Raw genomic sequence first — 56,200 nt, forward strand, 5'->3', positions numbered from 1 at the left:
CACCCGTTCGCCACTCATCCACACCTCAGCAAGCTGAGGGCTTCAGCGTTCGACTTGCATGTGTTAAGCACGCCGCCAGCGTTCGTCCTGAGCCAGGATCAAACTCTCCAAAAACACACAACATTAAGGATGTGTGCGCAATCCTGACCAGTCAATCAAAAACCACACCAACCCCACACAGGAGGCTGATGGACAGGGTTCTGATTCACCAGCACATAAAACATACTGGCATCATAAAAACAAACAAACACGCTATTGAGTTCTCAAAGAACAGACACACAAACCCATCCGACCCCGGTTTCACCAGAGCCATCTGAGAGAGATGTTGGAGACGCCTCCTTGGAAGAGGCTCACATAGTCTAGCATCGGACCCCATGCCCCGCAAGCGCTGTCGCGCTCATTTGCAGGAAGTTCATCCGATCGCTGCTCCGGCTTCCGCTTGTCAGCGGCCCGCCCTGAGCAACGAGATATAACTCTAGACCGCCTCGGCGTCCCCTCGCAACTCGGATCGCAGTGACGTGCGTCTCGCGGCGTCGTGCGCTGCCGAAAGGGCCTCGGCGCCCTCCGCTGCCTCCTCGACGGACGGGGAGGCAGCCCATGCCCCCGGGCGCACCAGATCGGGGCCCTCGTTGCGGACGTTCCCGATCGCCGGGTCCACCCTCCTCCTCGTCACCGTCTCCGGGACGAAACCCTCTATGAAGCCGTCCAGCAGGGCGCGAGCTTCCGCCGCCCCCGCCTCTGGGGCGTTCCACGTCGCCATCTGCTCCGGTGTGAGCATCACCGGCATGCGGTCGTGGACCTCGCGCAGATGCCCCTGCGCCTCCGTCGTGATGATGGTCGTGCTCACCAGCCACCCGCTCTTCGCAGCCGCATCGTCCCCGACCGCCATGCGATCCTCGGGGTCGAGGCGGCGGAACTCGTAGAGCCCCGCCATGAGCAGGAGCTCGCTGCCGGCGGACTCCATGAGCCACGGGGTCTTGCCTGCCTCGGTCGCCTCCCACTCGTAGTAGCCGCGCACCGCCACAGCGCACCTCCGCGCGCCGAATGCCGCGCGGAACATGGGCTTCTCGTGCACGGTCTCCGCTCGCGCGTTGAAGGCCCGGAACCCGATCTTCAGGTCCCTCGCCCAGCCCGGCACCAGCCCCCACCTCGCCGGCTCCAGCCGGCGGACGATCTCACCCGTCGGCTCGGGCCTGTCCACGAGCACGGGCACCGTCCCGCCCGGCGGCACGTTGTACCGCTCCGCGAAGACGTGGGATGAGACCCCCACCTCGAGCTCATCGGCAAGATCGGCGGGATCCACCGACAGGTTCAGACGACCGCACATGCCTGAGATCCTGTCATCTCGCTAGACTCTTTCCAATCCCCGCCCACGGCACTCCGGGCATCCAGCACGGAGTGCGCCTGCCGATCGCGGCACCGGGCGGACCGGACCGGCCTGCACCAGGAGAACCGATGAGCGCACCCCTCGACCCCATCGACGAGTCCCGTCGGCAGTGGATCGAGCACGGCTGGGGCGAGGAGGCCGATGGCATGAGCCTCGTCATCTCCGTCATGCGGATCCACCAGCTCTTCCTCGCGCGGGTCGACCAGGTGCTGCGCCCCCTGTCGCTGACCTTCTCCCGGTACGAGGTGCTGGCGCTGCTCTCCTTCTCCCGCCGCGGCAGCCTGCCTATGAACAAGATCAGCAAGCGCCTGCAGGTCCACGCCACCTCGACGACCAATTCCGTCGATCGCCTCGAGACCGCCGGCCTCGCGATGCGGGTGCCCCACCCCGGTGACGGGCGGACCACTCTCGTCCAGATCACCGAGGCCGGCCGCGACCTCGTCGAGACCGCCACCCGCGCACTGAACTCCTCGGTCTTCTCCCGGCCGGGCCTCCCCGCCGAACCGACGCGCGACCTGCTCGCCCGCCTCGGTGAGCTCCGTGCCGCGCTCGAGGCGCCCTCCGGTCCCCACGCGGCCGGCGCCTGACCGCCGTACGGCACACTCCTCTCACCGTCCGGCTCTCCCCGCGCGGCGCGCGACCCGAACATCCGGCACGCGCCCGCGGGCGCCGCCGCCAAATACTTGGACGTCCTAGCAATTCTGCGTACCATGGTCCGCAGGGTGGGCGGCACCACACGGCCGCCCGCCCCGCGACCGGCCTCATCATGACCGGTCGCCGTGCCCCCGGAGACCCCCGGGGCTGCCGTCCGGCACCCGGCCGGACGCACACTGGAACAGGAATCGGAGGCACCGGTATGGCGCGCAGCACGGCATCGGTCATCCCGTTCGGACTCACCGAGGAGCAGCGGGAGCTGTTCTCCATGTGCCGGGAGTTCGCGGACGAGGAGCTCGCTCCCCACGCTCTCGACTGGGACGCCGCAGGGCACTTCCCGGTGGACACGATCCGCCGGACCGCAGAGCTGGGCATGGGCGGCATCTACATCGGCGAGGAATGGGGCGGAGCCGGGCTGGGCCGCATGGACGCCGTCCTCGTCTTCGAGGCCCTGTCGACCGGCTGTCCCGCGGTGGCCAGCTACATCTCGATCCACAACATGGTGGCGAAGTGCCTCGAGCTGTTCGCCACCGAGGAGCAGAAGCAGCGCTGGCTCCTCCCGCTCACCTCCTTCGAGGCGCTGTCCAGCTACTGCCTCACCGAGCCCAATGCCGGCTCCGATGCCGCGGCGCTCAAGACCTCCGCCCGCCGCGACGGGGAGGCGTATGTCCTCAACGGCGTCAAGCAGTTCATCTCCGGCGCAGGCTCCTCGGACCTCTACCTCGTCATGGCCCGGACCGGCCAGGACGGAGCCCGCGGCATCTCCGCCTTCGTCGTGGAGAAGGACACCCCGGGCCTCACCTTCGGCGCGAACGAGAAGAAGATGGGCTGGAAGGCCCAGCCCACCCGCCAGGTCTTCATGGAGAACGTGCGGGTGCCCGCCGAGAACCTCATCGGCGAGGAGGGGCAGGGCTTCAGGATCGCGATGAGCGGTCTGGACGGCGGCCGTCTCAACATCGGCGCCTCCTCCCTCGGCGGCGCGCAGTCCGCGCTGGAGAAGGCGGTGGCCTACATGGGCGAGCGCCAGGCGTTCGGCCACGACCTCACCGGCTTCCAGGCGCTGCGCTTCGAGGTCGCAGACCTCCAGGCGAAGCTGGAGTCCGCGCGCTCGCTCCTGTGGAGGGCGGCTTCGGCGTACGACGCGGAGGATCCGGACACCACCCTGCTCTCGGCGATGGGCAAGCTCACGGCCACGGACACCGGCTTCGAGGTCGCCAACCGCGCACTCCAGATCTTCGGCGGCTACGGCTATCTGGCAGAGTACGGAGTGGAGAAGCTGGTCCGCGACCTGCGCGTCCACCAGATTCTCGAGGGAACCAACGAGATCATGCGCGTGATCATCTCGCGCAGGAGCACAGGAGTGGGATGACCAAGACAGCGGCCGAGGCCGACGCAGCAGTCCTCACATCGGTCGCGGGCGGACTCGCCCGCATCGAGCTCAACAAGCCCCGGGCGATCAATGCGCTCTCGCACGACATGGTCGAGATCGTCGCGGAGGCGCTCGCGACCTGGCGCGAGGACGATGCGGTCGCGGCCGTCGTCGTCACCGGCAGCGGCGAGCGCGGGCTCTGCGCCGGCGGCGACATCAAGGCGATCCACCGCGCACTCGTCGAGGGCACCGACGGCGCAGCCCGGTTCTGGGCGGACGAGTACCGGATGAACAGCGCCATCGCGCGCTATCCCAAGCCCTACATCGCACTCATGGACGGGATCGTCATGGGCGGCGGCGTCGGCATCTCCGCATACGCCTCGCACCGCATCGTCACCGAGACCTCGCAGGTGGGCATGCCGGAGACCGGGATCGGCCTCTTCCCGGACGTGGGCGGGACCTGGCTGCTTGCCCGCGTCCCGCACCGCGCGGGCATGCACATGGCGCTCACCGGGGAGCCCGTGGGCCCCGCCGATGCGATCCGCTACGGCCTCGCGGACACCTTCGTCCCCCGCGAGCGCCTGCCGGAGCTCCTCGACGCCCTCGCAGCCGAGCCTGGGGACGTCGATGCCGTCCTCGCGCGCTTCGCCGCCGAGCCTCCGGCTTCCGGTCTCGAGGCCGATGAGGAGTGGATCGCCGAGGCGTATGCCCACGACACCGCCGCCGAGGTGGTCGAGGCGCTGGCAGCGCACCCCTCGCCCCGGGCGCAGGAGACCGCTGCGACCATCCGCACCAAATCGCCGCTGTCCGTCGCGGTCACGTTCGAGATGGTGCGCACGGCGGGCGAGATGACCCTCGACGAGGTCCTCGAGCGGGATTTCGCCGCGGGAGTGGAGATCGCGAAGCATCCCGACCTGCGCGAGGGCATCCGCGCGCAGGTGATCGACAAGGACCGCAATCCGCAGTGGAGGCCCGCCTCGCTGGCGGAGCTCGACCCGAGCGTCGTCGCCGCCGTGGTGGGCGCCGTCCAGGACCGAAAGGTGTTCTCATGACCCAGGCAGAGCAGACGCAGCAGACCGCAGAGGGCCTCGGCGGGCGGACGTTCGAGACGATCCTCGTCGAGGTGGAGGCGGGCATCGCGACGCTCACGCTCAACCGCCCGGAGGCGCTCAATGCGCTCAACCTGCAGGTGCTCGAGGACGTCACGGCCGCTGCGGCGGCCGCCGATGCCGATGACGCCGTCCGCGTCATCGTCCTGACCGGCCAGGACCGCGCCTTCGCCGCCGGGGCCGACATCAAGGAGATGTCCACCCTCGACTTCTCGCAGGCCTACCGCCGCAACTGGTTCGCCGGCTGGAACAGGCTCGCCGAGGTCTCCAAGCCGATCATCACCGCGGTCAACGGCTTCGCCCTCGGCGGCGGCTGCGAGCTCGCGATGATGGGCGACATCCTCATCGCCTCGGAGAAGGCGAAGTTCGGGCAGCCCGAGATCAACCTCGGCGTGCTGCCGGGCATGGGCGGCTCCCAGCGGCTCACCCGCGCGATCGGCAAGGCGAAGGCGATGGACCTGTGCCTCACCGGCCGCATGATGGACGCCGAGGAGGCCGAGCGCTCCGGGCTCGTGGCCCGGGTGGTGCCGCACGAGGAGCTCGCCTCGACGGCGCGCGAGATCGCGGAGACCATCGCCGCGAAGTCGCTCATCGCCGCGGGCATGGTCAAGGAGGCCGTCAACGCCGCCTTCGAGACGAGCCTGGAGCAGGGGCTGCGATACGAGCGCAGGCTCTTCCACTCCTCGCTCGCGACCGCGGACCAGACCGAGGGCATGGCCGCCTTCATCGAGAAGCGCACGCCGCAGTTCACCGATTCCTGAGCAAGCCTTCAGCGCCCGCCCCGTGTGCTCGCGGGGCGGGCGCTGTGCGTGCGGCGCGCGCTCCTCGGTTCCGCCCCATGCCCGCCGCCACGCCGACCGAACTGTTCGAGCGTTCGACAACGCGCTAGGGTGGGGCCGACCCGTCACTGCCGACGCAGAAGGAGAACCATGTCGCTTCCCGAGGCCCTCGCCCGTCCCCTGAGCGTGCCCGTCATCGCGTCCCCCATGTTCATCGCCTCCGGCCTCGAGCTCGTCAAGGCCCAGTGCCAGTCGGGGATCGTGGGCTCCTTCCCCACCCTCAACGCGCGGCCCAAGGAGCAGCTGACGGACTGGTTCTCCGAGATCGAGGAGGAGAACGCGGCCTTCGCGAAGGCGAACCCGGAGCAGCCGGTGGGCCCCGTCGCCGCCAACCTCATCGTGCACAAGACGAACGACCGTCTCGAGCACGACCTCGGCGTGGTCGTCGACCACAAGGTGCCGGTCGTCATCACCTCGCTGGGCGCGCGCGAGGACGTCAACGCCGCGATCCACAGCTACGGCGGCGTCGTCCTCCACGACATCATCAACAACCGCTTCGCGCACAAGGCGATCGAGAAGGGCGCCGACGGCCTCATCGCCGTCGCCGCAGGTGCCGGCGGACACGCGGGCGCACTGTCCCCCTTCGCGCTCGTCCAGGAGATCCGCGAGTGGTTCGACGGTCCGCTGGCGCTGTCCGGTGCGCTCGCGCACGGACGCTCGATCCTCGCCGCTCAGGTGATGGGCGCGGACTTCGGCTATGTGGGCTCGGCCTTCCTCTCGACGCCCGAGGCCAATGTCGTCGACGACTACCGGGACATGGTCGTGGGCTCCTCGGCCTCCGACATCGTCTACTCCAACCTCTTCACGGGCGTGCACGGCAACTACCTGCGGGGCTCGATCGAGCGGGCCGGGCTCAACCCGGACGATCTGCCCGTCTCCGATCCGTCCAAGATGACCTTCGGCTCCGACCGTGATGCGAAGAAGCCCAAGGCGTGGAAGGAGATCTGGGGCTCGGGCCAGGGCATCGGCACCATCAGCGAGTCGGTCTCCGCGCGCGATCTCATCGCGCGCCTGGCGGCGCAGTACGCCGAGGCGCAGGCGGGCTCCCGCGTGCTCGTCTGAGCGCTCACAGGCATGTGCGGGCGGAGGCCCCGGAGGGACATCGTGCTCCTCCGGGGCCTCCGCCGTATGCGGCGGGCGCCCGCCGGCTCAGCCCCACCCGGCGGGGGGCTCACGGGATCAGCCTCGCGGGCTCAGCTGTGCAGGCTCACGTACCGGTGCAGGCGCTCGATGCCCCTGCCGTCCGCCGGAGCCGAGGCGAACGCCGCCTCCAGCTGTGCGCGCACCGCGGAGGCGTCGAAGGACTCGCCGATCACCACGAGCACACTCTCCGGCTCTTCCTCCCCGCTCCCGGCAGCAGCCGAGGAGGCGGGTGACACGTAGACGGTGGGGCCGACCGCCTGCACCCCGTAGGAACGCGGCCTCCCCCGCTCTCGCACCGTGAGCGCGCCCTTCACGCGGTAGACGCCCTGCGGCAGATCCTCGAGCAGGTCGAGCACCGCGCCGGGGTCCGCGCAGCCCGGAGAGGTCACGGTCACCGACATCGCGTGGCGGTGCGGGAGAGCGGACTCGTCGAGCGCTGCCAGTGCGGCGCGGTCGCGCTCTGCATGCGCCTCGCGCAGCAGATCCCAGACGGGAAGGACTCCCTGGCCGGAGATGGGCTCGTCGCCGGCTGCGGCCTCGGCGGAACTGCGGGAGCCCGGGTCCATGAGCAGCAGCGGATCGAGGCGGCCGAACGAGGTGCCCGTGACGAGCGCCCGCGGATTGCGGGAGTGCACCCGGGCCCGCACCGTCTCCACCGCACCCTCCCGCTCACCCTCGGGCAGCTGGTCGAGCTTGTTCACCACGACCAGGGTGGTGGCGGCGTAGCGGACCGGGGCGGCCTCCCCCGTGTCCACGGTCGAGGCGTGCATGAGGGCGTCGACGACGTCCACCACCCCGGCGAGGTGGAAGCGATGACGCCCCCAGCGGCTCACCATGCGCGCGAGCGTGAGGGGCTCGGCGAAGCCGCTCGATTCGACGATGATCGCGTCGAGGGCGAGCCGCGGTTCGGCCAGACTCACGAGCGCCTCCTCGAGCGCGCTGGTGTCGCTGAGGCAGCAGATGCAGCCGCCGGAGATCGAGACGGGCTCACTCACCTGGCCCGCCACGAGGCCCGCATCCACATTGAGGTCGCCGAAGTCGTTGACGACCACGCCGACCCGGGAGTCCGGATGCCGCAGGAGGTGGTTGAGCAGGCTCGTCTTCCCCGCGCCCAGGAAGCCGGTGAGCAGGATGACGGGGACGGCGCCGGGCCGGGCGCTCCTGCCGGCTTGGGGCATGGACGGACCTCCTGTGTGTGCTGAGCCTGCTGAGTCTGCGGTGCGCGCCCATGCTCCCACACCGGCGGAGGGATCGGCGTGGCCTCGACAGGCGCGGATTCCGGCGGACGTGGCTGCGGCGGGATCCTGTGCCCTGAGCGCCGGTGCGGCACGCTCAGGTGCGGCACGCTCAGACGCAGCGGGCATAGGCTCAGCACTATGACGGCCCTGTACGCATGTGCCTATGCGCTCATCTGGTCGACCGGCTTCGTGGTGGCGCGCTTCATCGACGGGGCGGTCGAGCCCACGATGTTCCTGTTCCTGCGGTTCTCCCTCGCCGCCCTCGCGCTCTTCGCGCTGTGCGCGCTGCTGCGCCCGCGGATGCCGCGGCTGCGGGAGGCCGCGCGCCATGTGGGCGTGGGCGCCCTGCTCAACGGCGTGTACCTCTGCCTGGGCTACCTCGCGGTGGCGCAGGGACTCCCCGTCTCGGTCATGACGCTGCTGGGCGGATGGCAGCCGGTGCTCGCGCTGCTCGTCGTCGCCGTCCTCGCCCGCCGGCTCCCCGGGCGTGCCGTGCTCGCCGGCGTCCTGGTGTCCCTGGCCGGGGTCGCCCTGGTGCTCCTGCCCGGTCTGCGGACGGGAGGGGGCGAGGGCGTCGGTGCGCTGACCCTGGTGCTCGGGCTGGCCTCGGTGACGGCGCTGACGCTGGGCGTGCTCGCGCAGTCACGGGTGAGGGGGACGGCCCTGCTCCCCGCGGTCGCCTGGCAGGCCGCAGGCGGTGCCGCAGTCTCGGGTGCGGTCGCCCTCTCCCTGGGCGACCCGTGGCCGGCGTGGAGCGGCACCCTGGCGGCGGCGCTCACATGGTCGGTGCTCGGCATCTCACTCACCGGGATGCTCCTCATGGTCCACCTCACCCGCAGCCGGGGCCCGGTGTTCATCTCGGTCCTCGTGCTCACCGCTCCCCCGCTCGCCGCGCTCGAGGCCTACCTCCTGTTCGGGGAGACCGTCACTCCGGTGCAGGGAGCGGGGATCGCGGTGGCGCTGTGCGGGGTGGGCATCGCGCAGCTGCGCAGAGGAGAAGGCCGGGCGGGGTGAGCGGCCAGGGCTGAGAAGGGGACGAGCCCTCACCGGCGCCGCGTGAGAGACCACACCGCCGCCGCGATCGAGGCGGTGCACCACAGTGCGAGCACCACGACCGCGCGGGCGGGCACCTCGAACGCGTCCGCGGCGAGCCCCGCGCGCACGGCCTGCGCCATCGGTTCGAAGGGCAGGACCGAGTGCACCGCCTGCGCCCAGTCCGGCATGCGCTCGGCGGGGAAGGACACCGGGGTGAACAGCAGGATCCCGAACACGAGGAGCTGGCTGGCGAGCATCGCCACCTGCGGCGGGAGGAGCACTGCCAGGGCGTAACCGAACGAGGCCGCCGTGAGTGAGACGGCGAGCAGCGCGAACGGCAGCCAGGGCGCTGGGGAGAGCGCGAGGTCATAGTGCCAGATGCCCACGAACACGGCGAGCACGAGGCCCGGCAGCGCGATGAGCGTCCACATCGTGAGGTCGGCGAGGAGGAAGACGCCCCGCGGCACCGGCAGGGTGTGCAGCCAGGCGAGGCTGCCCTCGCGCTTGCCGTTCGCCACCTCCTGCGGCGTCATGACGAGCCCCACCGTCACGAGGGTGATGGTGGGCGCGCCGGTCGCGAGGAAGAGCGCGGCCTCAGGCGTGAGATCGCCGGCGAGGAAGCCGAAGCCGATGATGGTGGCGGTCGCCAGCAGCACCTGCACGACGACCATGAGGGGGAGGTACGCGAGCGAGCGGCGGATCTGCCACTGGATGAGCAGGCCGGTCTGGGCCAGGGACAGCCGCCATGACCAGCCCTGTGGCATCGCCGCCTCCGGGCTGTGCAGGGCAGCGGGCGACGGGCTCGCATCCGCCGCTCGGGAAGCGTCGGCCTCCGAAGCGGTGGTCCCGGTGGCGGAGATTCCGTGCGGGGTGGTCATGAGAGTGCCTCCTCATAGGCAGGTGCGGAGTCAGGGGCGTCCTCGCGGCAGCCCACCAGCTCCAGATAGACGTCTTCGAGGCTCAGCGGTGCCGGCGCGGATGCCATGGGGGCGGCGTCCGCGCGCATACCCTCCGGTATGAACTCAGCCGGGCGGGCGGGACCGGACTCCTGCGCACCGGCGGGACCGGCGGAGTCCGCGCGGCGCCTCCGCACCTCCGCGGAGAGCTCCTCCGGCGTGCCGGCTGCGACCACGGAGCCCGCATCGAGGAGCACGAGGCGGTCCACGGAGGATTCCGCCTCACGCACGTTGTGGGTGACGAGGAGGACGGCGGCGCCCTCATCGGCGAGCCGTCTGATCTGCCCCCACAGCAGCCGCCGGCGCATCGGATCGACGTCGTTGGTGGGTTCGTCGAGGATCACGAGGCGGCCGGGGACCACGGCGGCCATGGCGAAAGCGGTGAGGCGCGCCACTCCCCCGGAGACGTTCTGGGAGGGACGGGAGGCCCACTGCTCCAGTTCGAGGGCGGCGAGGAGCTCACCCGCCCGCCGGGACACCTCGCGCCGTGTGCCGCCGCGGATGCGTCCCACCAGGTTCACCGCGGTCCGCGGGCTGAGCCCCGTGATGGGGACGTTCGCCTGCGCCTGCACGGAGACCAGACGACGAGCCTCGTGCGGTGCGGCGACGGCATCGCAGCCGGCCACGCGGATGCTTCCGCCGTCCGGCCGCAGCAGGCCCACGATCTGGTTCACGAGGGTCGTCTTTCCCGCTCCGTTGTGGCCGAGCAGTCCCACCACCTCGCCCGCGCGGGCGGACAGTGACACGTCGTTCGTGGCTCGCACGCCGCGGCGTCCGGGGTAGGTCTTGCTCAGATGTCCGATGTCGAGGACGGTCGCGCTCATGGGCGCCTCAGCTCCTTCGCTGTCGTCGGCCGGGAGGCCGGTTCGTCGGGCGGCACGCGGGCTTCTGCGCCCGCGGGGTCCCGGGAGGATGCGATCCGATCAATCATCCCCTGCGGAACATTCCACACGGTATCATTCACATAAGTATAAGACCAGATGGAATCTGCAGCCCGTCCGGTATCCCTGCGGCGGTAGACTGACGGAATGAAGGAGCGCAACGGAGAGTCCCCGGACGACGGAGGTGTGGGCGCGGCAGCGCGCGCACTGCTGGACGCGGCCACTCAGCTGTCACGGACACTGAGCGAGGAGACCGTCACACGGGCCACAGAGCAGACCAGCTCGAAGGTGAGCGCAGCACTGCGGGAGGCGGCGGAGACGCTGGAGCGGATGCCCCGGAAGCCGGCCGCCCGCGGGCGGTCCACGCGGCGGGAGCTGCTCGCGGCCGCCGGCAAGGTCTTCGCGGAGAAGGGCTTCCACGCCGCATCCCTCGGCGAGGTCGCCGCACGGGCCGGGTACACGAAGGGTGCGATCTACGCGCACTTCTCCTCGAAGGACGAGGTGATGCTCGCGCTCATACGGGAGGCGACGGAGGTGGGGGGGTCCGCGCCGGGCGGCACAGCCGAACCGATGCGAGCCCGGCCCCCCGAGGATGCCGAGAGGAGGGGAAAAGCCTCGGACGCGGCCTCCGAGTGGTCCGAGTCCGAGAGCATCGACGCCCTTGCCGGCGCCCTCGGAAGGGGAGCGCTGGCCGAGGCCTTCGCGGCCGCGACCGAAGCGCCGGACGACGACGCAGGCGGCCCCGCACCCGTGATGACGAATCTCCTGCTCAGCGTCGAGATGATGGCATACGTGCTGCGCAACCCTGAGCACAAGGCCGAGTTCGCACCGCGCTTCCAGGAGACCATGGAGCATCTGGCGCTGGGACTGCGTGCAGCCGTCCGCATCCGCACGGGCGAGGAGACGGACGGCGGCGGCGCCGATGCAGCACCCGGCCCGGCCGAGATGAGCAGTGCCATCGCCTTCGCCTCGATCGTGAACATGGCCGGCCTCTACGGCGCCCTCGGCGTTCCGGCCGTCACACCCGAGGGCACCGCGGAGGTGATCGACCGGATGCTGGGGCTGGAGGGGTGAGCGGCCGAGCGGGACGCGGCACGCGCACCGCCCTCCGAGCAGACCCCGGTCCGGCCCCAGCACGCCCGCCGGACTGCGCGTCCGGTCGAGGAGGCGACACTGGACGCAGCCGCCGCTGCGCAGTACGCTGACCCCCACTAAGACAAGGTCACTTGTATTTCTGCGAAGGGGGACCCGATGCAGGACATCACGCAGAAGGACGTGGTCAAGGCGCTGCGGAACGCCCCGTGGATCATGGTGACGACCGCGCGCCGCGATGGGAAGGTCCGGAGCCTCGCCGAACTCGTGAAGTCCCGCATCACCGGCAGCACTCCGGCGGGAGGGTCCCAGACGATTCGGCTCTGACCGGGCGCACGCCCGGCACAGGACGACAGCGACGGAGGAGCGAGATGCGCGCAGTGACATGGCAGGGCACCCGCGAGGTGTCCGTCGAGACGGTCCCGGACCCGGTGCGGAAGAAGGCGAACGACGCGATCATCGAGGTGACCTCCACGGCCATCTGCGGCTCGGACCTCCACCTGTACGAGGTGCTCGGCCCGTTCATGGACGCCGGGGACGTCATCGGCCACGAGAGCATGGGCCGCGTCGTGGAAGCCGGACCGGAGTCCGGGCTGACGGAGGGCGATCGCGTCGTCGTCCCGTTCCCCATCGCCTGCGGGAGGTGCTGGATGTGCCGCCGCGGACTCACGACGCAGTGCGAGACCACGCAGGTGCGCGAGTACGGCTCGGGTGCCGCCCTGTTCGGCTATTCGCGCCTCTACGGCTCCGTGCCCGGCGGGCAGGCCGAGTACCTGCGAGTGCCGCATGCGGACTTCGGACCGATCCGGGTGGGCGAGGAGCTGTCCGACCACCGGTATCTCTTCCTGAGCGACATCCTCCCGACCGCCTGGCAGGGCGTCGCCGACGCCGGCGTGGGCGAGGGCGACTCGCTCGCCGTCTACGGGCTGGGGCCGGTCGGTCAGTTCGCGGCCCGCATAGGTCGGCACCTGGGAGCGCGCGTGTTCGGCATCGACCCGGTGCCGGAACGGCGCGCCATGGCCGAGCGACACGGCATCGAGGTCTTCGACGCCCAAGCTGACGCCTCCGACCGGATACGGGAGGAGACGCAGGGCCGCGGCCCGGACGCCGTCGTCGACGCCGTCGGCATGGAGGCCCATGGATCGCCGGGCGCGCGGCTGGCGCAGAAGGCCGCCGGAGCCCTCCCGGACACACTCGCCCGCAAGGCGTTCGAGACCTCCGGGGTGGACCGTCTGGCCGTGCTCCATTCGGCGATCGACCTGGTCCGCCGCGGCGGCACGGTCTCCCTGAGCGGCGTGTACGGCGGCATGGCCGATCCGCTGCCGATGCTCACGCTCTTCGACAAGCAGATCCAGCTGCGCATGGGCCAGTGCAATGTGAAGAAGTGGATCGACGATCTGCTGCCGCTGGTCGAGGACGCGGCCGACCCCCTGGGGGTCGACGACCTCGCGACCCACCGCCTGCCGCTCGAGCAGGCCCCGGACGCGTACGAGATGTTCCAGAAGAAGACGGACGGCTGCATCAAAGCGGTCCTCGACCCGACCGCGGCATGAGCCCGGACGCCGTCGGCACGACAGCCCGTCTCTGGCGGGCGCAGGATCCCCTCGGGTCCGCGCTCCCCCGCCGCCGGTTCGATGCGCTCGTCATCGGCGGCGGACTGACCGGCCTCGCCGCCGCCCTGCTGCTCGCACGAGAGGGCGCGGACGTCGCACTGTGCGAGGCGCGGAGCGTGGGTGCGGGCGCCAGCGGTGCGACCACCGCGAAGACCACCCTGCTGCAGGGCACACGCCTGTCCGAGCTGGCCCGACGGCACGGCCCGGAGACGGCCGCCGGCTACCTGGAGGCCTCCCGGTGGGGGCAGCGATGGGTGCGCAGCTTCTGTGCGGATCACGGTGTCCCGTTCGAGACCGCCGCGGCCTACACGTTCGCACTCACGGAGGACGGGGCGGAGGCCGTGCGGCGGGAGCATGCCGCAGCCCGAGAACTCGGGCTGGCTGCGGACCTCCACCCGACGCTCGACATGCCGTTCCCCGTGCACGGCGCGGTCGGACTGCCCGGGCAGCTGCAGATGGACCCGTCCGATCTGCTCGCCGGACTCGTTCGGGCCGCCGCCGAGGCCGGGGTCGCCTTCGCGGAGCGCACCCGGGTCACGGGCCTCCGCCCGGGCACCGACGGGGTACGCGTGACCGCCCGGAGCCCGGATCGCCGCCTCGAGGTCACCGCCGATCACGTCATCGTCGCGACCGGCTCGCCCGTGCTGGACCGCGGGTGGCTGAGCGCGCGGACGGTGGCACACCGGTCCTACATCTGCGCGTTCCGGGTCGACGCCGCCCCGGGCGGCGGCAGCGTCCTGCCGGAGGGAATGCTCATCTCCGCCGAATCCCCGGCCCGTTCCCTCCGCACCGCCCTCCTCGGCGACGAGCGGGTGCTCATGGTGGGCGGAGAGGGCCACCGGACCGGAGCCGCCGGCGATGCGCGCGACCGCGTCGCGGAGCTGATCCGGTGGACCGGGGAGCACTATCCCTCGGCGATCCGCACGCATGCCTGGTCGGCCCAGGACCACCACCCGGCAGGCGGTCTGCCGTACGCGGAGGCCCTGCCGCACGGCGCCGGCCGGATCATCGCCGCCGGCGGCTACGCGAAGTGGGGCATGACGAGCGCGCCCGCGGCCGCGCGCATCGCCGCAGACCTCGTCGTGGGCCGCAGCCCGCGCCTCGGCTTCGGCGGGTCCGCAGCCTTCCGGAAGGCTGCGGACACCCTCACATCGGCCGCCTCGGGCATCCCCCACATCGCCGCGGCCGTGACGGACCGTCCCGATGACGGCCCCCTGTGCGGCGTGCGGCGACTGTGCACGCATATGGGCTCGCCCCTGGCGTGGAACGAGGCCGAACGGACATGGGACTGCCCGCTGCACGGCTCCCGCTTCTCCCCCGACGGCGCCGTCCTCGAGGGGCCGGCGACCCGGAGCCTGCACCGCACCTGACCGCCCGCGAACAGGAAGGCATCACGATGACGAACGAAGCGAACGACCAGGTCGCCGATCTCCTCGTCCGCCGGCTGCGCGACTGGGAGGTCAGCCGGGTGTACGGCTACTCCGGCGACGGCAACAACCCCCTGCTCGGCGCGCTGCGCCGGTCGTCCGACGGGCCGCGCTTCATCAGCGCCCGCCACGAGGAAGGGGCGGCCTTCATGGCCGTGGGCGCGGCGAAGTACGGCGGCGGGGTGGGCGTCGTGACCTCGACGCAGGGGCCGGGCGCCGTCCACCTCCTGACCGGCCTCTACGACGCGAAGCTCGACAGCGTCCCGGTCGTGGCGCTCGTGGCACAGCAGCACCGCAGCGTGCTGGGCTCCGACTACCAGCAGGAGATCGACCTGCAGAACCTCTTCGGCGACGTCGCCGCCCCTTTCGTGCAGCTCGTCGCCTCTCCGGAGCAGGTCCCCATGGTCATCGACCGGGCCTTCCGCTCTGCGGCGGCGCGCCGCCAGCCGGCCGTCGTCATCCTCCCGCATGACGTGCAGCAGGCCCCCGCACCGGAACTCGGGCAGGCGCACGGCGAGGTCGTCACCGAGCCGCGCTGGGCGACGGGCCGCGTCCTCCCGGATGAGCGGGACCTCGATGCGGCGGCGGAGGTCATCGAGGCCGGCGAGCGGGTGGCTCTGCTCGTGGGCCAGGGCGCGCGGAATGCGTGGCCGGAGGTCGTGCAGTTCGCCGAGAGGACCGGCGCCGGGATCACGACCAGCCTCCTCGGCAAGCCGTACGTGGACGAGCGCCACCCGCTGGCCGCCGGAACGATGGGACATCTGGGCACGGATGCCTCCGCCCATGTGCTGCAGGGCTGCGACACCCTCGTCATAGTGGGGTCCAACGACCCGTGGACGGAGTTCTACCCGCCTCCGGGGGCCGCCCGCGCCGTGCAGCTCGACATCGATCCGGCGATGCCGGCCAATCGCTATCCGGTCGAGGTGGGCGTGATCGGCGATGCGGCTCCGACGCTGCGGGTTCTCTCCTCACGGCTGCGCGAACGCGGCAGGACTCCGTGGCGGGAGGAGGTCGAGGCCGCCTGCGCGCGCTGGAGCGAGACGGCCCGGCTGCGCAGCGAGGTGGCGGCGGATCCGCTCAACCCGGAGCTGGTCGTCCGAGCATTCGGCGCGCGCCTGCCGGACCGCGTTCATCTGGCGGTGGACGTCGGCAGCTCCGTCTACCACTATGTCCGCCAGGTGAGGCTCCCGACGGAGGGGCACGCGCATCTGTCGAGCACGCTCGCCAGCATGGGCTGCGGGATCCCCTACGGCCTCGCCGCGAAGCTCGAGGCTCCGGACGCCCCCGTCGCGGTGATCATCGGCGACGGCGGATTCCAGATGCTGGGGGTCAACGAGCTGATCACCGTCGCGGCGCTGCACACCGAATGGGAGGATCAGCGGTTCGTGATCCTCGTGCTCGGCAACCGGGACCTGTCGGAGGTGACGTGGGAGCAGAGGGAGATGGAGAACCACCCGCGCTTCGCCTCCTCGCAGGATGTGCCGCAGTTCGACGCGGCCGGCTATGCGGAGCTGCTGGGACTCACCGGCCTCCGGGCGGACGGACCCGAGTCGCTGGAGAAGGCGCTGGATGCCGCATTCGCCGCCACCGCACCCGTCGTGATCGATGCGAGGACCGACGGCGACGTACCGCTGCTCCCGCCGCCCCCTCACGTCGATGCGAAGGTCGAGGGCATCCGCGCAGCGCTCGCCGCCGAGGGCGAGGCGGGCGTCCACGCACTCTCACTGCTGGACGAGTATCTGGCGATCAACCGCGGGACGGTGTGAGACCGGGGGCTCTCCCCGGCGGAAGGGCCCCGGCAGGCGAAGGCCCCCGGCGGCGGGACGGTGGAGTCCGCCGTCTCGCCGCCGGGGGCCTTTCCGGTCCGGGCTCGCGTGATGCGCCCGAACCTGCGCTCAGCGCTCCGTCGCGGCGCTCAGCTGCCCTGCAGCCGCGCGGCCAGCATCTTCTTGCCCTGCTCGCCGGCGGTGCGGTTGTTGTCCTGGATCCGACGGAACCAGTCGGCGAGCTCCTGATCGCCCTGCTTCTCCGCATCCTGGATGTAGGTCTCGAGCTTGAAGACGTTGTGCAGGGAGGCCTCAAGCACCCACACGAGGTTGTAGTTCTTGTCCTTCAGAGGCGACTGCGGTTCCTGAGCCACGATTCTCATCTCCTTGCGAGGACTTCCCAAGCGGTTCCGCTTGGAGTCCCCACGCTACGAGGTGATCGCCGAACATTCAAGACACCTTGCTTTAATCAGAAGACGGGGCCGGCGGCCGGGACCGCGCGAGCGCGGCGCGGACCAGTCCCGTCGCATCGGCCTCACCGCAGAGCGCACTGCGCTGCAGCGCCGCATCCGAGCCGCCGCCCATGATCTCGGCGATGCCCGCCTCGACCGCCGCGGCGTCGCCCCATTCGCTCAGGATCGGCCGGACGTGCGAGAGCAGCCGGCCCACGACTGCAGTCGCGGAGGCGGGCAGGCCCGTTGCCGGGTCGACGAGATCGCCGTCGACACCGAAGCGGCTGGCTCGCCACATCCACACTCGCAGGACCTCGGTGTCAACCTCCGGCACAGGCCGGCCAGACCGCCAGTCGCGCACCGCAGACTCGACAAGCGCTCGCATCAGCCCCGCGATCACGACCGTCCGCTCGGAGGACAGGCTGATGTCCGCGACCCTGAACTCGAGAGTCGGCGCATGGTGCGACAGCCGCGCATCGAAGTAGAGCATCCCCTCGTCGAGCGGCACGCCGGAGTCCAGCAGTCTGCGGCGGTGCGCCTCGTAGGCCGCAGCAGAGCCGAAGACGGGCGGCGGCCCCGCTGTCGGCCAGCGCGACCAGAGCTGATACCTGTAGCTTGCGTAGCCGGTGTCGACCCCGTCCCAGACCGGGGAGTTCGCGCTCAGCGCCAGGAACGCAGGCAGCCATATGCGGACCCGATCGAGGGCCGCAACACCCTCCGCGGAAGACGCGACGGCGACGTGGACATGCAGGCCGCATGTCAGCTGCTGGACAGCGGTGAGACCGAAGGCCCGCCCGATCGCGCGGTTGCGCTCACCGCCGGAGAGCGTGCTGCCGTGCCTTCCCGGCACGACCGGGAGCGCCGCCGCCCGAGCCTCCACCGCCGCCGCAGCGCGATCGACGAGCTCGCGCCCGCGACGCACGGCTTCGATCTGGGCCTGGAAAGTCTTCTGCGGCGGCGCTGCCACCTCGATCTGCTCGCGCTTGAACTCCACGGTCACCTCGAACGCACCCGCGGCATCCGCCTCGAGGGACTCGACCGCCGCATCGCCCCGCGGCACCGGCAGCAGCGTCTCCGCATCGACCACGAGGAACTCCTGCTCCACTCCGAATCTCCGCACCGGATCACCGCACCTTCCGTTCACCCCGCACCGCCCTCGCGGTCGCATCGGGCGCACCCACGGCTCCGCACATACCGCACCCTCACTCTAATCCGACAAGATGGGTTGCGGGAGATCATTCCGGGGAGGGTGTGGCCGGGGCGACCATCGAGCGGCAGCGCTTCACCACGTCGACCAGATGCGGCACCGGGGCGCAGCACCCGCAGCCCACTGCACTCGGCAGTGCACTATACTGCACTCATGGATGCGGAATCGCTGGCTGCCGTGATCGGATCGCGGGTGAGACACGAGCGGACCGAGCGGGGCTGGACGCTGGATCGGCTCGCCGAGGCCGCCAATGTGAGCCGCCGGATGGTCGTGAACGTCGAACAGGGGACGGCGAACCCCAGCATCGGGGTCCTGCTGCGTCTGAGCGATGCCCTGGGGGTGGGGCTCCCCGCACTGGTGGAACCACCGCACCGGGAACGGGCCAAGCTCACTCCCGCCGGTGAGGGAGCCGTCCTGTGGAAGGGCGCCGCAGGCGGGCGAGGCGTGCTCGTCGCCGGCACCGAGCCGCCCGAGGTCGTCGAGCTCTGGGACTGGACGCTCGCCCCGGGCGAGGAGCACGCGAGCGAGGCCCACACCCAGGGAACCAGGGAGCTCCTGCAGGTGCACGAGGGGACGCTCGTCCTCACCGTGGGACAGGAGGCCTTCACCCTGGCTCCCGGCGATGCGCTCGCGTTCACCGGCGATGACGAGCACTCCTATGCCAATCCCGGCACCATCCGCACCCGCTTCTCCCTGACCGTCTACGAGCCCGGCGTCGGATCCGGGCACCGAACGGAGACCTCACATGCATGAGCAGACAGCGGCCGCCGAGGCCGCCACAGGACTCGATAGCGTACTCGCGAGCGCGCACATCGCGCCCGAGGTGACCCGGCTGCGCCCCGACTACCGCGTCATGCTGCTCGCCGTCGCCGGGATCGAACCGGCCCCCAGCGACCGGGTGAGCGAGGAGCTGCTGGTCGCCGCCGAGGCCCAGGCGGCGCACGTGCTCGCGCAGCAGCCCGCCACCGAGCTCCCCCATATCGCCGCCTGGCGCGAGGCGTACCGGGCATTCGGCGCCAAGCCGCAGCGGACGCGCAACAGCCTGGAGGCGCTCATGCGGCGGGCCGCCGCGGGGCTGCCGCGCGTCAACCGGCTCACCGATGTGTACAACGCGATCTCGGTGCTGCATCAGGTGCCCCTGGGCGGCGAGGACCTGGCCCGCTATCAGGGCGCACCACGGCTCATCCGGGCCACGGGGGAGGAGGCGTTCGACACGACCGCCGCGGGCGAGGCGGTGGTCGAGCATCCCGCACCCGGCGAGGTCATCTGGGGTGACGATGCGGGTGTCACCTGCCGCCGCTGGAACTGGCGCCAGTGCTCCCGCACGGCTCTCACGGACGACACGACGACCGCGGTGTTCATCCTCGACGCCCTCGCCCCGATGAGCGATGACGCCCTCACCGACGCGGCCGACGCCCTGGCCGACGCGCTGACCGGGCTCGGCCCGGATGTCCGCGTCCGGCGGCGGCTGATCGGCGCCTCGTGACAACTCCGCGCACCGGCACGGGGGCGGGCACCGCGGGAGTTCCGCCCTGGTCGATGGCCATCGCCGCGATGCTCGCCGTACAGCTGTCCAACGCCCTGTCGGTGAGTGTGATCGAGCAGATCGGCGCGGCCGGCACGGCATGGCTGCGCATGTGCTTCGGGGCGGTCTTCCTGTGGATGATCGCCCGCCCGGCGATCCGCTCCCTGCGCCGCCGAGACCTTCCGGCGCTGCTCGTGCTCGGCACGGTCACCGGGTTCATGACGACGCTCTTCCTCGCCGCCATCGAGCGCATCCCGCTCGGCACCGCGGTCGCGATCGAGTTCCTGGGCCCGCTGACGGTCGCGGGGCTGATGAGCAGACAGCGGAAGGCGCTGATCTGGCCGCTGCTCGCCTTCGCAGGCGTCGTGGCGCTCACCGAGCCCTGGCACGGAACCGTCGATCTCGCAGGCGCGGGGTTCGCCCTGGCCGCGGGCGCGTGCTGGGGGCTGTACAACGTGTTCACCCAGCACATAGGCGATCGGTTCTCGGGCATCAGCGGGCTCTCGCTCACGATCCCGATCGCGGCAGCGGCCACCCTCCCGTTCGGACTGCCTCAGGTCACAGGCGGCGATTTCACCTGGTGGGTGCTGCCCGCGGCCGCGGGGATCGCGCTGATCACACCGGTGATCGCCTTCGGACTCGAGATGCTCGCCCTGCGCCGCATGAACCACACCGCATTCGGCACCCTGCTCTCCGTCGAACCCGCCTTCGGCATCCTCATCGGGCTGCTCGTGCTCGCCCAGTCCCCCACCCCCATGCAGGTGCTCGGCATCGCCGTCGTGATCGTCGCGGGGGCCGCCGCACAGCGCAGCGGCGCACGCACGGCCGGTCCGGCTCCGGGCGAGGAGAAGGCGGTGACGCCGAAGGAGGCCCCATGACGGGCAGCCGATGCCCGGTTCGGCATCCATCATCAGAACAGAGAACCTCACGGCCGAACAGACCCTCGACGCTCAGGAGATCCCATGACCGACTACACGACCCTGCCGGCCGGCCTGCCCGTTCCCGAGGACGACGGAGCCGCCGACCACCTGCCGGGATCACCGCTGCCCGATCTGACACTGCCGATCAGCGACGGCGGCCGTCTGCGCCTGACCGACCTGGGCCCGGGGCGCACCGTGATCTACCTCTACCCGCTGACCGGACGGCCCGGGGTGGACCTGCCCGAGGGGTGGGATGAGATCCCCGGGGCGCGCGGCTGCTCGACCGAGGCCTGCGACTTCCGGGACCACTTCGCCGCGCTGCGCGATGCCGGCGCGACCGGGGTGTTCGGCCTCTCCAGTCAGGCCCCGGTCTATCAGGCCGAGGTGGTGGACCGGCTGCGGCTGCCGTTCACCATGATCTCCGACGAGTCGTTCGCGCTGGGCGACGCACTGAGCCTGCCGACGTTCACCGCGCCCGGGCATGACCGGTTGTATGCGCGGCTGACGCTGATCGTGCGGGACGGGGTGATCGAGCACGCCTTCTACCCGATCTTCCCGCCCAACACGCACGCGCAGCAGGTGCTGACCTGGCTGCGCGAGCACCCGGACCACTGAGACGACGACCGCGAGCACCACGAACCCGAGCAGGAGCCGCATGATGACCGACCCTTCGCCCGAGCCGAAGCGCTCGCGCACCACCCCGGACGAAACCCTGGGCGGGCGCCTGCACGATGCGTCCGTTCGCGGTTTCGCCTCGGACAACTGTTCGGGCGCTCACCCCCAGGTGCTACAGGCGCTGATCGCGGCGAACGGCGGACACCAAGCGGCGTACGGCGGCGATGACTACACGGCCCGGCTCCAGGCGGAGATGCGCGCCCGGTTCGGTGATCGCGCGGAGACCTATCCCGTCTTAAACAGCACCGGAGCCAATGTGCTCGCACTCCAGTCCCTGCTCCCGCGATGGGGTGCGGTGGTGTGCGCGCAGACCGCGCACATCAACGTCGATGAGAACGGGGCGCCCGAGCGCGTCGGTGGGATGAAGCTGCTGATGGTGCCCACCGAGGACGGCAAACTGACCCCGGAGCTGATCGACCGGGAGGCGTGGGGGTGGGGCGACGAGCACCGGGCCCAACCCTTGGCGGTCTCGATCACGCAGACCACCGAGCTCGGCACCTGCTACTCCGTCGACGAGGTCCGCGCGATCACAGCCCACGCGCACTCCCGTGGCATGCGCGTGCACATGGACGGTGCCCGCCTCGCGAACGCTGCGGCGACACTGGACGTCCCGGTCCGGTCGTTCACGAGCGATGCGGGCGTGGATGTGCTGTCGTTCGGTGGCACGAAGAACGGGCTCGTGTTCGGCGAATGCGTGGTGGCGCTGGATCCCGACGCCGCGCCGGGGCTGGTGTATCTGCGGAAGATGAACATGCAGCTCGCGTCGAAGATGCGGTTCGTATCCGCACAGTTCCTCGCGCTCCTGGACGATGACCTGTGGTTGCGGTCCGCGGCGCACGCCAACGCGATGGCGTTGCGTTTGCGCGCCGCAGTCGAGGGCCTGCCAGGGGTCGCATGCACGCAGGACACGCAGGCCAATGGCGTGTTCGCCACGCTGCCCGCAGGGATCGCCGACCGTCTCCGTACGCGGTTCGGCTTCTACGACTGGGATGCGTCGCGAGGCGAGGTGCGCTGGGTGTGCTCCTTCGACACGACCGAAGAGGATATCGACGCGTTCGCGGACGCACTCCGTGCAGAGCTGGCAGCGCCGGCCGCGCCCGCGAGCGAGAGTGCCCCGGTCCCGGGCCTCGACCCAGCTGAGAAGGAGCCCCGACACGATGCATGAAGTTCCCGCGATCGCCGAGACCCGGGTGAGCTATCCCGACGGTGCGCTCGCCTCCACCGGGGCCGTCGTCCATGTCGAAGCGGGCGAGCAGGGCGGCTGGGCCGTCGTGCTCGACCGCACCGCGTTCCATCCGGTCGATGCGTCATGGCCCGATCAGCCCGCCGACCGCGGCATCATGCGCTCCGGTGATTCCGAACTCAGCATCATCACGGCAGTCACCGGCGGTTTCCAGGACGGTGTTCTCGTCTACGGCGAGAACCTGTCGGCACGCCTCGGCACGCCCGGGTGGACGTTCTGCGTGGTCCACCTCGTCGATGGTCCTCCGCCCCAGGTCGGCGCTGAAGTGCGTATCGACGTGGACGAGGAGCACCGCGCTGCACTCTCTGCCGGGCACACCGCCTGCCACCTCGCAGCGCTGGCGCTGGATGCGGCCCTCGCCGACGCCTGGGGGAAACCCGTGAACGTAGATTCTCTGGGTAACCCGGCTTTTGACTCCCTTGCCGTCCAGCGTTCCGCGATCGAGGAGTTCAGTTCCGTCGACGTCTATCGGGTCGGCAAGAGTCTGCGCCGCAAGGGATTCCGCCCAGAGGCGCTCGAGGATCTCGAGAGCCTTGCCCACCGCATCAACTGGATACTGGGGGCTTGGGTCTCCACCGGCGCGACCGTGAGCATCGAACGAGCCGGCGACGAACTCTCGGCCCGCCGGACCTGGACCTGTCGCCTCCCCGAGAAGACCGCCACGATCCCCTGCGGCGGGACGCACCTGCGCAGCCTGTCCGAACTATCAAGCATCGAGGTGTCGCTCGACGCGACCCAGGTTCCCGGCGGGACGGCACTCGTCATGCGCACCACCGCCGTACCCCACCAGTGAGGACGTTCCATGCAGCACTCCACCCCCCACGCACACGACAGCGCACGGGACGACGCCGAAGGTACGACTCGCAGGTTCCGTCAGGTCGACGTGTTCGGCCAGGCCCCCTGCACCGGCAACCCGGTCGCGGTGATCCTCGACGCCGACGGGCTCGACGACGAGGCGCTGCGGAGGTTCTCGGTCTGGTCGAACCTCTCCGAATGCACCTTCGTGCTGCCTGCGACCGATCCGGGAGCGGACTATCGGGTGCGCATCTTCAGCCTGAACACGGAGCTGCCCTTCGCGGGCCACCCGACCCTCGGCACCGCACGCGCCTGGCTCGACGCCGGCGGCGTCCCGAAGCAGCCGGGCGTGGTGGTCCAGGAATGCGGGGCCGGCCTCGTCCCGATCCGCATCGAGGGCGACCGGCTCGCGTTCTCCGCGCCCGCGCGACTGCGCTCGGGCCCGGTCGACCCTGAGCTGGTGACCGCACTGATCGAGATCCTCGGGATCGAGCACGATCAGGTCGTGGACGCGGAATGGCTCGACAACGGGCCCGGCTGGGTGGGGCTCCTGCTCGACCACGCCGACACGGTGCTGGGTCTGCGCCCCGACGCCTCCGCGCACCCGGGCCGCTGGGATATCGGCGTGATCGGCGCCCACGACCCCGGCACGGAGACCGCGTTCGAACTGCGGGCGTTCTTCACCGAGGGCGAAGAACCCCTGCGGGAGGACCCGGTGACGGGCAGCCTGAACGCCGCCGCAGCGGAATGGCTCATCACCACCGGCCGCGCCACCGCCCCCTATGCCGCCGCGCAGGGCACCGCGATGGGCCGGCACGGCCGCATCCACGTCACCACCGACGATGACGGCACGCTCTGGGTCGGCGGGCGAGCCGACGCAGTCGTCTCAGGCACCGTCACCCTGTGACGCCTCGCCTGTGACCGGAGAGCCGTCGCTGTCCTGAGACTGCGTGCCAGGGCTGATGGAACGGGGGTGACAGCTGATCCGGCGCCGGCACCGGAATCCGGAGTGTTCTCCGGGGCGCGCTCGCCTGGAAGGTGCGCACGTGCCACTGACGTGCCACGCCGAACGGGTACTGATGTTCATCTGTGCTCTCCTCTGTCCTACGGATGGAGGCACGAAAAGAGGCCCGGACCCGCAGTTACCTGCAGGTCCGGGCCGCTCACCAGCCTTTACGGACTGTCAGCTGGACCAGGCGTCAGAAGTCCCAGTCGTCGTCCTCGGTGTTCTCCGCCTTGCCGATGACATAGGACGAGCCTGAGCCGGAGAAGAAGTCGTGGTTCTCATCGCTGTTGGGCGAGAGCGCGGACAGGATCGCCGGGTTCACGTCCGTGACCTCGCGCGGGAACATGGGCTCGTAGCCCAGATTCATGAGTGCCTTGTTCGCGTTGTAGTGGAGGAACTTCTTCACGTCCTCGCTCAGGCCCACGCCGTCGTAGAGGTCGTGGGTGTACTGCACCTCGTTCTCGTAGAGCTCGAAGAGCAGGTTGAACGTGTAGTCCTTGAGTTCCTCCCGCTTGGCCTCGTCCACGCGTTCCAGCCCCCGCTGGTACTTGTAGCCGATGTAGTAGCCGTGGACGGCCTCGTCGCGGATGATGAGGCGGATGAGATCCGCGGTGTTCGTGAGCTTGGCCCGCGAGGACCAGTACATGGGCAGGTAGAAGCCGGAGTAGAAGAGGAAGGACTCCAGCAGCGTCGAAGCGACCTTCCGCTTGAGCGGATCGTCACCGTGGTAGTAGGAGAGGATGATCTCCGCCTTGCGCTGCAGGTTCTGGTTCTCCGTGGACCAGCGGAACGCCTCGTCGATGTCCTTCGTGGAGCACAGGGTGGAGAAGATCGAGGAGTACGACTTCGCGTGCACGGACTCCATGAACGCGATGTTCGTGTAGACGGCCTCCTCGTGCGGAGTGAGCGCGTCCGGGATGAGCGAGACCGCACCCACCGTGCCCTGGATCGTATCGAGCAGGGTCAGGCCGGTGAAGACGCGCATCGTGAGCGTCTTCTCCTCCTCCGTGAGCGTCGACCAGGACGGCACGTCATTGGACAGCGGCACCTTCTCCGGCAGCCAGAAATTGGCGGTGAGGCGGTCCCACACCTCGAGGTCGACATCGTCCTGGATGCGATTCCAGTTGATCGCATCGACATGGGAGACGAGCGAGAGCTTCTCAGTCATGGCTTCCTCTTCAGGCCTTTCCTCGTGTGCGGGACCGTGTCATGGGGAGACCGGTGCGTGGTGCGGGTGCGCACGGCCGACCGTGCGCGGAGGCACCCGCCCGCACAGCGGCGGACGGGTGCCGAACCGGTGGTCAGAGCATGCAGGACACGCAGCCCTCGACCTCGGTCCCGGCCAGCGCGAGCTGGCGCAGACGGATGTAGTACAGGGTCTTGATGCCCTTCCTCCACGCGTAGATCTGGGCTTTGTTGATATCGCGCGTGGTCGCGGTGTCCTTGAAGAACAGCGTGAGCGAGAGGCCCTGATCGACGTGCTGGGTGGCCTCGGCGTACGTGTCGATGATCTTCTCGTAGCCGATCTCGTACGCGTCCTGGTAGTAGTCCAGGTTCTCGTTCGACATGAAGGGCGCCGGGTAGTAGACGCGCCCGATCTTGCCCTCCTTGCGGATCTCGATCTTCGAGGCCACGGGGTGGATCGAGGAGGTCGAGTTGTTGATGTACGAGATGGAGCCCGTGGGCGGCACCGCCTGCAGGTTCTGGTTGTAGATGCCGTGTTCGGCGACATCGTCCCGGAGGCGGGCCCAGTCCTCCTGCGTGGGGATGTGCACGCCGGCGTCCGCGAACAGCTGCGCAATCCGCTCCGTGCGCGGCTTCCACTCCTGTTCCGTGTACTTCTCGAAGTACTCGCCGGTGGCGTACTTGGACCGCTCGAAGCCGGCGAACGTGCGCCCGCGCTCCTTCGCGATCTCCATCGACGCACGCACCGCATGGTAGGCGACGGTGTAGAAGTAGATGTTCGTGAAGTCGAGGCCCTCGTCCGAGCCGTAGTGGATGTGCTCGCGAGCCAGATACCCGTGCAGGTTCATCTGCCCCAGACCCACCGCATGGCTCATGTCGTTGCCGCGCGCGATCGAGGGCACGGAGTCGATGTCCGAGGTCTCCGAGACCGCCGTGAGCCCGCGGATGGCGGTCTCGACGGTGCGGCCCAGGTCCTCGGAGTCCATCGTGAGCGCGATGTTGAGCGAGCCCAGATTGCAGGAGATGTCCTTGCCGACCGTCTCGTAGCCGAGGTCCGCATCGTAGCGGCTGGGCTCCGAGACCTGGAGGATCTCCGAGCACAGGTTCGACATCGTGATCTTGCCGTCGATCGGGTTGGCCCGGTTCACGGTGTCCTCGAACATGACGTACGGGTACCCGGACTCGAACTGGATCTCCGCCAGCGTCTGGAAGAACTCGCGCGCATCGATCTTCGTCTTGCGGATCCGCGCGTCGTCGACCATCTCGTAGTACTTCTCCGTCACGGACACCTCCGTGAACGGCACCCCGTAGACGCGCTCCACGTCATAGGGGCTGAAGAGGTACATGTCCTCCTTGCGCTTGGCCAGCTCGAACGTGATGTCCGGGATGACGACGCCCAGGGAGAGGGTCTTGATGCGGATCTTCTCGTCCGCGTTCTCCCGCTTGGTGTCGAGGAAGCGGTAGATGTCCGGGTGGTGGGCGTGGAGGTACACGGCACCGGCGCCCTGACGGGCTCCCAGCTGGTTGGCGTAGGAGAAGGAGTCCTCGAGCAGCTTCATCACCGGGATGACCCCGGAGGACTGGTTCTCGATCTTCTTGATGGGCGCACCGTGCTCGCGGATGTTCGTGAGCGAGAAGGCCACTCCGCCGCCGCGCTTGGACAGCTGGAGCGCGGAGTTGATGGAGCGGCCGATCGACTCCATGTTGTCCTCGATCCGCAGCAGGAAGCAGGAGACGAGCTCGCCCCGCTGCTTCTTGCCCGCGTTGAGGAAGGTGGGCGTCGCAGGCTGGAAGCGGCCTGCGATGATCTCCTCGACCAGCCGGGTCGCGAGCGTCTCGTCGCCGCGGGCCAGGAACAGCGCGACCATGACCACGCGGTCCTCGAAGCGCTCCAGGTAGCGCTTCCCGTCGAAGGTCTTGAGCGTGTAGGAGGTGTAGTACTTGAAGGCGCCCAGGAAGGTCTGGAAGCGGAACTTCTTCGAATACGCGAGCTGCGAGAGGTCCTTGATGAACTCGAACGAGTACTGCTCGAGCACCTCGCGCTCGTAGTAGTCGTGCTCGACGAGGTAGTCCAGCTTCTCCCTGAGGTCGTGGAAGAAGACGGTGTTGTTGTTGACGTGCTGCAGGAAGTACTGCCTGGCAGCCTGCCGATCCCTCTCGAACTGGATGCGGCCGTCCGCATCGTAGAGGTTGAGCATGGCATTGAGCGCGTGGTAGTCGAGGTCCGTCTCCTCGCGGATGACGGCTTCCACGTCGCGTGCGGCGCTGATGCTTGTCACAGTTCGTCCAATCCTCTGTCTACGTTCTCCGCGTCCCCGGGCATGCCGAGGAGCTCGAAGCGGTAGAGAACCGGCACCCCGCACTTGACGGACACGATGTCCGCCGCACGGCAGTAGTTCTCACCGAAATTGGTGTTCCCGGCTCCGATCACGCCCAGCAGACGCTCGCGGTTGGCCTTGATGTTGAGGAACTTGATGACCTGCTTGGGCACCGACCCCCGGTGGGGGCCGGCGCCGTAGGTCGGCGTGATGAGGACGAAGGGCTCGTCCACGACGGGCATCTCGTCCTTCGTCAGCAGCGGCAGCCGCCGCACCGGATGGCGCAGCTTCGCCGCGAAGCGATGGGTGTACTCCGAGGGACTCGAGTAGTAGACGACGAGCACTGCCCGTCACACCCTCAGGCCACCGAGGTCGAGGCCGCCTCCGCGGTGAGAGCGGCGATCTTGTCCGGGCGGAACCCGGACCAGTGGTCATCGTCCGTGACCACCACGGGAGCCTGCATGTAGCCCATCGCCTTGACCACGTCGAGGGCGCTCGGATCCTCGCTGAGATCCACGCTGCGGTATTCGACGCCCTTGGAGTCGAGGGCGCGGAAAGTGGCGCTGCACTGCATGCATGCGGGCTTCGTGTAGACAGTGACCATGGGGCTCTTCGACCTTCCTCCGCGGCCGTTCCCGGCGCTCTTCCCGCGGCTCTCCGCGTGAATCGCCCGAACGGCTCGACCACTAGATGTTGTGTTCGGTGACCAGCGTACTCCCATATGCTGTGCTTTTCCATCGCCTCCGACCTCGTCCACCGGTCCCACAGAACCCCGTCTCGAGTTCTCCACAGGGTGTGAATGACAGCCCTGTGGTTCGCTTCCCCACTGCTGCCGCGGAAGAGCGCGCGCAGGGCTCCGCCGCCGTCCCCAGGCCGTCCCCAGGATCGGCCGGATGAATCCACACGGCGTGTCTTCCCCGGCGAGCCCCAACTCACATCCGCGGCTGTTCCCGGACCGTCACACGGGCTGAGCACCCGCGTCCGCGGGTGCCGATACGGTGGGGGCAGCACACGGATGCACGGGCCCCTCCCGTGCGAGGAGGAGAGCACAGATGGCACGTCACCAGCCCGCCCCCGCGGACACCCGGGAGATCTCCGTCGCGGCAGAGGTGCTGGCCCGTGTCAAGGCCCATGTCGACACCTTCGTGGTGGGCCAGCAGCGGCTGCGCGAGACGCTGCTCATCGGACTTCTCACAGAGGGCCATCTGCTCCTCGAGAGCGTCCCGGGGCTCGCGAAGACCACGGCCGCGGCCAGCCTCGCCGGTGCGGTCTCGGCCTCTTTCGCCCGCATCCAGTGCACCCCGGACCTCCTGCCGAGCGACATCATCGGCACCCAGATCTTCAACTCCACCACGAACGAGTTCGAGACGAAGCTGGGCCCCGTCCACGCGCACATGGTGCTGCTGGACGAGATCAACCGCTCGAGCGCCAAGACGCAGTCGGCGATGCTCGAGGCCATGCAGGAGCGGCAGACCACTATCGGCGGGGTGCACCACCGGCTGCCCACCCCCTTCCTCGTGATGGCCACCCAGAACCCCATCGAGCAGGAGGGCACCCACCCCCTCCCGGAGGCCCAGCTCGACCGCTTCATGCTCAAGGACGTCCTCGCCTACCCCACCCCGGAGGAGGAGCTGGAGATCCTCAGCAGGCTGGACGCCGGGGTCTACGAGAACAGCCCCGAGCCCGCCTGCACCGTCAGCGAGCTGCGCTCCATGCAGGAGTCCGCGCGCCACATCTACATCGACCCGGCCATCAGCCGGTACATCGTCGAGCTCGTCTGGGCCACCCGCGCGGCCGAGCGCGTGCTGGGCCCGCGCGGCACGCTCATCGAGGCCGGCGCCTCCCCGCGCGCGTCCATCGCCTTCACCCGCGCCTCCCGGGCGCTCGCCCTCATCCGCGGCCGCAACTACGTGATCCCCGAGGACGTCAAGGACCTCGCGCACAGGGTCCTGGCGCACCGGATCGTCCTCACCTTCGAGGCGATCGCCGAGGGCATCACCGCCGCGCACCTGGTCACGGACATCCTCGGCCGGGTGAGGACGCCATGACACCCGCCCTCCTCCCCCGGATCCGCGCGCAGCTCACCCTGCACACCCGGCGGAGGGTCTCCGGTCTGCTGGAGGGGGGCCGCTCCTCCGTGTTCCACGGCCGCTCCCTCGACTTCGACGACCTGCGGGAGTACGTGCCCGGCGACGAGATCCGCGACATCGACTGGAAGGCCACGGCCCGCCACACCGCGCCTCTCGTCAAGCGCTACGCGGAGCACAGGCGGCTGCGCCTGGGGCTCGTGGTCGCCTCGGGCGCGACGATGGACGCGCTGTCCGCCGGCGGCGAGTCCAAGCGCGACCTCGCCATCCTGCTCGCAGGCATCGCCGGGTGGTTCGCCGTACGGGGCGGGGACGAGGTCTGCCTCGCCACGGGCGACGGGCACCGCACGCGGCTGAGCCGGCCGGAGTCCAGCGAAGCAGGCCTCGAGCACCTGCTGCGCCGCATCCTCTCCCAGCGCGGCACCGCGGACGCCCAGACCGTCCTGGACCACCTCGCCTGGCTGTCCACCCGGCTGCGCCGGCGCCATCTCCTCGTCGTCGTGTCCGATGAGATCGACCTCGACGAGGACTGCCTGCGCCTGCTGCGGCGCCTCACGGCCCACCACGAGCTGCTGTGGCTCACGGTCGCCGAGGCCGATCCCCTCGCGCTCGCAGCCGAGGGCGGCACCCCCTACGACGCCGTCGCGGCCCTGCAGGCCGCAGGCGGCAACGGGGTCCGAGTGCCCGCGGGAGCTCATGTGCCCGCAGGTCTCACCCCGGATGCGCGGCTGCGCGAGGAGTTCGCGCGCGCCGAGGAGCAGCGTCGGGCGCGCACCCACCGGGTGCTGCGCGCAGCCGGCGCGGTGCACGAGACCGTCGGCAGGACGGCAGAGGCCGTGCCCGCCTTCCACCGGCTCGCGGAGAGGCACCGCCGTGTCCGCTGACCTCCATCCGCCGCTCGCGGCCTCCGACCTGTGGCTGGTCGCCGCCGTCCTGGGCCTCCTCCTCGCCGTCCTCCTGGCCTTCCTGCCGCTCGCGCGCAGGCTGCGGTCCGCTCGCGCCGCGGTGGGACCGGTGCCCGAGCACGTGCGCCGCACCTATTCCGTGCGCCTGGACGAGGTCGAGCGCAGGGCGGAGGCCGGAGACCTGACGGGCCGGGCCGCGGCCCAGGAGCTCAGTGTGCTGCTGCGGGACTTCGCCGGTGCGGCCTGGGGGCTGCGCACCGAGCACATGACCGCGCGCGAGATGCACGAGCGCGGGGTGGGCCCGCTGGCCTCAGCCGTCGCCCGCCTCTACGCCGCCGAGTTCGGCCGCGAGGAGCCCGTCCGCGTCGATGAGGAGCTGCGCCTCGTCAGGGAGGTGGTGACGCGATGGTGACCCGCCCGCTGCTGCCGCTGGCCGTCGCCCTCGGGACCCTCGCCGTCATCGCTGTGGCCCTCGCCCTCGCCCTGCCCGCTCGCGCCCGAGGCCGGCTGCCGGTGGCCCGCCTCCACCGCCTCACGGCCCTGCCCGCCTACGCCCGGGTGCGCAGACGGGCGCTGCTGCGCGGCCTCGCGCTGCTCCTCGTCGCCGCGCTCACCTGCGGCTTCGCCCTCGCCGGCGTCTCCCGGCCCACCGAGCGGGAGACGATCAGCCCCAAGCGCCATCTGCGCGATGTCATGCTGTGCCTCGACACCTCCGGTTCGATGATCGGCTACGACGCGGAGATCATCGAGGCCTACGCCCGGATGGTCGACTCCTTCGACGGGGAGCGGATCGGCATGACGGTGTTCAACTCCACCGCGGTCACGGTCTTCCCCCTCACCGACGACTACGACATGGCATCCGAGTTCCTGCAGGACGCCTATGACGGCCTCACCACCTTCGGCACGGAGGGCCTCGACTTCCTCATGGCCACGCAGCCGCAGAACGTGCCCGGCTCGTCCCTCATCGGCGACGGTCTCGCCAGCTGCGTGGAGGCCTTCGACCGGCGGGACGAGGACCGCAGCCGCTCGATCGTCCTCGCGACGGACAACGAGCTCGCGGGCACCCCCCTGTTCAGCCTCGACGAGGCAGCCGGGATCGCCGAGGACGCCGGCGTCCGCGTCTACGCCCTCGCCCCCGAGTCCTGGTACTTCACGACAGCGCTCGACGAACTGGAGGCGGCCGCGGAGCGCACGGGCGGCGCCCTGCACTCGATGTCCGACGGGGCTGCGATCGACCGGATCGTGGCCTCGGTACAGGAGACGGAGGCCAGGCTCACCGACGGGCGCACCGTCACGCTGTTCCACGACCGGCCGCTCGTCCCGCTCTTCGGTGCGGGGCTGGGCACCCTCATCCTGCTCGTTGCGGCCTGGAGGCTGAAGCTGTGAACGACCTCGTCCTCTCCCCCGTGCTGCCCTGGCCCGTGCTCGCGGGACTCGCGGGGCTGCTCCTGGCCGGCTGCGCGGTGCTCGCGGTCCGCACCCGCGGCCGCCGGCTGCAGTGGTCGATGCGCGGTGCCGCCGTGCTCGTCCTCGCCCTCGCGCTCCTCCGGCCCGGCGTCCCCGTCCCGGGCGTCGCGGAGCGCGCGGAGAGCGCCCTCGACGTGTTCGTCGCCGTGGACACGACGGCCTCCATGATCGCCGAGGACTGGAACGGCGACGAGCCCCGCCTCAGCGGCGCGGTCGAGGACATCCGCCGACTCATGGAGCAGGCGCCCGAGGCGCGCTTCTCCCTCGTCACCTTCGCCTCGACCGCTCAGACCGTCGTGCCGCTGACCACCGACCATGCCGCGATGGGCTCCGCGCTCGAGGTGCTGCGGCCCGAGCTCACGCTCTACTCCTCCGGCAGCTCGATCACGGAGCCGGCCGCGCATCTGCGCACACGCCTGGAGAAGGCCGCGGAGGACCGGCCGGAGAACGCCCGCCTGCTGTTCTACCTGGGCGACGGCGAGCAGACCTCGGACGCGGAGCCGGCGCCCATGAGCGACCTCGCGGACCTCGTGGACGGGGGCGCCGTGTACGGCTACGGCACGGAGGCCGGGGGCCGCATGCTGGAGACGAGCAGCTACTGGGACGAGTCCGAGCCCGCCCATATCGAGGATCCCGAGACCGGTGAGCCTGCGGTCTCGCGCATCGACACCGCCGCGCTCGAGGAGATCGCCGGGGATCTGGGCGTGGACTTCGCGCATCGGGAGGCCGGCACAGACCCCGGCTTCGCCTTCCCCGAGGCCGACCGCATCGTCCAGGCCCGCGAGGAGAGCCGGGCCGGAGTCGCGGAGTACACGTGGGCGCTCTTCATCCCGCTCACGGTTTGGCTCGCCGCAGAGGCGGTGCTCGCCGCCCGCGGCCTCCGCAGGACCGGGCTGCTCAGCGGCGGCCGGCCGCGTGCGGCCGCTCCGACTCCCGCCGGTCCGCGCATCCCGGGCCCCTATGGCGGCGGCCCGCACGGCGGCGGGTGGGGACGATGAGCGCGGGCACCGGGGCTGTGTCCGGGCCGACGGGCGCGGGGACCGAGGCGCCTATCGCCGCAGGCACAGAGCCCGCCACGGGAGCAGGTGCGGCCTCGGGCGACGGGGCTCCGGCCGGGTCCACCGCCGGCACGCCGGCGCGCACCGGCCGCGGTCCGCGCACCGCGATGCGCGGACTGCTCCGCGGGTTCCTGCGCGGACTGCGCAGGTGGGCCGTGCTCATCGTGGTCATCGCTCTGCTCCTGGCCGCGGGTGCGTGGGCGGGGACCGTCCACTGGCAGCTCCAGTCCGCGCGCACCGCCTTCGCCGCAGGAGACCATGCGGCTGCGGAGTCCGCCGGGGAGCGCTTCCTCGAGCTCAGCCCGCTGGAGCGGCACAAGGGGCATTTCGCGATCGGCACCGCGCGCGCCGCGGAGGGCCGGCTGGACGAGGCGGACGCCGCGCTCGCACGGGCCCTCGAACTCTCCCCCGTCGCGGACGAGTGCGCGATTCGGCAGAACCTCGCGCACGTCCAGGAGGCCCAGGCGGGCGAGTTCCGCGAAGCCGGTGACACGGACGCCGCGAACGAGCGCTTCGACGCCGCGCGCACGACTCTCACCGAGGCGCCCGAGGAGTGCCGTCCCGAGGGCTCGGCGCAGGACGAGCAGATGGATGAACAGGAGCAGGGCGTCGACGAGGCGCAGGAGGCGATGAACAGGCCCGAGCAGACCGGCGGCGAGGGCTCCGGCGAGGACGAAGGCGAGGGTGCCGGCGACGGGCAGCCGGACGAGGGGGACGGCGGTGAGCAGTACGATGCCGAGGAGGGCGCGGACGGCGCAGGCGGGGATGAGGACAGCCAGGGCGCGGGGAGCGGAGGCGCACCGGACACGCAGCCGGGACAGACCTCCGAGGACGAGCGCCTCGACGAGCTGCGCGAACGCCGGAGGGCCTCCGAGGAGGAGTACGCGGAGTCGAACTCCGGGGAGGGCTCAGGGGTGCGCGGCCCGGGCGTGAAACCCTGGTGATCTGAGCTCCGCGGCTTTCGGCACCCGTCATCGCCGCTGTGCCACCATGGAACCTCAGCCCGATGCCGTGCCGAGACGAGGAGACGGACCATGTCTGCCGAACAGCCCAGTGACGATCGCCGGCCGCAGCCGCTGGGTCCGGCGGACTACAGCCTCACCCCGCGCTTCGCCGGGCCGCCCACCTTCGGACTCCTCCCGCGGCTCGACGAGGTCGGCGCCGCGCACCCGGGCTCCGCACCGGACGTGAAGATCGTGGGGGTGCCCTTCGACTCGGGCGTGAGCTACCGGCCGGGCGCACGGTTCGGCCCCGACCACATCCGCACCGCCTCCAAGCTGCTGCGTCCCTACAACCCGGCGATGGAGGTCAGCCCCTACGCCGTCCAGCAGATCGCCGACTGCGGGAACCTCGGGGTGAATCCCTTCGACATCGAGGCCGCGATCGCGGCGGTCGAGGAGAGCGCGAACGCCCTGCGCGCAGATGGCGCGAAGCTGCTCACCCTCGGCGGTGACCACACCCTGGCGCTGCCGAACCTCCGCTCCGTCGCACGGACCCACGGGCCGGTCGCAGTCCTCCACTTCGATGCCCACCTCGACACCTGGGACACCTACATGGGCGCGCCGTACACCCACGGCACGCCCTTCCGGCGCGCCGCGGAGGAGGACCTGCTCGATCCCGCGCGCTGCCTGCACGCGGGCATCCGCGGCCCCCTCTACGGCAGGGAGGATCTCGAGGCGGACGAGGTGCTGGGCTTCCAGATCATCCGCGCCGACGACTTCCAGGTCCAGTCCCTGCCCCGGATCGTGGAGCGGATCCGGGCGCGCCTCGGCGACGGTCCCGTCTACCTCTCGATCGACATCGATGCGCTCGACCCCGCCGCGGCGCCGGGCACCGGCACGCCCGAGGCCGGCGGCCTCACGAGCCGCGAGCTGCTGGGGGCGGTGCGCGGCCTGCGCGGGCTCGACATCGTGGGCGCGGAGATCGTGGAGGTCGCCCCCGCCTATGACCATGCCGAGATCACCGGGCTGGCCGCAGCCGCGCTCGGCTACGAGATCCTCTCGCTCTGGGCAGCCGCGCACACGGACGGTGCACGGGACCCGGAGCGGACGGCCTGCGCTCAGGGCGAGGGCACGCACACGGACGGTGACAGGGCATGAGCGCGGAGACTCCGCGCAACGGCGGGCTGGCGGTGGTCGCGGCCCTCGCCGCCCACGGCGTCGACACGGTGTTCGGCATCCCCGGCACCCACAACCTCGAGCTGTACCGGCACCTGCCGGCCCACGGCATCCGCGCGATCACGCCGCGCCACGAGCAGGGGGCAGGCTATGCGGCCGACGGTCACTTCCTCCTCTCCGGCCGGCCGGGAGTGGTGATCACGACCTCGGGCCCGGGTCTCACGAACGCGCTCACCGCCGCGGCGACCGCATACGCCGAGTCCCGTCCCCTTCTCCTCCTCTCCCCCGGCGTCCCTACGGGAGAGGAGGGCGCCGGTCTGGGGACGCTCCACGAGACCAAGGACGCTTCCGGAGCGCTCGACCGCCTGCTCGTCTCCTCCCGACGCGTCCGCACCGCAGAGGAGGCGGGGCAGGCGGTCGCCGAGGCCTTCGCGCTCTGGCGCACCCACCGGCCCGGTCCCGTGCACGTCGAGATCCCGCTCGACGTGCTCGAAGGGCCCTGGCGCGGTCCCGTCGCCGGCCCTCTGGCCACGGGTCACCGGCCCGTGGACGGGACCGTGCTCGGTGAGGCCGCGCATGCACTGGCCGGCGCCCGGAGTCCGCTCATCGTGGCCGGGGGCGGCACCAGGCATGCCGCAGACCCCCTCCGCAGACTGGCGGAGGCGCTCGATGCGCCCCTCGTCACGACCGCCAACGGCAAGGGCGTCCTCGACGAGGGCCATCCGCTCGCGCTGGGAGCGTCAGTCCGGTTCCGCGCCGTGCAGGAGGCCTCACGCGAAGCGGATGTGCTCCTCGTCCTGGGCTCGGAGCTGGGCGATTCGGATCTCTGGGGCGGGACGATCGGCCGGCGGGAGGCTCCGGTTCCCCAGCACGGTGGAGTGGCCGACCAGCAGACCGTGATCCGCTGCGATGTCGATCCCGGACAGCTGCACAAGAATCTGCGCGCGGACATCGTCCTGCCCGGGGACGCCGCGGACTGGGCCGAGGCGCTCGCCGAGGCGGTCTCGGTCGGGCGCACTCCCGCGGCCGTTGCGAGTGGGCGGATTCCCGAAGCGGCGGCGGACGGGCACACTCCCGCGGTGGCCGCGGGAGCGCGGGCGCCGCAGGACGCACCGGGCACGGCCGGTGCCGCACGCGTCCGGACGATCCTCCGCGAGGCAGAGACCGAGTTCGACCGCGGGAGCCTCGGCGCGCGCATCACCGCGCTCGTGCAGGCGGCCGCCGGTGAGGAAGTCGTGATCGCCGGGGACTCCTCCCGGGTGACCTACGACGGCACCGTCCACGCACTTCGCGCCCGCACCCCCGATCAGCTCCTCTACATGCCGGGGTTCGCGACGCTGGGCTACGGCATCCCCGCCGCGATCGGCGCGAAGCTGGCGGCGCCGGACCGGCCCGTCGTCTGCCTCGTCGGGGACGGCGCCGCGATGTTCTCCGTCCAGGAGATCATGACCGCCGCGGAGCGGGGCCTGCCCCTGCCCTTCGTCATCGTGGACAACGGCGGCTACCAGGAGATCGAGCACCAGATGCGCGAGCGCGGCATGGAGCCGTTCGCCGTCCGGCTGGCATGTCCCGATTTCGCGGCCCTCGGCGAGTCGATGGGCGCCTTCGGGGTCACCATGGCGGAGGAGGAGGTCGAGGCCGACCTGCCCGAGGCGCTGCGCACCGCGCTCCGCGCGGGCCGACCCACCGTCATCCATGTCCGCGGGGCCGCCTGAGGACGCCTCTCCCCCGCCTCCCCGATCGCACAGGGGGAGGTGCGAAGCGTCAGCTCCCCGCCGGCGGTGCCGGTGCAGGATCCGCGCCCGGTGCGGCCGCGCCGGTGTCCGCGACCGCCCTGCGCAGGGTCACGAGCGCGATCACCGCTGCGACGAGCATGAGCCCGGCCGCGATCGAGGAGGTGATCACCACCCCGGAGTCGAAGGCGTGCGCCGCGGACTCCATGAGGCTGCCGGCCACCTCGGCCGGCAGCCGGGAGGCGACCTCCGCGGCGCCGCCGAGAGTCTCGCCCGCCGCGGCCGCATCGGCCGCACTCAGCTCTGCGGGCGCTTCGAGATGGCTGCGGTAGGCGGCATTGAGCACGCTGCCGAGGACCGCGGTGCCCAGGACCGCGCCCGTCTCATAGGCCGTCTCGGAGATGGCCGAGGCCGCACCCGCCTTCTGCGGCGGGACCGCGGCCAGGATGACGTCGTTGGAGATGGTCTCCGCCGCGCCCACGCCGGCACCGATCACCGCGAAGGCGAGGAGCAGGCCGAGGTCCGAGCCCGCCTGACCGCTGATGAGCACGATGACGTAGCCGACCGCATTGAGCAGCAGACCCGCGGCGACCACGTGCGAGGGCCGGAACACCCGGACGACGCGGACCACGAGCAGACCCGCCGCCACCGTCACCACGAGGCCGGGGAGGAGGAAGAGGCCCGCCTCCATCGGGCTGTGCCCGCTGACCAGCTGCAGGTGCTGCGAGATGAAGTACAGGAAGCCCACGAGCGAGAACACGCTGAGGAGGTTCGCCGTGACCGCACCGCTGAATTGCGGCACCGCGAACAGGCGGACATCGAGCATGGGAGTGGGCCGGCGCAGCTGCCTGCGGACGAAGAGGCTGCCGGAGAACACGCCCACGGCGAGGGCGGCGAGCGCCGCATAGGTGAACCCGTAGTGCGCGATCTCCTTGATCGCCCAGACCAGCGGCGTCATCGTGAGCATGGCGAGGAGGATGCTCACCGGGTCGACCGGACCCGGATGCGGATCCCGGGACTCGGGGATGAGCCACGGACCGAGCACGAGCAGCGGCACGAGCACCGGCACGGCCATGAGGAAGACCGAGCCCCACCAGAAGTGCTCCAGCAGGAAGCCGCCCACGATCGGGCCGAGCGCCGCGCCGCCGGAGAAGCCCGCGGCCCAGATCGCGATCGCGGTCCGGCGCTCCACCGGATCGGAGAAGATGTTGCGGATGAGCGAGAGCGTGGCCGGCATGAGCATCGCACCGAAGAAGCCGAGCGCGGCGCGAGCGGCGATGAGGGCCTCCGGGCTCGTGACGAATGCGGCGATCGCGGAGACCACGGCGAAGCCCAGGGACCCGATGAGCAGCAGCCGGCGCCGTCCGATCCGGTCGCCCAGACTGCCCATGGGCACGAGCAGACCCGCGAGCACGAGCGAGTACACGTCCACGACCCACAGGAGCTGTGTGCCGGTGGGAGTCAGCGTCGCGGAGATCTCCGGCAGCGCGAAGGCGAGCACGGTGTTGTCGACTGCTACGAGCAGCACCGGAAGCATGAGCACCGCGAGCGCAGCCCAGCGGCGCGCCGGGCTGGCGAGGTGAGGCAGAGGCTGCGCAGAGATCGTCTGCTGAGCGCCGTTCCGCCCAGGAGCGGAGGAGGTCTGGCGGGTCATCGTCGTCTTTCCCGAGTGAGGCTGTCCCCGGTCCGGGGCTGATGTCCGGAATCCTACTATACCGTCTGGACGGTTTAGCAAATCAGGGCGGATTCGCTAGGGTTGAGGTCATGTCAGCACGTGAAGCAGTCCTCGACGCGTTCGAGGCGATCCTCATCGGCGACGGCGAGCGCGCCGCGACCATCGAGGCCGTGGCCGCCCGGGCTCAGGTCTCGAAGGGCGGCCTCCTCTATCACTTCGGCTCGAAGAGCGCGCTCATCGACGGCCTCCTGGAGCGCCTGCGCGCCCACGCGGCCGAGGACCTCGCCGCGATGCGGCAGGCCCCGGGCGGACGGGCCGCCTACTACATCTCCACCTCGGTGGCGGAGGACTCCCCCTTCGACCGCACCCTGCTGGCCACGGTGTGCCTCGCCCAGGGCTCTGACGAGCGGGCCCGCGCGGCACTGCAGGAGATCCGGACGGGCTGGCTGCGGGCCATCGACGAGGAGGTCGGGGACTCCGTCGTCTCCAGCGCGATCCTCCTCATGGGCGACGGCCTCTACTACAACGCCTCGCTCACCGGCCCCGGGGCCCCGGGAGGCGGGGCCGCACATCCCCCCGAGCGCTCCTCGACCGGCACCGAACCCGCCGCGGGCCCTGGAGCCTCCGCCGGCACCGGGGCTGCAGGGACTGCCAAGGTCGGGACTGCCGAGGCCGCGGCATCGGGCGCTGAGACGGCGGGGCCCGAGGCGGCGCTCAGCGATGTGGCCGGGCTGCTCAGGGTGGTCGAGACGCTCAGGGCCTCCGCACAGCGCTGAGCCGCCCCCCGGCGGACGCAGCACTGGGCCCGGCAGGAGGCCTTCGCCTCCCACCGGACCCTGGGGTTGGGGCGGACGAACCCCGACTGCAGACGGGTTCGCCGGAGTCCGCCCGCGGTCTGGACGGCTCCCGCACGTGGGCGCTGGACAGCGGATCGTGCCGCCAGCGCCCCTCAGCGGGATGCGGCGTGCGGATGCGCGGCGGGTCAGTATTCGATGACGACCCTGCCGTCGATCTTGCCGTGCCGCATCTCGTCGAGGACCGCGTTCATGTCCTCGAGCGGGCGCTTGTGATAGGTCGGGTGGATGAGTCCGCGCGCATAGAAGTCCAGCGCCTCGACCATGTCCTGCCGGGTGCCCACGATCGAACCGCGGATCGTGAGCCCCTTGAGCACGATGTCGAAGATGGGTGCGGGGAACTCGCCGGGCGGCAGGCCGTTGAAGACGATGGTGCCGCCGCGCCTGGTCATGCCGATCGCCTGCCCGAAGGCAGCAGGGTGCACGGCGGTGACGAGCACGCCGTGCGCGCCGCCGGTGGCCTCCTGGATCTCCGCGGCGGGGTCGCCGCTCATCCCGTTGACCAGCACCTCGGCACCGTGCCTCTTCGCGAGCGCGAGCTTGTCGTCGGCGATGTCCACGGCGGCCACGCGCATTCCCATCGCGACCGCGTACTGGACCGCGATGTGGCCGAGCCCGCCGATGCCGGAGATCACGACCCACTGACCCGGCCGCACCTCGGTCTGCTTGAGGCCCTTGTACACCGTGACCCCGGCGCAGAGGACCGGGGCGATCTCGTACGGATCCGCCCCCTCGGGGACGAGTGCGGCGTGGCGAGCGTCGACGAGCATGTACTCCCCGAAGGAGCCGTCGACGGAATAGCCCCCGTTCTGCTGCTGCTCGCACAGCGTCTCCCAGCCGTCGCGGCAGTGCTCGCACTCACCACAGGAGCTCCACAGCCAGGCGTTGCCGACCATGTCGCCGACCTCGACGTTCGTCACCCCCTCGCCCACGGCCTCGACGATGCCCACGCCCTCGTGGCCGGGAACGAAGGGCGGGCTCGGCCTCACCGGCCAATCCCCTTCGAGGGCGTGGAGGTCGGTGTGGCACACGCCTGTGGATATGAGTCTGACGAGCGCCTGCCCCCTACCGGGCTCGGGCTTCTGATACTGTGTGATCTCGACCTCATGGCCGAACTCGTTGACGACTGCGGCTTTCATTGTGGTCATCTTCGACCCCTTCGCTCATGTGGTTGTCTGGGCCGGTGCCTTCCCAATGCCAGGCGGGGGCACCGGCCTGTTCGCATCCTTCTACCCGGGTGCGGCGTGCGGGTGTCCGCCGGCTGCCCCGGGCCGGCCCTCGCTCAGAAGAAGCCGAGGGCGCTGTCCGAGTAGCTCACCAGCAGGTTCTTGGTCTGCTGGTAGTGGTCGAGCATCATGAGGTGGTTCTCACGCCCGATGCCCGAGGACTTGTAGCCGCCGAATGCGGCGTGTGCCGGATAGGAGTGGTAGTTGTTCACCCACACGCGCCCGGCCTGGATCTGCCGGCCGGCCCGGTAGGCGGTGGTCCCGCTGCGGGTCCAGACGCCGGAGCCGAGGCCGTAGAGGGTGTCGTTGGCGATCCGCATCGCGTCGTCGTAGTCCGTGAAGGATGTCGTCGCCACGACCGGACCGAAGATCTCCTCCTGGAAGAGGCGCATCGAATTGCGGCCCTCGAACACCGTGGGCTTGATGTAGAACCCGCCGGAGAGCTCTCCGCCCAGATCGTTCGGCTCACCGCCGGCGAGCACCTTGGCGCCCTCCTGCCTGCCGATGTCGAGGTAGGAGAGGATCTTCTCGTACTGGTCGTTCGAGGCCTGCGCACCGATCTGAGTGGCCGGGTCGAGCGGATCGCCCTGCACCGTCGCGTTCACGCGCTCGAGCGCATCGCCCAGGAAGGAGTCGTAGATGCTCTGCTGGATGAGCGCGCGGGAGGGGCACGTGCACACCTCGCCCTGGTTGAGGCTGAACATCGCATAGCCCTCGAGCGCCTTGTCGTAGAAGGCGTCCTTCTCCGCGGCCACGTCCTCGAAGAAGATGTTGGGGCTCTTGCCGCCCAGCTCCAGGGTGACGGGGATGATGTTCTGCGAGGCGTACTGCATGATGAGGCGGCCGGTGGTCGTCTCACCCGTGAACGCGATCTTCGCGATGCGCTTGTTCGAGGCCAGCGGCTTGCCCGCCTCGGCGCCGAAGCCGTTGACGACGTTCACGACTCCCGGCGGAATGACGTCCGCGAGCAGCTCGATGAGGACGAGGATCGAGGCGGGCGTCTGCTCCGCCGGCTTGAGGACGACGCAGTTGCCGGCCGCCAGCGCCGGCGCGAGCTTCCACGTCGCCATGAGGATGGGGAAGTTCCACGGGATGATCTGGCCGACCACGCCCAGCGGCTCGTGGAAGTGGTAGGCGACGGTGTCCTCGTCGATCTGCGACAGCCGGCCCTCCTGCGCCCGGATGGCGCCGGCGAAGTACCGGAAGTGGTCGATGGCCAGAGGGATGTCCGCGGCCAGCGGCTCCCGGACGGCCTTGCCGTTGTCCCAGGTCTCCGCGACCGCGAGCTTCTCGAGGTTGGCCTCCATGATGTCCGCGATCCGGTTGAGGACGAGCGCCCGCTCCGCCGCGGAGGTCTTGTTCCATGTGGGGGCGGCCCGATGGGCGGCATCGAGGGCCAGCTCGATGTCGGCCGCGGTGGAGCGCGGCACTTCCGTGAAGACCCTGCCGGTGACGGGGGTGACGTTCTCGAAGTACTGCCCCTCGGCCGGAGGGACCCATTCGCCGCCGATCCAGTTCTCGTACCGCGGCTTGTACTCGACGACGGCTCCGGGGGACCCGGGGTGTGCGTACGCGGTCATGCTCGCATGCCTCCTTCTGCACCTCTTCGTGCCTGGATGGGGTCGTCCGGGGCGGAGCGGGCTGCTTCCCGACCCGCTCCGCCCCGGACCCTGTCACCGCCTGCTGCGGTTCGAGGAAGCGACGGCGGCGCGGATGCCCGCCATCAGCTCGTACCGTCAGCGTAGAGGCCCCGAGGTTGCATGAGCGTTGCGCGCGGGCGGCGGTCTCGGCCCGGCGCCGTCACCCGAGTTCGGCGTCGATCCGCTCGATCTGCGCGACGGCATAGGCGCGGCGCCGGTCCCCTGCCGGCAGGAGGCGGATCGCGAGCATCCAGAGCTCGCGGTCGTACTCGGCGTCCGAGCGCCGGAGGTAGTCCCACAGCACCTCCGCATCGGCACTGTCGGCCACCGTCTCCCGCAGCTCCGCCGCGAGCAGGCTGCGGATGCGCTCGATCTCCGGTGCGGTGGACTCCGGCAGCAGCAGCCCGGAGCACATCCGCACGGCGGTCGCGACATCGCCCGAGCTGAGCGCCCTGCGAGCCGCGCGCGCATCCGTGAGCACACCCGAGCCCGAGGCTCCCCACACCAGCCGATAGGGCCGGGACCCCAGGGTGAGGTCCAGACCCCGGTCGTCATCGGCCGCCCGCTGGACGGCTCGCCGGAGCCTGTGCATCTCCACCCGCACGGACGCGGGCTCGAGCCCCTCCGGGCACAGCATCTCCCCCAGCTGCGGGGCGCCGAGGCCGCCTTCGTGCCAGCACAGCAGGGTGAGGATCTCGGCGTGCCGCAGCCCCAGCGGCACGCTGCGGCCGCCGGGTCCGGAGAACGCCCGCGCACCCGGTCCGGTCACGCGCAACGGCACGGGGACGTCCGGTGCCGCTGCGGGTGCGCTCCCGCCTGCCCGCCACCCGCCGGACGGAGCCGCGGGGTCCGGCAGGGCGTCCGCGAAGGGCTCCCCCGCCTCGGCGCCTCCTGCCGAGGCCTCCGCTGACGGCACCGCTCCGCGGAGGGAGCCCGATGGCGCGTGCGGCTGGACGAGGACTCCAGACGGACGACTCTGCTCCGCGACGGAGCCGTGCACCGGAGATGCCTGGCGCAGGGCCGCGCGAATGCTGGCGGCCGCAGAGGTCAGCAGAGGCAGCGCGAGCGGGGAGACCGCCTCGGGCCCGCCGGTGATGTCGAGGACGCCTATCAGCTCGCCGGAGAGCGGGTCCGCGAGCGGCACGGCCGAGCAGCTCCACTTCTCCACGACGGGCATGAGATGCTCCGCGCCCGCGACCTGGGCGGGCCGCCCGGTGGCGACCACGATGCCGGGGGCGGTCGTGCCCATCGCCTGCTCCGACCAGTCGCCGCCCGGCGCGAAGCCCATCCCCTCGGCGCGCCTGCGCGCCACCGGATCCCCTTCGACGAGGATGAGACGACCGGCCGGATCGGCGAGGGCCACGAGGAGCCCGGTGTCCCGCAGCTGTTCGACGAGAGCGGCACGGATGAGCGGGACGACGGGTGCGAAGCGCGGGGCGGTGAGGAGCTCGCGGACCTGCCTGTCGTCGAGAGCTGCCGGCGCACTGTCCACGCGCGCCGCGGAGAGCGCAGTGCGGGAACGCGTCCACGACAGGGCCACGGAATCACGGACACCGGTGACCGTCTGCTCGGCGTCCAGCGCCTCCTTGGCCCGGCGGACCTCGGACTGATACCCACGGCTGAGGACCTCGTCATGAGAACGGGGCTCTCGGACCATCGCTGTGACTCCCGGTGGCCGCCGGCTGCATCGCCGGATGGTGTGTCGGTCGGCACGGACGCGTCATCGCGGTGCCCTGGTTGAGACGCAGGCTACCCCACCGAGGCAGAAAGGTCACCTCCGCGACGGCAATCGGCGAACGCGAAAAAGCCCGGCAGCTCAGGGTGTGAGCTGCCGGGCTGATTCAGGGACGTGGAGATGGCGGGAATCGAACCCGCGTCCGCCGACTCATCGCTGGGGCTTCTCCGGGCGCAGTCCGTGAACTGGTCTCTTAGGTCCTGGTCACCGCACGAACACGTGATCCAACGGACGGAGTCGAGTGAGAGTCCCGCTGACACCCTCGACATGTGTCAGCAGCAGTGGCTTCCTAGCTGACGCCAGGAACCGGAGCGGAAGCTACCCCGGGCTGACGGATCCGCTCAGCTCGCTGTCAGGCAGCGAGGGCGAAATCGGTGCGAGTCTTGGATTCAGCACCTATTGGTTTGCAGAGGACATTAACGAGTTGACTCTGCATTCTCGGCCCGCTTCACCCGGCTCAACAGCCGGCGTCGAAACCGATCATCCCCTATTCGATTGCCAGGGCCCCGCACTCTGCTGAGATCCGGTGCCCGCACCCCCGAGCGGAACTCGCGCTCCGTTCGGAGGACTCATCGTACACCCCACAACACCCCGCCCGCCAGCCGTATTCCACAGCGGCGCGAATCACGCGGTGCCGGTGGCACGGTGGGAGGGACGCCTCAGAGGTACTGCTTGGACTTGATGGCGCGCTCGGCCTCGCGCTTGTCCTGCTTCTCCCGCAGGGCCTGGCGCTTGTCCCAGTCCTTCTTGCCGCGGGCCAGGGCGATCTCGACCTTGACGCGGGAGCCGTCGAAGTAGAGCTCCAGCGGGATGAGGGTGCGGCCGGACTCCTTGAGCTTGTGCGAGATCTTGAGGATCTCGTCCTTGTGGAGCAGCAGCTTGCGCCTGCGGCGGGCGGCGTGGTTGGTCCACGTCCCCTGCAGGTACTCGGGGATGAAGACGCCCTCGAGCCAGGCCTCGCCCTGGAAGATGAGCGCGAAGCCGTCGGTGAGGTTCGCGCGTCCCTCGCGCAGGGACTTCACCTCGGTCCCGGTGAGGACGAGACCCGCTTCGAAGGTGTCCTCGATGTGGTATTCGTGCAGAGCCTTGCGATTGCGCGCGATCGACTTCCTGCCGGTGTCCTTGGGCACAGCCCCTCCTCTCCGTGGCGACGGACGTTCCAGTCTAGCGCGGCCTTCAGGAGATCCAGTCCATCGGGTCCACATAGGTGCCGTTCTGCATCACCTCGAAGTGCAGATGGCAGCCCGTGGACGAGCCCGTGGTTCCCGCGAGCGCCACCACATCGCCCTGCGAGACCGTCTGGCCCGCGCGGACGACGTTGCGGGTGTTGTGGTTGTACGTCGTCGAGATCGACTGCCCCCTGATCTTCCCGTGGGAGATCACGACGCGGTTGCCGTAGCCGCCCGCGGAACCGGCGGAGACGACCACGCCGTCGCCGGCGGAGTAGACCTCGTTGCCGCACGGGATCCCGAAGTCCGTGCCGGTGTGCAGCTTCCGGGTGCCGGAGATCGGGTGGGTCCGCCAGCCGAAGGGCGAGGTGATCGGATAGCCGGGTGCAGGATTGCGCAGCTCACCGTCGCCGGGGAGCGGGATGCCGTCCCGTTCGGCTTCCTCCTCCCACCTGCGCACCTCGTCGGCGAGGCGGTCCTGCTCCTCCTGCTGCCTGCGCAGCTCGTCCGCCGCCGAGGCCTGGTTGTCCTCGATGGTCTGCGCCGCCCCGTCCTTCTGGGCGATGAGGGCGTCGAGATCCTCCTTGGCCTCGCGCGCCGCACTCTCCGCGGCCTTCTTCTCCAGCAGCACCTCGGCGGCCTCGTCCCGGAGATCGGAGACCTCCTGGGCCGCGGCATCGAGCCGGTCCTGGTTGTTGAGACCGGCCGAGCGCTGCTCGTTCAGCTGTGTGAGCGTACGCTGCTGACCGCGCACCGCGGAGTCCACCCGGCTGAGTCCGTCCAGCCCGTTCTCGCTCTGCGTCATCTCCAGCAGCATCGCGACATCGCTGGTCACACCGGAGTTCTGATACGCGCGGCGGCCCACCTCGACCACGGCGCGCTCGGACTCCTCGATCCTGTCCTCGCTCGCGTCGATCTCCTCGCGGATGTCGTCCTGGGCGTTCTCCGCCGAGGTCAGCCGGGCGGCCAGCTCATCGTCCTTCCGCTGCGCCTCCTCGAGCTCCTCGGCCGCTGCCGCGGCGGCGTCCTCCGCGTCCGGCAGCTGCGCCTCGGCGTCCTCGAGCTCCGCGACCACGCGCGCGAGCTCCTCGCTGAGCCCCTCGTGCTCGGCCTGGAGCTCCTCGACCCGCTCGTCCACCGCGGCCTTCTCCTCGGCCGGGTTCGCCTGTGCGGCGACGGGTGCGAGCAGGACGGCCGCGCACACGGCCGCGACGGTCGCACGCAGGCGCACGCGGGCCCCGGGCGCGGGACGGGAGAAGAGCTGCTTCACGCCGGATCACACCTTCATGTAGCGACGCAGGGTCAGGGCCGAGGACACACCCGCCATCACGATGCCGACGAGGATGAGGCCGGGCGTCACGAGAGCCACGTCCCCCAGCCCCACGAGGCTCACCCCGGCCATGCGGGGCTGCAGCCACCCCGTCACCCCGAAGTGCACGCCCGCACCGAGCACGATCCCGGAGAGCAGGCCGCCGAGTGCGGCGGCGAGGACGCCTTCGAGCACGAAGGGCAGCTGGATGAACAGGTTGGACGCGCCCACAAGCCGCATGATCCCCGTCTCCCGACGACGGGTGAATGCCGAGAGCCGGATGGTGGTCGCGATGAGCACGACAGCGCACACGAGCATGATGACGGCGATGCCCACCGCCACGGCCGTGGCGATGTTGAGGACGCGGAAGAGCTGATCAAGGAGGCGGTTCTGGTCCACGACCTCCTCCACCCCGGGCGTGGCGGAGAAGTACTCCTTGATGATCCCGTACTGCTCCGCGTCGACGAGGCCCACCCGGTAGGACTCCTGCATCTGGTCCTCGGGCACCGTCCCCTCGAGGCTCGTGCCCTCGAACTGCTCCTGGAACAGCCGGTGGGCCGTCGCCCGGTCCTCGAAGTGGACCTCCTCGACGTAGTCGGCGAGGTCCGGGGAGTTCAGCGCGGCCTCGATCTGGGCCTTCTGCTCATCACTGGCCTCGCCCTCGGAGCACGTGGGCGCCTCGGAATCGGCCGGGCACAGGAAGACCGCCACCTGGACCTTGTCGTACCAGTAGTCCTTCATCCCGCCGATCTGCATCTGCAGCAGTGCGGCCGCGCCCACGAACATGAGCGACACGAACGTCACGAGGACGACGGAGACGATGAGCGAGATGTTCCGCCGCAGCCCGGAGAACACCTCGGACATGAGGAAGGAGAACTTCACCGCTTCGCCCCCTCCTGCAGGTAGCCGCCCACCTCGTCGCGGACCATCACGCCCCCGGCGAGCTCGATGACGCGCTTGCCCATGCGGTTGACGATCGAGGCGTCGTGCGTCGCCATGAGCACCGTCGTGCCGAAGCTGTTGATCCGGGTGATGACGTCCATGATGTCCTGGCTCGTGGCCGGGTCGAGGTTGCCGGTGGGCTCGTCCGCGAGCAGGATCCCGGGCTTGTTCACCACCGCTCGCGCGATCGCCACACGCTGCTGCTCACCGCCGGAGAGCTCGTGCGGATAGCGCCGCTGCTTGCCCTCGAGACCCACCGTCTCCAGGACGTCCGGGACGAGGGTGGAGATCGCCGCACGGGACTTGCCGATCACGTGGAGCGCGAACGCGACGTTGTCGAAGACGTTCTTGTTGGGCAGCAGGCGGAAGTCCTGGAACACCGTGCCGATGCCGCGCCGCAGATAGGGCACCTTCCAGGAGGGCATCCGCGCCGTGTGCGTGCCCGCCACCGTGATGCGCCCGCGGGTCGGCACCTCCTCGCGCAGCACCAGCCGGATCACGGTGGACTTCCCCGACCCCGAGGGGCCCACGAGGAAGACGAACTCCCCGGCCTCGGCGGAGAAGGAGAACCCGTCCAGCGCAGGCGTGCCGCGCTGGTCGTACGACTTGGTGACCTGCTCGAACGTGATCACGGGAGCAGATCAGGCCTCGGCCTCGGCGGCGGCCTTCTCCTGTTCCTTGCGCCAGCGGATGCCCGCCTCCAGGAAGCCGTCGATGCTGCCGTCGAACACGGACTGCGGATTGTTGACCTCGTAGCCGGTCCGCAGGTCCTTCACCATCTGATAGGGGTGCGTGACATAGGAGCGCATCTGATCCCCCCAGCTGGCCTTGATGTCACCGGCGAGCTCCTTCTTGTGCGCGGCCTCCTCCTCGCGCTTGAGCTGGAGGAGGCGGGACTGGAGCACGCGCATGGCCGCGGCGCGGTTCTGGATCTGCGACTTCTCGTTCTGCATGCTCACGACCGTGCCCGTGGGGATGTGCGTGATGCGGACGGCGGAGTCCGTCGTGTTGACGGACTGGCCGCCGGGGCCCGAGGAGCGGTAGACGTCGATCTTGAGGTCGTTCTCGTCGATGTCGATGTGATCGGTGGACTCGATGAGCGGCACCACCTCGACGGCGGCGAAGCTCGTCTGCCGCCGCCCCTGGTTGTCGAAGGGGCTGATGCGCACGAGGCGGTGGGTGCCGGCCTCCACGGAGAGCGTGCCGAAGGCGTAGGGGGCGTTGACCTGGATCGTCGCGGACTTCACGCCCGCGCCCTCCGCGTAGGAGGTGTCCAGCTCCTGCACCGAGTACTCGTTGTTCTCCGCCCAGCGCACGTACATGCGGGTGAGCATGAGCGCGAAGTCCGAGGCGTCGTCCCCGCCGGCCCCCGCGCGCACCGTGATGACGGCGCTGCGCTCGTCGTACTCGCCGGAGAGCAGCGTCGAGATCTCCAGCTCTCCCAGCTCGCCCTTGAGCTTCTCGATCTCAGCCTGTGCCTCCGCGATGGCATCGGCGTCGCCCTCGTCCTCGCCCATCGACACGAGCAGCTCGACGTCCTCGATGCGCTGGTCGAACCGGTCGAGCTTCTCCAGCATCGACTGGCGGTGGCTGAGCTTGGAGGTCACCTGCTGCGCGGCCTCGGGGTCGTCCCAGAGGTCAGGAGCGGCGGCGGCCTCCGTCAGCTCGTCGACCTCGCTGCGGAGGACGTCGACGTCCGAGACCTCCCGGATGGAGCGGAAGGTCTGCTGGAGGGATGCGATCTCTGCGGAGAAGTCAATGGCCATAATGCACTCAAGGATACGCGACCGGGCCGGGCGCAGCCGACCGACGCACCGCCGCGCCCCGCGCCGATTGTCGGCCGTTCCGCCGCCCGCCGGGCCTCATTTCTCGTCGTAGAGCTTCATCGCGAGGAAGCCGTGGGTGTAGGCCGCGCCGGCCCGCAGCGCGGCCGCGACCATGACCGCCCGGGCGATGTGCTCCTCACCGGCGCCCGCCGCCTTCGCCTTGCCCACGTGTCCGGCGAGGCAGTAGGGGCACTGGGTCGTCGCCGCCACCGCGATCGCGATGAGCTCACGGGTGAGCACGGACAGCACCTCGTCCTCGGGGTCGAAGACCGCGGCGTCGAAGGCGCCGAAGGCCTCTACCGCTCCCCCGGCCGCCTGCCGCAGGCTCCGCAGGTGCTTCCTGTCGCCGGGCTCGTGGAAGTGCTCGAGGTCAGCGCCCTCCTCGAACGCCTTGAACGCGAGGAAGCCGTGCGTGTAGGCGCCGCCGGCCCGCAGCCCGGAGGCCACGAAGACGGCACGGGCGACCTCCTCGCGCGAGGCCCCGGCCTTCTTCGCGTTCCCCACGTGCACGTCCATGCAGTAGGGGCACTGGGTGGTCGCGGCGACGGCGATCGCGATGAGCTCGCGGGTGCGGAGGTCGAGCACCTCGTCCGCCGGATCGAAGACCTTCGCGTCGAACGCGCCGAAGGCCTTCGCCTGGCTCGGTGCGGCCTGCGCGAGGATCTTGGCGAAGTCGAAGTCACCGGGCTCGTGGTAGTGCATGTTCGCTCCTTCACGTAGGTGTGCGGCGCGGAACCCTCCGCCCGCGGTGCTGTGCGGGTCTGCGATGCGGGAGCGCAGCGGTGCGCGCCCGCAGGCCTGTGCAATGTGCGGTGCCGGGCCTCTGCACGAGCACGCTAACAGCCGCCGCCCAGCAGCACCGCCCCGTTGTCATGGAGGATCGCGGCCTCGACCTCCGCCCCGAGCCCGAGGCCGCGGATCGCCTCGATCTGGTGGACATAGGGGTACGGGATGTTGGGGTAGTCGCTGCCGAGGACCACGCGGCCGTCGAGGGCCAGCTGCGCGAACCGGGGCAGGAGCTCCTCCGGGAAGGGCGCGGTCGCCTCGGTGAAGTCCGTGAAGGTCATGCACGTGTCGAGGCACACGCGCTCGCAGTCCTCGGCCAGCTGCAGGAACTCCGCGTACTCGGGCAGGCCAGAGTGGGCGATGACGAGCCGCAGGCGCGGGAACCGGGCCAGCACCTCGGCGACGGGCTCCATCCCGGTGTGACTGCCCGCCACGGGACCGCTGCCGCAGTGGATGACGACGGGCGCGCCCGCCTCCTGGATCTGGGCCCAGACGGGATCGAGCAGGCGGTCGGCGGGATCGTAGCCGCCCACCTGGACGTGCGCCTTGAACACCGCCGCGCCCGAGGCGAGCGCCCGCTGGGTGCCGGCGCCGGCCTCGGGCTCGGGGTAGAAGGTGGCGGTGTGCGCACAGTCCGGCGTGCGGGCGGCGAAGTCAGCAGCCCAGTCGTTGAGCCAGTCGGCCATGCCGGGCCGGTGCGGGTAGAGCATGGAGGTGAATCGGAGGACGCCGAGCTCGCGGAGCCGGTGCACCCGTTCCCCCTCGTCGAAGCGGTAGGCGATGGGCCAGGGCCGCTTGCCGTTCTCCGCGGCCGCGTCGAAGTACCTCCAGACCTTGTCCAGGACGTTGACCGGCATGAAGTGGGTGTGCACGTCGACGAATCCCGGAATGCCCAGCTCTGCCGTGATCGCACGGAGGCGAGCGGGCTCATCTGCGGGAATGCTGACGGAGGGAGTCTGCGCTGACATGGGGCCAGGATACTGCCCACCCCTTGCGCCGCCAGAAGACCCGACGTATCGAGACGTCCAGCGGCATAAGGGGTGGGCGCCTCGGGGAGGACGCCCAGCCGGTTGTCCACAGCCGCTTTTATCCGCTTTCAGCGCGTTTCGTGCCCTTCTACGTTGGAAGCACTGCCGCCGGCGATGATGCCAGGGAGGCCTGCCGCGGTCCGGGACGGAGGAGTCGAGGGTGGACGCAGCGGAGATCATCGGCGGCGAGGTGCGCGAGCTGGTGCGTGCGCGGGGCATCGACCCCCGGACGGAGCCGGGGCCCACCGCGGAGATCGTCGACGAGGTCATCCGCGCCTACGACGAGCGCACGCTCTCCGGCAGCCTGCCCGTGCTCACCGATTCGGAGGCGGTGCGGCAGGCGGTGCTGGACGGGATCAGCGGATTCGGCGCCATTCAGCGCTACCTCGACGACCCCACGGTGGAAGAGGTGTGGCTGAATGGGCCGCAGGCCGTCTTCGTCTCCCGCCGCGGGGTCTCGGAACTCACCCCCACGGTGCTCACGGAGGCCGAGGTCGCCGAACTCATCGAACGGCTCCTGCGGACCACCGGGCGCCGGGTGGACCTGTCCTCCCCCTTCGTCGATGCAGCGCTGCCGGACGGCTCCCGGCTCCACATCGTGCTGCCGGACATCACACGCCGCCATCCGGCGATCAACATCCGCAAGTTCCTCACCCGCGCCCGCAGCCTCGACTCCCTCGTGGAAGCCGGCTCCCTCACCAGGCAGGCGGCCGGCTTCCTCGACGCCGCCGTCGCCGCGGGTGCCAATATCCTCGTGAGCGGCCAGACCCAGGCGGGGAAGACCACCATGCTCAACGCCCTGTGCGGGGCCGTGCCCGCGCGCGAGCGGGTCGTGACCTGCGAGGAGGTGTTCGAGCTCGCAGTGCCCGCCCGCGACTGGGTCGCACTGCAGTGTCGGCAGGCGAGCCTGGAGGGCACGGGCGAGGTGCCGCTGCGCATCCTCGTCAAGGAGGCCCTGCGCATGCGCCCCGACCGGCTGGTGGTGGGCGAGGTACGCGAGGCCGAGAGCCTGGACATGCTCATCGCGATGAACTCCGGGCTGCCCGCGATGGGTTCCGTGCACGCGAACTCCGCCCGCAGCGCCCTCACCAAGATGTGCACGCTGCCGCTGCTCGCCGGCCCCAACATCTCCGGATCGTTCGTCACGCCCACCGTCGCCTCGTGCATCGACCTCGTCGTCCATCTGCGCCTGCTGCGCGGCGGCGTGCGGCGCGTCCAGGAGATCGCCGCCGTGCCCGGCGGGATCGAGGCCGGGGTCGTGGAGATGGAGACGGTCTTCTGCGCGGACTCCGAGGGCCGGCTCCTCCGCGGCAGCGGCTTCAGCCATCTGGGCGAGCGGATCGCTGCGATCGGCCGCGATGTGACAGCCCTCCTGGAGGCGGCGTGACGAGCACGCTCGCCGCCGTCCTGTGCGGCACAGGGCTTGCCGCAGGGCTGCTGTGCCTGTGGTCGGCCTGCTGGGAGACCCCCGACCGGAGAGCGCGCAGGCCGCGCTTCCTCGTGGAGCTCGAGGACGATCTCGTGGCGGCGGGCTTCCCACGGGTCTCCCCCGGCGGCCTGGCGGCGGCAAGCCTGCTGGCCGCGGTGGTCGTGGGGCTGGTGGGCTTCGCGTTCACGGCCTCCGTGCCGGTCTCGGCGTGCTTCTCGGTCTTCGCCGCCGCAGCACCCCTCCTGGTGGTGCGGCGGCAGGCGCGCGGCCGTGAGGTCGAACGCCGGGTCCTCTGGCCGGACGCCATCGACCATCTGGGCTCGGGGGTCCGCGCGGGCATGTCGCTGCCCGAGGCGATGGCCGCCCTCGCGCACCGGGGCCCGGAGGGTCTGCGCCCCTTCTTCGGCGCCTTCGAGGAGGAGTACCGCGCCACAGGTTCGTTCCGCATGGCCCTCGAGGCGTTCAAACGGGCGAGCGCGGATCCCGTCGCGGACAGGATCGTGGCAGCGCTCGCGGTCACCCGCGATGTGGGCGGCACGGAGCTCGGCACGCTCCTGCGCACGCTCTCCCACTTCCTCCGCGAGGACGCCCGCACCCGGTCCGAGCTCAGGGCCCGGCAGAGCTGGACCGTGACGGGCGCCAGGCTGGCGGTCGGTGCGCCCTGGCTGGTGCTCGCCCTGCTCTCCACGCGCGGCGAGGCCGCAGCAGCATACTCCACGCCGGGCGGGATCGTGCTGCTGCTCACGGGGATGGTCGTCTCACTGGCCGCCTACCGGCTGATGAAGCGGATCGGCAGGCTGCCGGCCGAGCCCAGGGTGCTGCGATGAGCGCGGCAGGGGCCGCGACGCTGCCGGACGCTGCGGCGGCGGACGCGGGGGCCTCGGCGGCCGCCACCGGGCTGTGGGCACACGTGAGCCCGTTCAATCCCGCCCTCGCGATCATCGCGGGGCTCGCACTGGGCCTGTCCCTGGCTTTCGCCTTCGCGTCGCTGCCGATCATGCGCCGGCCCACACTGGAGGACAGGGTCGCCCCGTACCTGCGCGACCAGCCCAGGGTGGCGCGCCTCTACAGCGCGCCCGCCGGTCCGCGCACAGGTCTGCGCGGAATGAGCGCGGACGTCCTGGCCCGCACGGGCGCCTGGCTCGCGGCGCGCATGACCACCGACGCAGCCCTGCTGAGACGGCTCGACCTGCTCGGACCCGCGACGACCGTCGAGCACTTCCGCACCCGTCAGGTGCTGTGCGTGCTCGCGGGCCTGAGCGCGGGTGCGCTGCTGAGTGTCGCCTCGGCGCTCCTCAGGGGCTTCGACCCGTTCGCACTCACTGCCCTCGTCGTCCTCGGCGGGGTGCTGGGCCATATCCTCAACGACTGGTGGCTCTCCCGCGAGGTGCGTGCGCGCGAACGGCGGATCATGGCCGAGTTCCCGACGGTCGCGGAGCTCCTGGCGCTGTCCGTCACAGCTGGCGAGGGAACGATCGACGCGCTCGAGCGGGTGTGCCGTTCGACCACCGGAGAGCTCAGCGAGGAGCTGCGCCGAGCGCTGGCCGAGGTCCGCACCGGCACCCCGCTGGTCGAGGCCCTCGACGCGATGGGCCAGCGGACCCAGAACCCCTCCATCATCCGGTTCGTCGACGGCATCGCTGTGGCCGCCAGCCGGGGCACTCCCCTCGCGGAGGTGCTTCGCGCCCAGGCCGCCGATGTCCGCGAGCACGGCCGTCGCACCCTCATGGAGCTCAGCGGCCGGAAGGAGGTCGGAATGCTCGTGCCGGTGGTGGTCTGCGTGCTGCCCGTCACCGTCCTCTTCGCCGTCTATCCCACACTTGCCGTCCTCGATCTGGGTCCGTGAGCGACCCCCGTCCGCATCCCGGCCTCCGGGCGCCGGAATCCCGGCCTCTTCACCCGTCCACCCCGCCCAGCGAAAGGAGAGCCCCCGTGCTCACCCGATTCCGCCTGCTCGTCCTCTCCGTCCTCCTGACCGGGCGCGCCGCCCTCCTCACCCTGTCCGCACCGAGGCAGCGGGGCAGGCGGCTGACCCGCCCCGACCGCGGCGATGTGCCCGGCTGGGTGCTCATAACCGTCATGTCTGCGGCCCTGGTGGTGGGCCTGTGGGCACTGGCCGGCGAGGCCTTCACCTCCCTGTTCACGGACAGCATCAACAAGGTCCGTCAGGCGGGCTGAGGCCGGCCCCGTGAGACAGCGCGCTCCCGCGACCCGGGCCGATGCGGGCTCCGCCTCCGCGGAGTTCGTGCTCGTGTCCGCGCTCCTCGCGCTCGTGTTCGCCTCCGTCGTCCAGCTGGGGCTCGCGATGCACGTGCGCAACACGGTCGTGGACTCGGCCATCGCCGGTGCCCGGATCGCCGCGGCCGCGGACCGCAGCCACGCGGACGGGGCCGCGCACACCGCCCGCCTCATCCGGGCCGCGGTGAGCGAGCGCTATGCGCGCGACATCACGGTCGCCGAGGCCTCGCACGCCGGCGGAGGCATCGTCACCGTGACCGTCCGCACGCCGGTGCCGGTGCTCGGCCTGCTGAGCCCGGCAGGCACCTGGGAGCTCAGCGGCAGGGCCCTGGCCGAGGACCCGCAGCTGTGAGGCGGCCTCGCCGCAGACCGGGCCGGCCCGCTCGTGTGAGGCCCCGACACGCGCGAGGACGGCCCCGGAACGTACGCCCTCGTCGCTGCGGCGTTCGCCGCAGCGACGAGGGCAGCGCCCCCATCGAGTTCGTCTTCGCCACGACGGTCCTCCTCGTCCCTCTCGTGTACCTGGTGATCGCACTCGCACAGGTGCAGGCCGGTTCCTATGCCGCGCAGTCCACCGCGATCGACGCAGCCCGCACCGCCGCCCGCAGTCCGCATGCGGCGGCGGAGCGGGGACAGGAGCTCGGCGGACTGCATTTCGCCGATCACGGCCTCGAGGACGCGCGGTGGACCCTCGAGCTCACGTGCTCCGCCGACTGCTCACGCGCGGGCTCGCACGTCACAGCGGTCGTGGAGGCCCGCATCCCGATTCCCGGCGTGCCGCGGATCTGGAGCGACGCGCAGATCCCCGGCATCACGGTCCGCTCCCAGCACACGGACGTCGTCGCACCGTGGGAGGAGTGAGACCCGTGAACGAACGGCGACCGGGTCAGGGACCCGAGGCGCGGCACCGACGACAGGACGGGTCCGCCCGGCGGCGAGTCGGTGCGAGCCGGTGTCGCCCGAGGCGTGATCGGGGCTCGATCACTCCGCTCGCGGTGGGCTTCACGACGATCGCCCTCGCCCTCATCCTGCTCGCCGCCGTGATCACGGACATCTGGCTGGCCCACCGCAAGCTGTTCGCGCTCGCAGATTCCGCAGCCCTGGCCGCGGCCGAATCCTTCGACCCCGCAGCCGGCGAGGC

55 protein-coding genes, 1 rRNA gene and 1 other RNA gene (1 of these 57 cut by a window edge) are annotated in these 56,200 nt (G+C 70.7%); 34 read left to right on the forward strand and 23 right to left on the reverse strand.

The window, feature by feature from the left end; translation table 11 throughout:
• Both K318_RS0100100 and K318_RS18220 read right to left on the reverse strand, forming a co-directional pair.
• Positions 1 to 114: ribosomal RNA gene (locus K318_RS0100100) — 16S ribosomal RNA — on the reverse strand; the annotation flags it as partial.
• A 361-nt stretch (positions 115 to 475) separates the two neighbouring features.
• Positions 476 to 1,327: an SOS response-associated peptidase gene (locus tag K318_RS18220; protein WP_084499428.1), complete on the reverse strand. Its 852-nt coding sequence runs from the start codon at positions 1,325 to 1,327 to the stop codon at positions 476 to 478.
• A 128-nt stretch (positions 1,328 to 1,455) separates the two neighbouring features.
• Between K318_RS18220 and K318_RS0100110 the strand changes: the two genes are divergently transcribed.
• The 5 genes from K318_RS0100110 (at position 1,456) to K318_RS0100130 (ending at position 6,420) form a co-directional block, all read left to right on the forward strand.
• Positions 1,456 to 1,974, forward strand: coding sequence for a MarR family winged helix-turn-helix transcriptional regulator (locus K318_RS0100110; RefSeq protein WP_029087959.1), 519 nt, complete (start codon positions 1,456 to 1,458; stop codon positions 1,972 to 1,974).
• Between the two features lie 269 nt (positions 1,975 to 2,243).
• Positions 2,244 to 3,410, forward strand: a complete 1,167-nt coding sequence (locus tag K318_RS0100115) for an acyl-CoA dehydrogenase family protein (RefSeq protein ID WP_029087960.1) — start codon at positions 2,244 to 2,246, stop codon at positions 3,408 to 3,410.
• Positions 3,407 to 4,462, forward strand: a complete 1,056-nt coding sequence (locus tag K318_RS0100120; protein WP_029087961.1) for an enoyl-CoA hydratase/isomerase family protein — start codon at positions 3,407 to 3,409, stop codon at positions 4,460 to 4,462. The genes K318_RS0100115 and K318_RS0100120 overlap by 4 nt, the downstream gene beginning before the upstream one ends.
• The gene (locus tag K318_RS0100125) at positions 4,459 to 5,280 is read left to right on the forward strand and encodes an enoyl-CoA hydratase (protein ID WP_051297272.1); all 822 of its coding nucleotides are present in this window, start codon (positions 4,459 to 4,461) and stop codon (positions 5,278 to 5,280) included. The genes K318_RS0100120 and K318_RS0100125 overlap by 4 nt, the downstream gene beginning before the upstream one ends.
• A 168-nt stretch (positions 5,281 to 5,448) precedes the next feature.
• Complete coding sequence (locus tag K318_RS0100130) at positions 5,449 to 6,420, forward strand: NAD(P)H-dependent flavin oxidoreductase (RefSeq protein ID WP_029087963.1); 972 nt, start codon at positions 5,449 to 5,451, stop codon at positions 6,418 to 6,420.
• Positions 6,421 to 6,551: 131 nt separating this feature from the next.
• Here K318_RS0100130 and K318_RS0100135 read toward each other — a convergent pair whose 3' ends face one another.
• A complete protein-coding gene (locus tag K318_RS0100135) occupies positions 6,552 to 7,679 on the reverse strand; it encodes a CobW family GTP-binding protein (protein WP_035280120.1) in 1,128 nt (375 codons plus the stop codon).
• 198 nt (positions 7,680 to 7,877) lie between these two features.
• On the opposite strand from K318_RS0100135, the gene K318_RS0100140 reads away from it, so the two are divergent.
• Positions 7,878 to 8,753, forward strand: a complete 876-nt coding sequence (locus K318_RS0100140) for a DMT family transporter (RefSeq protein WP_029087965.1) — start codon at positions 7,878 to 7,880, stop codon at positions 8,751 to 8,753.
• 29 nt (positions 8,754 to 8,782) lie between these two features.
• Here K318_RS0100140 and K318_RS0100145 read toward each other — a convergent pair whose 3' ends face one another.
• Both K318_RS0100145 and K318_RS0100150 read right to left on the reverse strand, forming a co-directional pair.
• Positions 8,783 to 9,652, reverse strand: a complete 870-nt coding sequence (locus K318_RS0100145; RefSeq protein ID WP_245579715.1) for an ABC transporter permease — start codon at positions 9,650 to 9,652, stop codon at positions 8,783 to 8,785.
• Positions 9,649 to 10,554: an ABC transporter ATP-binding protein gene (locus tag K318_RS0100150; RefSeq protein WP_029087967.1), complete on the reverse strand. Its 906-nt coding sequence runs from the start codon at positions 10,552 to 10,554 to the stop codon at positions 9,649 to 9,651. The genes K318_RS0100145 and K318_RS0100150 overlap by 4 nt, the downstream gene beginning before the upstream one ends.
• Positions 10,555 to 10,758: 204 nt before the next feature.
• On the opposite strand from K318_RS0100150, the gene K318_RS25140 reads away from it, so the two are divergent.
• From K318_RS25140 to K318_RS0100175, 5 genes are all read left to right on the forward strand, one after another.
• Positions 10,759 to 11,685 (forward strand): helix-turn-helix domain-containing protein, encoded by a 927-nt coding sequence (locus K318_RS25140; protein ID WP_051297273.1) that lies wholly within the window; start codon positions 10,759 to 10,761, stop codon positions 11,683 to 11,685.
• A 177-nt stretch (positions 11,686 to 11,862) separates the two neighbouring features.
• Entirely contained in the window at positions 11,863 to 12,030 is a 168-nt protein-coding gene (locus tag K318_RS24495) for a hypothetical protein (protein WP_156913722.1), read from the forward strand.
• A 44-nt stretch (positions 12,031 to 12,074) separates the two neighbouring features.
• Positions 12,075 to 13,256, forward strand: a complete 1,182-nt coding sequence (locus K318_RS0100165) for a zinc-dependent alcohol dehydrogenase (protein ID WP_029087968.1) — start codon at positions 12,075 to 12,077, stop codon at positions 13,254 to 13,256.
• A complete protein-coding gene (locus tag K318_RS25330; protein ID WP_029087969.1) occupies positions 13,253 to 14,686 on the forward strand; it encodes an FAD-dependent oxidoreductase in 1,434 nt (477 codons plus the stop codon). Before K318_RS0100165 ends, K318_RS25330 begins: the two co-directional genes overlap by 4 nt.
• A gap of 26 nt (positions 14,687 to 14,712) precedes the next feature.
• The gene (locus K318_RS0100175) at positions 14,713 to 16,509 is read left to right on the forward strand and encodes a thiamine pyrophosphate-requiring protein (RefSeq protein ID WP_029087970.1); all 1,797 of its coding nucleotides are present in this window, start codon (positions 14,713 to 14,715) and stop codon (positions 16,507 to 16,509) included.
• Between the two features lie 149 nt (positions 16,510 to 16,658).
• Here the strand turns inward: K318_RS0100175 and K318_RS0100180 are convergent, their stop codons facing one another.
• Both K318_RS0100180 and K318_RS18230 read right to left on the reverse strand, forming a co-directional pair.
• Complete coding sequence (locus K318_RS0100180) at positions 16,659 to 16,883, reverse strand: hypothetical protein (protein ID WP_245579716.1); 225 nt, start codon at positions 16,881 to 16,883, stop codon at positions 16,659 to 16,661.
• A 91-nt stretch (positions 16,884 to 16,974) separates the two neighbouring features.
• Entirely contained in the window at positions 16,975 to 18,081 is a 1,107-nt protein-coding gene (locus K318_RS18230; protein WP_051297274.1) for a carboxylate-amine ligase, read from the reverse strand.
• A 240-nt stretch (positions 18,082 to 18,321) separates the two neighbouring features.
• Here K318_RS18230 and K318_RS0100190 point away from each other — a divergent pair, with 240 nt between their 5' ends.
• From K318_RS0100190 to K318_RS0100220, 7 genes are all read left to right on the forward strand, one after another.
• Positions 18,322 to 18,921 carry a helix-turn-helix domain-containing protein gene (locus tag K318_RS0100190; RefSeq protein WP_029087972.1) on the forward strand — a complete coding sequence of 200 codons (600 nt, stop codon included), beginning with the start codon at positions 18,322 to 18,324 and terminating at the stop codon, positions 18,919 to 18,921.
• A complete protein-coding gene (locus K318_RS0100195; protein WP_029087973.1) occupies positions 18,914 to 19,654 on the forward strand; it encodes a B3/B4 domain-containing protein in 741 nt (246 codons plus the stop codon). The genes K318_RS0100190 and K318_RS0100195 overlap by 8 nt, the downstream gene beginning before the upstream one ends.
• Positions 19,651 to 20,571 (forward strand): EamA family transporter, encoded by a 921-nt coding sequence (locus K318_RS18235; protein WP_342664190.1) that lies wholly within the window; start codon positions 19,651 to 19,653, stop codon positions 20,569 to 20,571. Before K318_RS0100195 ends, K318_RS18235 begins: the two co-directional genes overlap by 4 nt.
• Before the next feature lie 84 nt (positions 20,572 to 20,655).
• On the forward strand, positions 20,656 to 21,228 hold the full coding sequence (locus K318_RS18240) for a peroxiredoxin (RefSeq protein WP_035280123.1): 573 nt from the start codon (positions 20,656 to 20,658) through the stop codon (positions 21,226 to 21,228).
• A 43-nt stretch (positions 21,229 to 21,271) separates the two neighbouring features.
• Positions 21,272 to 22,453: a threonine aldolase family protein gene (locus K318_RS18245; RefSeq protein WP_084499613.1), complete on the forward strand. Its 1,182-nt coding sequence runs from the start codon at positions 21,272 to 21,274 to the stop codon at positions 22,451 to 22,453.
• Positions 22,446 to 23,324: an alanyl-tRNA editing protein gene (locus K318_RS0100215; RefSeq protein WP_029087974.1), complete on the forward strand. Its 879-nt coding sequence runs from the start codon at positions 22,446 to 22,448 to the stop codon at positions 23,322 to 23,324. Before K318_RS18245 ends, K318_RS0100215 begins: the two co-directional genes overlap by 8 nt.
• Positions 23,325 to 23,333: 9 nt before the next feature.
• Entirely contained in the window at positions 23,334 to 24,233 is a 900-nt protein-coding gene (locus K318_RS0100220; RefSeq protein WP_051297276.1) for a PhzF family phenazine biosynthesis protein, read from the forward strand.
• A gap of 292 nt (positions 24,234 to 24,525) precedes the next feature.
• On the opposite strand, the gene nrdF is transcribed toward K318_RS0100220, so the two are convergent.
• The 4 genes from nrdF to nrdH form a co-directional block, all read right to left on the reverse strand.
• A complete protein-coding gene (gene nrdF, locus K318_RS0100225; RefSeq protein ID WP_029087976.1) occupies positions 24,526 to 25,500 on the reverse strand; it encodes a class 1b ribonucleoside-diphosphate reductase subunit beta in 975 nt (324 codons plus the stop codon).
• Between the two features lie 133 nt (positions 25,501 to 25,633).
• Complete coding sequence (gene nrdE, locus K318_RS0100230) at positions 25,634 to 27,787, reverse strand: class 1b ribonucleoside-diphosphate reductase subunit alpha (RefSeq protein ID WP_425393436.1); 2,154 nt, start codon at positions 27,785 to 27,787, stop codon at positions 25,634 to 25,636.
• Between the two features lie 5 nt (positions 27,788 to 27,792).
• Positions 27,793 to 28,179: a class Ib ribonucleoside-diphosphate reductase assembly flavoprotein NrdI gene (gene nrdI / locus K318_RS0100235; RefSeq protein ID WP_029087978.1), complete on the reverse strand. Its 387-nt coding sequence runs from the start codon at positions 28,177 to 28,179 to the stop codon at positions 27,793 to 27,795.
• Between the two features lie 14 nt (positions 28,180 to 28,193).
• Positions 28,194 to 28,439: a glutaredoxin-like protein NrdH gene (gene nrdH / locus K318_RS0100240; protein WP_029087979.1), complete on the reverse strand. Its 246-nt coding sequence runs from the start codon at positions 28,437 to 28,439 to the stop codon at positions 28,194 to 28,196.
• 448 nt (positions 28,440 to 28,887) lie between these two features.
• Between nrdH and K318_RS0100245 the strand changes: the two genes are divergently transcribed.
• The 8 genes from K318_RS0100245 to K318_RS0100280 all read left to right on the forward strand — a co-directional run bounded on the left by K318_RS0100245 (position 28,888) and on the right by K318_RS0100280 (position 37,184).
• Entirely contained in the window at positions 28,888 to 29,883 is a 996-nt protein-coding gene (locus tag K318_RS0100245; RefSeq protein WP_029087980.1) for an AAA family ATPase, read from the forward strand.
• Positions 29,880 to 30,806: a DUF58 domain-containing protein gene (locus K318_RS0100250; protein WP_029087981.1), complete on the forward strand. Its 927-nt coding sequence runs from the start codon at positions 29,880 to 29,882 to the stop codon at positions 30,804 to 30,806. The genes K318_RS0100245 and K318_RS0100250 overlap by 4 nt, the downstream gene beginning before the upstream one ends.
• Positions 30,796 to 31,239, forward strand: a complete 444-nt coding sequence (locus K318_RS0100255; protein WP_029087982.1) for a hypothetical protein — start codon at positions 30,796 to 30,798, stop codon at positions 31,237 to 31,239. The genes K318_RS0100250 and K318_RS0100255 overlap by 11 nt, the downstream gene beginning before the upstream one ends.
• A complete protein-coding gene (locus K318_RS0100260; RefSeq protein WP_029087983.1) occupies positions 31,233 to 32,213 on the forward strand; it encodes a vWA domain-containing protein in 981 nt (326 codons plus the stop codon). The genes K318_RS0100255 and K318_RS0100260 overlap by 7 nt, the downstream gene beginning before the upstream one ends.
• A complete protein-coding gene (locus tag K318_RS18250; RefSeq protein ID WP_051297277.1) occupies positions 32,210 to 33,292 on the forward strand; it encodes a VWA domain-containing protein in 1,083 nt (360 codons plus the stop codon). The genes K318_RS0100260 and K318_RS18250 overlap by 4 nt, the downstream gene beginning before the upstream one ends.
• Positions 33,289 to 34,296 carry a hypothetical protein gene (locus K318_RS24500; RefSeq protein ID WP_156913724.1) on the forward strand — a complete coding sequence of 336 codons (1,008 nt, stop codon included), beginning with the start codon at positions 33,289 to 33,291 and terminating at the stop codon, positions 34,294 to 34,296. The genes K318_RS18250 and K318_RS24500 overlap by 4 nt, the downstream gene beginning before the upstream one ends.
• 90 nt (positions 34,297 to 34,386) lie before the next feature.
• Positions 34,387 to 35,451 (forward strand): agmatinase, encoded by a 1,065-nt coding sequence (gene speB / locus K318_RS18255; RefSeq protein WP_084499432.1) that lies wholly within the window; start codon positions 34,387 to 34,389, stop codon positions 35,449 to 35,451.
• Positions 35,448 to 37,184 carry a thiamine pyrophosphate-binding protein gene (locus K318_RS0100280; protein ID WP_029087985.1) on the forward strand — a complete coding sequence of 579 codons (1,737 nt, stop codon included), beginning with the start codon at positions 35,448 to 35,450 and terminating at the stop codon, positions 37,182 to 37,184. Before speB ends, K318_RS0100280 begins: the two co-directional genes overlap by 4 nt.
• Before the next feature lie 49 nt (positions 37,185 to 37,233).
• On the opposite strand, the gene K318_RS18260 is transcribed toward K318_RS0100280, so the two are convergent.
• Positions 37,234 to 38,856, reverse strand: a complete 1,623-nt coding sequence (locus K318_RS18260) for an MFS transporter (RefSeq protein ID WP_084499433.1) — start codon at positions 38,854 to 38,856, stop codon at positions 37,234 to 37,236.
• Positions 38,857 to 38,966: 110 nt separating this feature from the next.
• Here K318_RS18260 and K318_RS24080 point away from each other — a divergent pair, with 110 nt between their 5' ends.
• Positions 38,967 to 39,653 carry a TetR/AcrR family transcriptional regulator gene (locus K318_RS24080; RefSeq protein ID WP_211233247.1) on the forward strand — a complete coding sequence of 229 codons (687 nt, stop codon included), beginning with the start codon at positions 38,967 to 38,969 and terminating at the stop codon, positions 39,651 to 39,653.
• A 206-nt stretch (positions 39,654 to 39,859) separates the two neighbouring features.
• Here the strand turns inward: K318_RS24080 and adhP are convergent, their stop codons facing one another.
• From adhP to K318_RS0100340, 11 genes are all read right to left on the reverse strand, one after another.
• A complete protein-coding gene (adhP, locus tag K318_RS0100295) occupies positions 39,860 to 40,879 on the reverse strand; it encodes an alcohol dehydrogenase AdhP (protein ID WP_029087986.1) in 1,020 nt (339 codons plus the stop codon).
• Positions 40,880 to 41,013: 134 nt separating this feature from the next.
• On the reverse strand, positions 41,014 to 42,537 hold the full coding sequence (gene exaC, locus K318_RS0100300; protein ID WP_029087987.1) for an acetaldehyde dehydrogenase ExaC: 1,524 nt from the start codon (positions 42,535 to 42,537) through the stop codon (positions 41,014 to 41,016).
• 220 nt (positions 42,538 to 42,757) lie between these two features.
• Positions 42,758 to 44,254 carry a GAF domain-containing protein gene (locus K318_RS18270; protein WP_051297278.1) on the reverse strand — a complete coding sequence of 499 codons (1,497 nt, stop codon included), beginning with the start codon at positions 44,252 to 44,254 and terminating at the stop codon, positions 42,758 to 42,760.
• 190 nt (positions 44,255 to 44,444) lie between these two features.
• Positions 44,445 to 44,820, reverse strand: a transfer-messenger RNA (tmRNA) gene (gene ssrA, locus K318_RS24085).
• 171 nt (positions 44,821 to 44,991) lie between these two features.
• Positions 44,992 to 45,462, reverse strand: coding sequence for an SsrA-binding protein SmpB (smpB, locus tag K318_RS0100310; RefSeq protein ID WP_029087988.1), 471 nt, complete (start codon positions 45,460 to 45,462; stop codon positions 44,992 to 44,994).
• Positions 45,463 to 45,508: 46 nt separating this feature from the next.
• Complete coding sequence (locus K318_RS0100315) at positions 45,509 to 46,771, reverse strand: peptidoglycan DD-metalloendopeptidase family protein (protein WP_029087989.1); 1,263 nt, start codon at positions 46,769 to 46,771, stop codon at positions 45,509 to 45,511.
• Between the two features lie 6 nt (positions 46,772 to 46,777).
• On the reverse strand, positions 46,778 to 47,692 hold the full coding sequence (ftsX, locus tag K318_RS0100320) for a permease-like cell division protein FtsX (RefSeq protein ID WP_029087990.1): 915 nt from the start codon (positions 47,690 to 47,692) through the stop codon (positions 46,778 to 46,780).
• Positions 47,689 to 48,384, reverse strand: coding sequence for a cell division ATP-binding protein FtsE (gene ftsE, locus K318_RS0100325; protein WP_029087991.1), 696 nt, complete (start codon positions 48,382 to 48,384; stop codon positions 47,689 to 47,691). The genes ftsX and ftsE overlap by 4 nt, the downstream gene beginning before the upstream one ends.
• Positions 48,385 to 48,393: 9 nt before the next feature.
• Positions 48,394 to 49,518, reverse strand: coding sequence for a peptide chain release factor 2 (gene prfB, locus K318_RS0100330; protein WP_029087992.1), 1,125 nt, complete (start codon positions 49,516 to 49,518; stop codon positions 48,394 to 48,396).
• Between the two features lie 96 nt (positions 49,519 to 49,614).
• The gene (locus K318_RS25335) at positions 49,615 to 50,280 is read right to left on the reverse strand and encodes a carboxymuconolactone decarboxylase family protein (protein WP_051297279.1); all 666 of its coding nucleotides are present in this window, start codon (positions 50,278 to 50,280) and stop codon (positions 49,615 to 49,617) included.
• A 134-nt stretch (positions 50,281 to 50,414) separates the two neighbouring features.
• On the reverse strand, positions 50,415 to 51,332 hold the full coding sequence (locus K318_RS0100340; RefSeq protein WP_029087993.1) for an amidohydrolase family protein: 918 nt from the start codon (positions 51,330 to 51,332) through the stop codon (positions 50,415 to 50,417).
• Between the two features lie 220 nt (positions 51,333 to 51,552).
• On the opposite strand from K318_RS0100340, the gene K318_RS0100345 reads away from it, so the two are divergent.
• From K318_RS0100345 to K318_RS24905, 7 genes are all read left to right on the forward strand, one after another.
• Entirely contained in the window at positions 51,553 to 52,779 is a 1,227-nt protein-coding gene (locus tag K318_RS0100345; RefSeq protein ID WP_029087994.1) for a TadA family conjugal transfer-associated ATPase, read from the forward strand.
• Positions 52,776 to 53,648 carry a type II secretion system F family protein gene (locus K318_RS0100350; protein ID WP_029087995.1) on the forward strand — a complete coding sequence of 291 codons (873 nt, stop codon included), beginning with the start codon at positions 52,776 to 52,778 and terminating at the stop codon, positions 53,646 to 53,648. The genes K318_RS0100345 and K318_RS0100350 overlap by 4 nt, the downstream gene beginning before the upstream one ends.
• Positions 53,645 to 54,667: a type II secretion system F family protein gene (locus tag K318_RS0100355; protein WP_084499435.1), complete on the forward strand. Its 1,023-nt coding sequence runs from the start codon at positions 53,645 to 53,647 to the stop codon at positions 54,665 to 54,667. Before K318_RS0100350 ends, K318_RS0100355 begins: the two co-directional genes overlap by 4 nt.
• An 86-nt stretch (positions 54,668 to 54,753) precedes the next feature.
• The gene (locus K318_RS0100360) at positions 54,754 to 54,999 is read left to right on the forward strand and encodes a hypothetical protein (RefSeq protein ID WP_425393428.1); all 246 of its coding nucleotides are present in this window, start codon (positions 54,754 to 54,756) and stop codon (positions 54,997 to 54,999) included.
• A 10-nt stretch (positions 55,000 to 55,009) separates the two neighbouring features.
• Positions 55,010 to 55,411 (forward strand): TadE family protein, encoded by a 402-nt coding sequence (locus K318_RS18280; RefSeq protein ID WP_035280125.1) that lies wholly within the window; start codon positions 55,010 to 55,012, stop codon positions 55,409 to 55,411.
• A gap of 173 nt (positions 55,412 to 55,584) precedes the next feature.
• On the forward strand, positions 55,585 to 55,920 hold the full coding sequence (locus K318_RS0100370; RefSeq protein WP_245579717.1) for a hypothetical protein: 336 nt from the start codon (positions 55,585 to 55,587) through the stop codon (positions 55,918 to 55,920).
• Positions 55,921 to 55,925: 5 nt separating this feature from the next.
• Positions 55,926 to 56,200 carry the 5' portion of a pilus assembly protein TadG-related protein gene (locus K318_RS24905; RefSeq protein WP_281170668.1) on the forward strand. Its footprint extends 235 nt past the window's final position, so only the first 275 of its 510 coding nucleotides appear in the window; its start codon is at positions 55,926 to 55,928; its stop codon lies off the right edge, out of view.

Source organism: Brevibacterium album DSM 18261 (genome assembly GCF_000426445.1).
GTDB classification, from domain to species: Bacteria; Actinomycetota; Actinomycetes; order Actinomycetales; family Brevibacteriaceae; genus Brevibacterium; species Brevibacterium album.

Coding starts and splice junctions, on each gene's coding strand:
- K318_RS0100120 (WP_029087961.1), top strand. CDS start 3,407: ATGACCAAGACAGCGGCCGAGGCCGACGCAGCAGTCCTCACATCGGTC.
- K318_RS25140 (WP_051297273.1), top strand. CDS start 10,759: ATGAAGGAGCGCAACGGAGAGTCCCCGGACGACGGAGGTGTGGGCGCG.
- K318_RS0100260 (WP_029087983.1), top strand. CDS start 31,233: ATGGTGACCCGCCCGCTGCTGCCGCTGGCCGTCGCCCTCGGGACCCTC.
- K318_RS0100130 (WP_029087963.1), top strand. CDS start 5,449: ATGTCGCTTCCCGAGGCCCTCGCCCGTCCCCTGAGCGTGCCCGTCATC.
- K318_RS0100140 (WP_029087965.1), top strand. CDS start 7,878: ATGACGGCCCTGTACGCATGTGCCTATGCGCTCATCTGGTCGACCGGC.
- K318_RS24500 (WP_156913724.1), top strand. CDS start 33,289: ATGAGCGCGGGCACCGGGGCTGTGTCCGGGCCGACGGGCGCGGGGACC.
- K318_RS0100115 (WP_029087960.1), top strand. CDS start 2,244: ATGGCGCGCAGCACGGCATCGGTCATCCCGTTCGGACTCACCGAGGAG.
- K318_RS25330 (WP_029087969.1), top strand. CDS start 13,253: ATGAGCCCGGACGCCGTCGGCACGACAGCCCGTCTCTGGCGGGCGCAG.
- K318_RS0100220 (WP_051297276.1), top strand. CDS start 23,334: ATGCAGCACTCCACCCCCCACGCACACGACAGCGCACGGGACGACGCC.
- K318_RS0100245 (WP_029087980.1), top strand. CDS start 28,888: ATGGCACGTCACCAGCCCGCCCCCGCGGACACCCGGGAGATCTCCGTC.
- K318_RS0100250 (WP_029087981.1), top strand. CDS start 29,880: ATGACACCCGCCCTCCTCCCCCGGATCCGCGCGCAGCTCACCCTGCAC.
- K318_RS0100125 (WP_051297272.1), top strand. CDS start 4,459: ATGACCCAGGCAGAGCAGACGCAGCAGACCGCAGAGGGCCTCGGCGGG.
- K318_RS0100195 (WP_029087973.1), top strand. CDS start 18,914: ATGCATGAGCAGACAGCGGCCGCCGAGGCCGCCACAGGACTCGATAGC.
- K318_RS0100175 (WP_029087970.1), top strand. CDS start 14,713: ATGACGAACGAAGCGAACGACCAGGTCGCCGATCTCCTCGTCCGCCGG.
- K318_RS0100145 (WP_245579715.1), bottom strand. CDS start 9,652: ATGACCACCCCGCACGGAATCTCCGCCACCGGGACCACCGCTTCGGAG.
- K318_RS0100190 (WP_029087972.1), top strand. CDS start 18,322: ATGGATGCGGAATCGCTGGCTGCCGTGATCGGATCGCGGGTGAGACAC.
- K318_RS0100340 (WP_029087993.1), bottom strand. CDS start 51,332: ATGTCAGCGCAGACTCCCTCCGTCAGCATTCCCGCAGATGAGCCCGCT.
- K318_RS18270 (WP_051297278.1), bottom strand. CDS start 44,254: ATGGTCCGAGAGCCCCGTTCTCATGACGAGGTCCTCAGCCGTGGGTAT.
- K318_RS0100150 (WP_029087967.1), bottom strand. CDS start 10,554: ATGAGCGCGACCGTCCTCGACATCGGACATCTGAGCAAGACCTACCCC.
- nrdH (WP_029087979.1), bottom strand. CDS start 28,439: ATGGTCACTGTCTACACGAAGCCCGCATGCATGCAGTGCAGCGCCACT.
- K318_RS18245 (WP_084499613.1), top strand. CDS start 21,272: ATGACCGACCCTTCGCCCGAGCCGAAGCGCTCGCGCACCACCCCGGAC.
- K318_RS25335 (WP_051297279.1), bottom strand. CDS start 50,280: ATGCACTACCACGAGCCCGGTGACTTCGACTTCGCCAAGATCCTCGCG.
- prfB (WP_029087992.1), bottom strand. CDS start 49,518: ATGGCCATTGACTTCTCCGCAGAGATCGCATCCCTCCAGCAGACCTTC.
- nrdF (WP_029087976.1), bottom strand. CDS start 25,500: ATGACTGAGAAGCTCTCGCTCGTCTCCCATGTCGATGCGATCAACTGG.
- K318_RS0100165 (WP_029087968.1), top strand. CDS start 12,075: ATGCGCGCAGTGACATGGCAGGGCACCCGCGAGGTGTCCGTCGAGACG.
- adhP (WP_029087986.1), bottom strand. CDS start 40,879: ATGACCACAATGAAAGCCGCAGTCGTCAACGAGTTCGGCCATGAGGTC.
- K318_RS0100135 (WP_035280120.1), bottom strand. CDS start 7,679: ATGCCCCAAGCCGGCAGGAGCGCCCGGCCCGGCGCCGTCCCCGTCATC.
- K318_RS18240 (WP_035280123.1), top strand. CDS start 20,656: ATGACCGACTACACGACCCTGCCGGCCGGCCTGCCCGTTCCCGAGGAC.
- K318_RS0100215 (WP_029087974.1), top strand. CDS start 22,446: ATGCATGAAGTTCCCGCGATCGCCGAGACCCGGGTGAGCTATCCCGAC.
- K318_RS18220 (WP_084499428.1), bottom strand. CDS start 1,327: ATGTGCGGTCGTCTGAACCTGTCGGTGGATCCCGCCGATCTTGCCGAT.
- K318_RS24495 (WP_156913722.1), top strand. CDS start 11,863: ATGCAGGACATCACGCAGAAGGACGTGGTCAAGGCGCTGCGGAACGCC.
- K318_RS18260 (WP_084499433.1), bottom strand. CDS start 38,856: ATGACCCGCCAGACCTCCTCCGCTCCTGGGCGGAACGGCGCTCAGCAG.
- K318_RS24080 (WP_211233247.1), top strand. CDS start 38,967: ATGTCAGCACGTGAAGCAGTCCTCGACGCGTTCGAGGCGATCCTCATC.
- K318_RS0100110 (WP_029087959.1), top strand. CDS start 1,456: ATGAGCGCACCCCTCGACCCCATCGACGAGTCCCGTCGGCAGTGGATC.
- speB (WP_084499432.1), top strand. CDS start 34,387: ATGTCTGCCGAACAGCCCAGTGACGATCGCCGGCCGCAGCCGCTGGGT.
- exaC (WP_029087987.1), bottom strand. CDS start 42,537: ATGACCGCGTACGCACACCCCGGGTCCCCCGGAGCCGTCGTCGAGTAC.
- K318_RS0100280 (WP_029087985.1), top strand. CDS start 35,448: ATGAGCGCGGAGACTCCGCGCAACGGCGGGCTGGCGGTGGTCGCGGCC.
- K318_RS0100355 (WP_084499435.1), top strand. CDS start 53,645: ATGAGCGCGGCAGGGGCCGCGACGCTGCCGGACGCTGCGGCGGCGGAC.